This window comes from Chloracidobacterium sp. (genome assembly GCA_016720705.1).
In the GTDB taxonomy this organism is placed as follows: Bacteria; Acidobacteriota; Blastocatellia; order Pyrinomonadales; family Pyrinomonadaceae; genus OLB17.
Genome location: JADKKB010000007.1, coordinates 1 through 57,671 on the forward strand (window position 1 = coordinate 1; position 57,671 = coordinate 57,671).

The window sequence follows — 57,671 nt, forward strand, 5'->3', positions numbered from 1 at the left end:
CGATCTTCCTTTGGCTCCGTGTTGGCTGCACCGCCCTTTGAATCGATGTCCTTTTGGGATTCCAATTGGATGCGTATTCTTTGGGAAATTTGAGCCTTCTGGAGAGTGTGTGTCAAGTTCGACGATCTGATCGGCAGAAAACACGGGCTTCACTACAGTCGAAGGTGCTGTTTTGATCAAGGACTTCACCAAAAACCCCAACACACCTTTTTTGCTCCTGCTGTATCGATTTGCGTATTTGCAAGGATTGTCTACTCAGAGAACTATTAATCGAATCAAATAGAAAAACTTCCCTTGACTTGGAATTTCGGCTTGAGGGCTTGTTGGTCAGATATTCGATTGCCGAGCGAATGCTATGGAGAACAGACACCACCGTTGTTCTTGACATCATCATTTTGACGAGCTATCATCGCCAAAGAGACTCGATCCTTTCCAACCCCACCTTCGGTAATACGCGTTGTCTTTGAAGTCCGAGAGCTGCCGCCGATGTAGCTGCATCCTCATTTCTAGAAACCGCGTTTTGTCCAGTTGTGAGAAGTCCAAAGATCAGAAACAGTTCTAGGTGTGATTTCTTTCTTGTTTTCTGCTAAGGTCGGTTCTCACTCGCTCAAGATAGCGAAATTCTCGCACTTTCGTGTTTGCTAGACACTCGCTTTGAATTTCATCGAGTTCCTGCTTATTGAAGGCCGGCGCCGGTACTTTACTCCTCCTTTTCTGTAGCGTCGGTTCGGATCTGATTTGTTTCTTACCACGAATAGATGCAGAAGCCTTTCTTTGAGTTTGAAGAATTCCGATTCTTCCCGGGCGAGTATGCTGCTGGTTATCGCCACCATCTGGCGGGATTATGGTGTTTTGCTCCAGTCATCGGAGTTAGTTGTCGATTGCCTCAGCTCCAAGAGCGAGACTCTTTGCGTTTATTATTTTCTTGATCCCTGATCGGAAACTTGAGGCTCTCACGATTTTCATTAGGAAAGGCAATTTTCTCTTCCTTAAATTTGAGTTGATATTCGGCAAGAATAATTCCCGGCGTAGAATCTCTCGTTCGTGAATAACATCATTTCCGTCGCCCTTTTGAAACTTAATGGCACTATGCTCTTGTGGAGCATTTCGATTGTGCTGCTTGTCATCGCTTATGTTCCCGTGAAGGTGTCCGTTTCGCAACAAACTCCAGCCTTGGCTTTATTCTTCGCGGATTCGATCAGAATGCCGTCGATAATCCGCTTTCTCTCCATAGACAATCCCCAAAATGCGGGAAGGCGCGCTTCCCGCGGAATTTTGTTCAGCGATCTACCCTGGAAGATCTTTGGTCAGATATTGCTTTTGAATTGCGATATGAACGTGCGGGTTTGCTGTGTTGAATGAAACCGCTTCTTTCCACGCAAGCCGCTCGCTTTTGCAGACTCTTTTCTAGCCGTCCGATGGCAAACCTTGTGACCTTGTTTTTACCGTGGGGCGTTCCTCATCACCTTCCGAACCGTTGTTGAAAATCCTCCCGCCGAAATGAAAGAACAAGATGGTGGCTTTCGTTGTTTGCGGGACGTCTTTTGCCGCAATCGGATTTAAGAAAATTGTTGCGCTTCTTACGGCAGTGCGTTCGGTAAATTGGTTAAAAAGTTCACGACCTTTTTCGGCTCTGCATACCGGTCGATCTTACTAATGGATAAATAATGAATGAGACCGCGAGAACTGCCTCCCTTTGATTGAACGCTGGCAATAACTCTCATGATCGGCTCGCTATTTGATTCGCGGGCCTAGGCAAGGATTCGATCCGCTGTTTTAGTATTCGTACCTTGCCGCAAGGTAGCTGTTGAGAAGGGATTCGTTTGCCACGATGCTCCGTGAACAGGAGACATTTCTTAAGATCGGACACGGCGTGTCCGATCAGCTCTGCCATTGCGGTAGAGGCGATAACGAGACTCCGTTTGCGGTCGCTGGTCTCCGGCGACGTATATTCGATAAGCTCTGTGAAAACGAGATTTAGCGAGGAAATCGACATGCCTGACATCGAGTAGATTTCGGTAGTCAGCGAGCTGGCTTGACGTAGCAGTTCTACGGCATTTTCGAGCCTGATTCCACTCGATCAATGCTTTCTCGAATCTCACCGATGCTGCCGCTTACCGAAAGAACAACCGTCTCGTTCTGGCAGACCGGTTCGTGCCAAGTCAGTCGAGCTTTTCCTGGCAGCGACCCGAAGCAAAATGCTGGTGTCTATCGGTCAAGGCGAATGGATCATTCCTGACGGACAATCGCCGACTTGTTTCTCACCCGGTTTCGGCCGCGATCTCTTCATGCTTTTGCGATCCTCTTCGTAGGGCCTGACGCCGATCGGCCGTCCCCGCTTTGCCTCGATGTCCAACCTCGATATTTTTTACTATTTTTCTCTGTCTCGCTTTCTCATCTCTCGATTTTTATGGCGGCGTTTTGTCACCAATTCGTCGGTTTGCAATTTCTCCGACCATTTGGAGATAGAGCAAAATTACGCGCCTTTTGCGAAAAATATGGCGAGAACTGCGGTTTGTAATTTTGATGACACCGCCTAACTTAGTGAAAGTATGAGGCTTATGTGAATTACAAGAGTCGGTTCTTGGTCTATCCTGTCATACACCCGCCGCTGTAATTTTTGTTTTTTTACGAGCCCCTCGATCCGCTTCCTTTTCTACGCCAAAAGCGGTTCGTTTATTCGCCGCCTGTTCGCCAAATACCGCAGTTCTCTACGGCACGCCGATTGATTTACCAACCGCCAGTAAAATCGCCAACGTAAGGAGACAAATACTAACGAACGATCAGAGCAATATCACCCCTACAAAGCAGAATTTCGAGCGTCCGCTGCTGCAGATCAACCGCTTGAACTTCGTAAAATTGAACACACGTGTACTCTGAATGACCCACAGCAAACCGAAACAATATCTTCAGTTCGCGTCCGTCAAGAGGAATACCGATATCACCAATGACGATGTTGTCGAGTACGCGCTAAACCACCTTTGAACGCGATCCGGCATTCAAGAGCTGGCTTAAAACTAAAGGTTAAAAGAATATGAGCTAGGCGGAAAATGCAGAAGGTAGTGTTCCAATCCCATCGAATTTTGCAGCGGGAGCGAACGACCGATGAGATGACTCGTATTGGGCTAGAATCATTTCAAGCTTCATCTCAAATTCGCGGATATCCAACCGGTCTGAGCCGTGATACAGAAGCCCGCCCAATTGCGCCATATCAGCTTCTGAAATGTCACGGCTTATTCTTACCGCAGCACGGGCTAGACGGTCGGCAACTTCCTGAAACTGCACTCCGAATGTCCTTACCCACCGCCAGGAGCATGATGCCCGTAGCAGGCTGTGACCAGACGCGACCAAAGCGGGCGGTCTGCACCCATGTGATTTCGACCCATCATAGTATCAATCACATACTTTGAGTCTGAGACGATCTCTATACGACAACATCTTCGAAGCTGCTCCAACGCATACGTGCATGCAAGGATCTCCGCCTGCTGATTGCGATCTGTCCCAAATATTTTGAAACCAGTTTTACCTCCAATCGGTTTGATCCAGCATAACCACACCGCAGCCCGCCGACGAGTCGATGCGCCATTTCTAATGATGATGCATCCCATAGATCGTCACAATAGGCGCATATTCGGCCGCAGTCTCTATCCCGCATTTATTCTCAACTAATTTGGCAACCCTCATTGTCCACCTCTCGTTTTTCTCTATAGGAAACTGGGGCACGGCACCGACGCTATGCCCCAACTGGCAGAAACAACCTACCTCAGAACTGATCAATGAACGGCTCATTGACCGGTGCCTCTGGAACAGCCGTGCCCGTGAATTCGGGAACGTCCGGCTCGGGGCTGTCAGCAGTAGGTTCCTGGCCCGTTTGGCCGCCCGAACGGTTCGATCCGACAAACTCGAATGAGAAGAGCGAGATCTCGGCACCTGATTGGGCTCGCCGCTATCTGTGCTCCACGGGCTGAACGAGAGCCTGCCGTGGACAAGCAGATGCGTTCCCTTTTTTACATGCTCGGCGAGCGTCTCCGCAGTCTTGCCAAAGGCGACCACGTTGAACCAATGTGTGACCTGCACACGCCCTTCCGGGCTGTTCTTGAACGAGTTTGAAGCGATCGGAAAGCTCGCGACGGGTGTGCCCTTTTCCGAATATTTCAGGCTCGAATCGCGGGCCGCATTTCCAAGTATCGAGATATTTGCTGCATGGTTTTTATTGCTCCTTTTGTGGTTTATTTGTTCTCCGAACGGAACGGCGTTTCGCCATATGTGAGAGTTTTTCTAGGCGTTCTGCCTGAAATACTGGCCGCCGCTCCTTTCGTTGAATATTGCTCTTCAATTTTCAGGCCGCATGCACGACCTTAACCTGTGTTCGCTGTACAGCAGGCTGCGTGAAGAGGCTCGCCTGGATCGTGCGATTCGCGCGAACGGCCTCGTTTAGTTCCGCATCTCGTGCTCTCACCGCGTCCCACAATTTCTGTTTCTCCTGCCGCTTAAATGCCTTCGCCGCCGGGTCGTTATAGAGACCGAATTTCAGGAAACGTAGCTGTCCAAGAGTCGCCATTTCGATCTTTCGGAGCCAGCGTTTCGCGTCGATTGAAAGTTGATTCTTCAACCTAACTTCCTGAGATTTTGCGACGGTGTTAAGAGCCGTGAACTCCTTAAGGGAGAGGCTCTTGTGTTCCTTAAAATCTGCATACGCTTTTTTCTTTAGTTCGGCTAAATCAGCTGTGTCCGACGTTCCGCGAATCGCAAGGTAAGTTTCTTGATACGAATCGTGACGAAGGCTTCGCAGATGAAAGTCGGAGTATTGACGCTGCCACAGTAGGCGCAGGACAGAAGCTGCGTACTGCATCTCTTCAAAGTCAGGGTTGATTTCCTGATCTACAACGATCTCGAAGCTACCGTGCTTAAACGAGTAGATACGGCGTGCCGAACGGATGACTTTGCTGTCGTAGATCTGATCCAGGGAAAGTGCCAGCCATTCCTCGAATTCCCGATCCGAGAACGGATGTCTCGAAGGCATCGCCCACCCAGCACAGCTGATCATTCGGCGTCCTTCCTGCACGGTGTTGCCGCCTAAAGAATGGCCTACAAAGAGCTTAGGAAGCTGTGACGAAAGCTCTCTTGATTCGTGTGGAAGACAGTTTGCATCGATCTCACAATCGAGATCAAAAACGACTACCGAACGCTGGCTTGAACTCATCGTTATGCCAATCAGTCCGTTCTCGTCGAACTGCTCTAGTTGGTCGAATGTCGTGAAGTCTCTGTCGAGTTCTTCGACTGATTTATCGCCGTCTTCCAGATAGAATTCAGCAAAGTCGTCGAACATCATGCGGCTGACCTTATGGCGTCCGACACGCCGCAGAACCGCCTGCATTTCATCATCGAAGTTTGCGCATTTTGGTGGTAGCGAACTGCGATTCTTGGCAGCTTCCTGGACTCGCCTTTGGTCCGGGACACACAGCTTCTGTTCTCTTTCTCGCGACTCTTCAAAGCTGATCTCTCGATCTGCCGAAGTCGCCGTAACAGCTTCTAAGTGCATGCCGAGCAGGCCCATTTCATGAAGAACCTCACCCACGCTTCTTCGTCTAATCTCGCCGTAGTAGTACGCTGCGATCTGTTCGAATTCATACTGCCCGGCGTCCGGGCTAGCAATTGCCTTTACGCATCTGACGAACTCTTTGGCATCGGTCTCGTCGGACAAAACCTTCATTGCATATTCGAGCGACATTATCCGCACGCGGTCCAATGCTTCCGGTTCAAGTTCGTCGGCGATTCGAACCACAACATCGCCCAAGATCGAGAACTCTTCGAGCTCTCGCCTTCGCAGCGGATTCGATGAAAGATGAGCACACCAGTCCTGCATCGGCGAACCGGTATTGACCGGCATGAACGCCAGCATCTGATTATTTGGAGCGTGCTTCCTGAGTTGTTCGATACTTATTCTTTCTGCCATAACTTCCTCTATTAGATCGGCGACCTGCCGAATCGAAGACGCGTGTAATTAAGGGCCACATCTTCAAAACCCTGAATAAAATCACTTTCATTCAGGCTTGAAAATCCCTCTCAAGTTGCGGGAGAAGTATGTTTGGGGAAACGAGATCGGCCCGCTATGAAGAAAGGTCTCCTAGACGCTTTTGTAAATAAGCGAATGTAAGCGGTGCTCGGTTTTCGAGTTGGGCCCGGCCGGTTCCGATCCCATTTGCGGGAATGACGATGATCTGATCAGGACCGGTACTTTTACGTGTCAGATGCTCAAAGGCCTGACTGATCGCCGCCTTGTTCTGTGCCAATTCTGCGTCTGTAAAAAAGGCATTTTCGTTATTGCTGGGAAGTTTCTTGGTCGGTATCCCAACTACGTTCGGTTCGCCTCTCATCGCAGACGCTTGTCCGCCAAGACCACGCCGGACAAGGTTGTCTCCGAACAGGAAAATATGATCGCGATGCTCCCGTACGAAGGTTCTGGTGACCCACTTCCTCGTCAAGACGCGGTATCCCATAGCAGACTCCCTTTACAAAAAAGAACTGCCGACTGAAGAGTGCGATCTTCCAGGCGGCAGTTTTTCGTTGACCGATTTATTTGATTAGTAAGCAGCGGCCTGCTGGAGTTCGACCGGTGCGGTTTGTGCCGTCGGCATTGCAACTCCGTCTCCTTCCTCATCGCGGCGGCCCGACAGGAATTGGAACTCCTGAAGCACGATCTCTGCTCCCGCCTGCGGAGATTCGTTCTGATCCACCCACGGGTTAAAGGTCAGACGGCCCTGAACGTAAAGACGACTGCCTTTTCGCACGTAGCGAGCAAGTGTCTCCGCCTGCTTTCCGAATGCCGTCACGCGGAACCAGTCTGTCTTCTCGACACGTCCCTCCGCACTGTTCCTGAATGAATTCGAGGCCATTGAAAAGCTTGCCACGAGGGTGCCGTTGTCCGTGATCTTAGTTTCCGGTGTCTTGCCGAGATTGCCGATGATCGAAATATTTGCTGACATTTTCTTAATTCTCCTGTGTGATTAATTTTCCGAGGATCACGATTAGTGAAAGCCCACGAACCTTCTCTGAAGGCACACCTTTTCAGCCGCTATTTATTTGTTTTGTTTATCGAGTGACGACGGGAATGAAAGGACTTTGAGAATCGCGGCAGCGTCTTGCCGTCCGATAGGCAGAATCTGTGAAAGGGATATCCGTCTCTTAGGGATTATTGGCATTGGAGAGAAATCCGACGGTGAGAATTTCGGATGCGGATACCGCAGACGAAGTCTTGATGGGTGTAGGGTTAGGCTCAAAATCAACCGGGAGAAATCTGATCGTTAGAGAGGAATTTACTCTTAATCAGATTTAAGAAGGCAGAATTTCGTGCATCAGCATCCTTGGCAACTGCATCAATATCCCACATAAAGACGCCTATGGGTAGAATTACTAAAGGATCCTTTTGAATAGCAACATCTATTTCCCTGTAATACATTTTCCCGCATGAATAAAGCTCTTTATATTCTCCAGCTAGGTGAAGTTCGACGTCTTCATTAAAATCGATTATTCCGTAATACCAAATCCGTTGAATCTTATTTTTGTAATACCCCATTAACTTTCGAGCCCGTTTTTCAAGCTGGGTAACGGTTTTCATATTCTCTTCGAGAGTAATCCCGCGTTTCTTTAGTTCGATGATAACGACATCAAAGGATTCAGAACGCATAGGATCATTCGAAAACACTAAAGCGAGATCAGGCCTGTCATCATCTCGAAGGATATTTTCATCTTCTGTTATGAATTTAATTAACTCGCCCATTTCCCGGTCGCTAAGGACCGTTTCATAGGTCATGTATTTATCATCTAACAACCATGCATTATTCCGATAGAGGTCGTCAGGCAAAGTATTCTTGTCGAATCGAACATGCTGTTTCGCAAACAAATTGTGCAATTCAGTTTCCGTTTCTTCGTCGGAGGAATTTTTAAGCTTGTCAATCGTTATCTGTCGAAACAGAATATATTCAGTCAATGCTCTCGCCGAGAGTTCAATTGATTTTTGATACTGTTCATCTGTTAAAGACTTACCGGCGTCCAGTAATTCCCTCTGTGCCTTGAAGAATTTTTCCTGCGCCTTTTGCAAAACTTCGGCCCTTGAAACAAATCCAATAGATTCAGTATCGAAGTACCCGGATAAATGCGGAAAGTGGTCAATCAGATTCTTTTCTATCTTTTCGTTGGTTTCAGTTATTTTAGGAATTTTTTCCTTTATTAAGCCCGCTACCTTATTCCTGAAAATCGTTTGGATTTGCTTGAGCTCGGCCTCAGAAATCTCAAGGTTTTGTCTCGATGGATCAGTTTTGCCAAAAAACCAGTCCGAGAACAATAGGAAAACCATCTTGTAATCAGGGGGAATATTTTCCTGAGCGATTAAATCCAGTTTGAACGTGCGGTTGTCGACGGAAACTGCGGCGATCAACGAAGGATGGCCTAAGGGCACTTTTTCGATTGAGTAGTGTAGATAAAACTTACTGATCAAATCTATTGAACTTTCCAGCTCAATAGTTTCGAAATCGGGTATATCGTCCTGAGCTAAGATTCCGCTTCCTTCACTCTCCCCGATTATTGAATCGATGGTGATTGAAAAAGCTTTTCCTTCCTTTTTGAAATGAAATAATCTTGAATAGAACTCTTCAAGGATCCTCTGCTTTAAATATTCAGGATCAATAAAACTGGCGTCCCGAAGTCTCGACAAGACATAGCCCGACATAGTCAGGGTCGTTCCCGAAGGGGTTTGTCCAACGTCAGTAACCACCGCTTTGTCTTCCTCAAATGCATCCGTAAATTCAAATTTTCTATTATGGGTTCCGTTGTAAAAACTATTAACGGCGATATTTTCGAAGTAGCAGAGATAAACTAGCCGTCCGACCCCTTTGTGTGAATTCTCGTCAACATCAAAAAGTCGCGAAAATCGCTCGTATCTATCGTTGGTAAAGCCCGCCCCATTGTCCGAGATTGAAATTCTAAGCGTGTCAGGTTGATTAACTGCGGCTATGCGGATTCGAATGTTTATTTCGGTTGCGCCTGCGTCAAAAGCATTAGCGACTGCTTCCAAATAAACCATTTCAAGAGATGATTTACTGAAAAACAACTTTACTGCTTGTCTTAGCTTTACCTTCATTGCTTATCTTTGATGGGTCCGTACAAGATAATCACCCCATGTTTCCGGCTCCAAGTGATCTATGGTTGCCTCAACAAACTTTATCCCTGTTTCAGTCAGCTCACCAACCCTTGTGAACGGTCCCCAGTCTTGGAGCTTGAAAAGTTTCGCTTTTACTAGATTAGAATTCTCATACTGAATTTTGAAAGGCTCGCTACTTTCATCCTTCGTCTTAAAATGATCGACGCTCATCGCCGCATTTAAAGCATTTTGCGCATGGGTGATGATCGCTCCGACAAAAGTGGAATCATCTAGTGGATCATAAAATACAATGTAATGTTTCGCCGTCGCCGGAGTTCGCTCAGCTCCTTCTAGAATTTCGCCTCGTTTACGCATGAATTTTACACCGAGTAACTATGCTAGCAAAAATGACAGGGTCAGACACTGCAGGAATCGAATCTCCCTCCTTTTCACCGACAGTTTCGTGCCAGCGGAAAGGTTAGCTCGCTCGGTGCGAAAGTCTTCGAACGATTGGGCAAAAACGGAAACGCGTGAAATCTCAACTTCTTCATTAATTTTCAGAATGGATTGGCAGTCCATCTGCTTAAATTCTTCACTTTTTTTCCGCGTTGTCGCCTAAGGAATACGCTCGGCTGTAAATCGCTTGAGTCACGTGTTTTCGAGACGACAGACTTCGTTGCGGTCACGAAGTTCAGCCAGAAGTTGGAATGCGTCAGTGAAGACGGTTAAATAATGGGATGTAAGAGGACAATTGACGGGATCTTAGATGACAAATTGAGACTGGCTTAAAAATATCCATTTTGGTGCAAAAACAAACCAGACATGGAATATTCGTGCACCAATTAGTGAGCAATTCTTTTCAACTTCTTTACAATCCGGAACGGCTAATCCCTAACTGCTGCGCTGCACGCGTTTGATTGTTGTTATTGATTGCAAGAGCACTCCGGAGAAGATCCTGCTCTATATACGTTCAAGATACAGTTCCATCCGGTCGCCGGGCATAAAATCATTGACGGCGTGGAGGAGGTTTTGCGGCACAGGTCTTGCATCTGCCTATTCACCGAGCAAACACAGATCGAGAAATTCGAGACGTGCTAGATAATTTTTGTTTACATTTGCGTGTCGTAAGTTGTATAACAGTCAATACTTAACCAGAACAGGAGTTCAATGGACGGTTGGAAAGAAGGTAACTTTTCTAACCTCGGAAAAAGCGTCTCTACGAATAAAGTCAGTTATCGATAAGAACGTTGGATAACGCCATTGGTTAAATATGATCTTGTTATAACGAGTCCGGGGAATTAAAATTGTGGATAACCCGATCCTATCCAAGTTGCAAACCTTACCAGGCGACCCGCCGAGTGGGTCCGACGGTGCGCTTGATCGGGAGGGCTTTTTTGCAGAATCGTTAAAGCTGATTCGCAAAGTAATTGCTGGTCGTCGATCCGTTCTGGCCGATGACGCTCCTGATATTTCGCAGGAGGCTGCGTTAAGGCTTTGGAAGTGGCTCACGAAGTTTGAGGACAGGGGCTCACGAATGGCAGAAGCCGATTGGAAGTCCTTCACCGCGCGTACTGCTCACAACGAAGTAAATCGAAACCTCTCAAATCGAAACAAACGGATAGAGACTTCTCTCGATGATACCGAAGCACTCGGTGCCGAGCTAGATGCTTCGTCCGCAGAGACTTTTGTTTTGGTCAAAACGGTCTGGCAAGGTATTTGCAAGCTGAGTCTTTATCAACGCCAAGCGCTTATTTTCAATTCGGTAGATCTCGTGCTTTATCTTTTCCAATTTGGAATCGAAGAGGATGAACTGTTAGCAAAGCTCGAACTGACAAAGGAGTCTTGGGAAAGGATTTCAACACGAATGCCTCTAACCGATATTGAAATCGCTGAGATAGCAAACCCGAATTCGGCCAATGGCCAAAGATCGACAACCGCAGGCGCGGTTAAGAAGGCGAGATTTGACGCTCGCAAGAGACTTAAGGAGTTGATGAAATAAATGAATCAAGATCACTTATCAGCTGCTGAGGTCGCCATGTTTCGGGAAGACAGTTTTTCTTCCCGATCGATCGAGATCGGCCGACATCTTCTCGCCTGCAAAGAATGTCGAGCAAAACTGCCATCAGTAACTCCGCAGGATTTCCGGGACTGTGTTCTCGGGGCCGACGGCGCACGACTGGATGAATCTGAATACAAATATCGATTTTTAGATTTTCCAATATTGTCCTTTGCGAGGGTAACGACATTTGCGGGATTCGCAATTCTGCTCCTGGCGGGAATCTATTTTGTTAGTGTTCAAAAGTTCAGTACGTCGAATACTGTTGCAAAAAGCGAGAATAACGCAGGCACGAATGAATTGAAGCCAGTCCCGAACACCGTTGCCAATCAGACAACTCACGAGAAGGTACAGTTACCGATTAAGAGTGTGGACGTGCCAAATAGAGATTCGAGACCAAAGCCCCCCTTAACAAAAACCGACCAAAGGAAAGTGGCAGGCGTTACTGCAAGCGGGCCAAAGTTGCAGAACGCCGAAACTCGCGGAAGCGAAAACCCTTGCTCGGGCGGGGCCACGATCAGTCTTGAATCCAAATCCGATGGGAAAGAGGTCTTTCTTAAATGGAATTCTGTAAAAGGGGCAGAGTCCTACGACATTTATATTTCTGACCTCGATGAGAACATGATCGATCATTTCGAGTCGAAATCTCAAACATATTACCGTTCTGCGGTGAGGCTTGATCCGGCAAAGTCCTATCGCTGGAAGCTGATCATTACGCTAAAGAACGGCAAAAAGATCGTTGGTCCGCCCCAAATTCTTACTTCGGGAACAGCCACGGAAGACAACATAAAATCCGGAGCCATGGAAAGACAACGGGGGTCGTTTGAATTGCGGTGTGTGGCATCAAAATGAACAGAATAAATCACAACAAAATTAAGTTTCTGTCGCGGGCGGTTATCCTCTTTTGCTTGCTCGTCTCAGTATACGGGCAGCAGTCTGACGATCTTCCAGTGCCACCCAGCTTCAAATTGGAGGGGGTTCCGCGAATCAAGAATGATGACGTCAAACACTTGTTTTTTGAACCGTCTGCAATAAAAAACAATTTGATATGGGACGTCGATCGAACGTCGCGAAAACTGTTTGTCACCGATGAAAAGAATGCCATCTATTCCGTAGAGTCGCCATTGGCTAAGCCAATGTTGGTGATTGACGGTAGGGTGCCAAACACTTTTCGAGTAAGTCCAAACTCTTCACTCGTTGCCTTTAACAACGATAAGGAGGACCAGGATAATTACGTGCTTTTCTTATGGGATGGCAAATCCGAGCCTCGAAAGCTATCGAGCTTTAACGGAAAAGACGATTCAGTTGATTCATTTGTCTGGAACCGAAATGGTAAGAGCATTTATTACACTCTCAACGACTACGAAACTAAGTTAACGAAACTCTGTCAAAGCGATTTGAGTGCGAGTAAGTGCTTCTCACTAGAATTGAAGGGCCTTTGGAATGTGATCGACATCGACGAAGGCAACATCTTGCTTAAGTACTGGAAATCTTCCAGCAATCAACACATATTCAATTATTCGATCGGCAGCGGCAAACTCACACCGCTTTCTGAATCAGGAAATGCGACGAAAGCGTTTTTCGCGGCCGGAAAGGCGTTCGTTATAGCAGAAGATTCGCCGGAGTGCGGGGGGAGTCGGTGCTTGATTTCGATTGATCCCCGTACCAACAAGAAGGAGAGTATAGGTCTTGAAAATGTCCGAGGATACCTGGGGGACATAAAGCCGTCGCCGGATGGAAAATCACTATTGGTTCAGGAAGCAATAAACGGAATCGACAGCCTCTGGATAGGAAAGATCAAAGACCGAAAAATTGTCCCAACCGCTTCAAACTTTCTGGGCGGCTCGTATGTCGTTTGGAATACCCGTTGGCTTTCCGAAACCGAGGTCGTCTTCACCATTGAAAATATCAGTCAACCTGCATTGATACAGTCGTTCGATCTCAGATCGAAGAAGACAACCACTTGGACGAACTCCCATTTGCCGGAGGTTTTGACGGGCACCGTGAAACCTCCCGAAACAATACGTTGGAAGTCTTTTGATAGTAAAGAAATTTCTGGATACATCGTCAAACCCACGAAAATTGAAAAAAAGAGTCCCGTGCTTGTGTTTATCCACGGTGGTCCTCAGGTGCTCGATCGCCCTACATTTAGTTCCGTGGATGTACGGTTTGCGACGTTCCTCGGGTTGTCCATTATCCACACTAACATCCGTGGATCGAGAGGATTCGGAAATGAATTCATGGATGCGGATAACGGCGCCAAAAGAGAGGATGCCGTTCGAGATATTAGCTCGCTTCTCGATTGGATCGAAAAGCAGCCGGACCTAGACGCGGATAACGTGATCATCCGTGGCGAAAGCTACGGGGGCTTGGTGGCTCTAGCGACCGGGCTAAGGGAATCTTCTCGAATCCGTGCCGTTATCGCCGAATATCCGCTAGTGTCGATCAGAAATTATCTGCAACAAAGTTGGATCGATGAATTTGCAAAGAATGAATACGGCGATCCAAAAGACGAAATCTTAATGAAAAAGCTTGATGAGCTTTCTCCGCTGAACAATGCTTCAAAATGGAAGGGGACGCCGTTGTTCCTGACCAGGGGAAAACTCGACTCAAGAGTCCCGGAAGGGGACGTTCTCGGCCTCAAATCTCAACTGCGAGAAGCGGGAGCCAATGTTTGGTTCATATATGCCAACGAGGCGGGACATGGCGTTGGAGGACGCTTTGTCACGGCGGCAATGTATGAATTTATTAAGACTCACTTACGGAGGAAATGAAATGAAACGAATCAAAACTCTTCTCTTGGGGATGGCCCTAACAACTCTGTTGGCTGGCAACATTTTCGCAACGGGTGCCGTGTTGCCAGCCACCAGCAGTATAGTCTCCTATGCGTTAACCGCATTGCTCTCGCTCGCAGGCGGCCCTGATCACTGTCCACTGCGGCAGTGTACGAATTGTAAGCCGAATAACGAGGGCGGTGACAATGGCAACGGTGATTGCCGTCCTACACCGGACTAGGAGTAACTTTGATGCGAAACAAACCGAACATGTGGGCTTGTGCGACAAGATCGATTCTGGTCATTTTCGCATTAGCCCTCATGTCGGAAATATCTTTGAGCCAACCCGGTTCACAGAACATATCTAAGCTATATTCAAAGGGATACTTTGAAGAAGTAGCCAAACTCGCCCCTGCTCAAATCTCGCGACTCTCACAATCCGGACGATTGGCAGAAGCATCTCATATAGCCTTTCTAACTTGTCGGACTTTCATCCAACTGGGTCGATATGATGAAGCTGCTCAGGTTGTTGACCCATTCATTTCCGATCCCAAACTACGAATTCGCTTTCCCGACTCTGTCGTATCTCTTTACCTATGTAAGGCAGCAGTTTTTCGTTCAAAGCGTGATTTTGGAGCGGCGCTTGAAAACCTGCGACTAGCGAAGTCGATATCGGCAAATGACTCAGCATCGCTCGCAGCTTACCAGTTGGAAGTCGGCAGGACCCTGTATTCAGCGGGTCATGATTTTGCAGCGATCATATGGCTGGAAAAAGCTGAAAAAGAGGCTCTGGCGAGCGGCCACATTTCCATTTACTATGACGCACTACGATTTCTGAGCTTAGCTTGGACTGCGAAGTTCTACTACGCCAACGCACTTAGTTATGCGGAAAGATTAGTTGCGAAATCTTCGATAGGAGAATTCGAACATCGAAACCGAATCGCGCATCTTGAATTAGCGAACCTACTCGATGTCACCGGCCAGCCGCAGCGAGCGAAGGACCTCTATCTCAAGGGCCTTGACCTTGCGACTCGAGCTAGAGTGAACTATCACGCCGGACAGTTTCTTTCTAGCCTACTACTGCGATCGTTATACGAGAATGATATAGAAGCCGCTAAGAACTACCTCGTAAGATTGGAATCAATCGATAAAGAAAAGCAATTTAGTTTTGAGCGTCTTCTTGGAAGGGCCTTGGTCGAGAACTTTAATGGAAATCGATCACTTTCCGAGGAGTATTTTTCAAGGATTGTAAGCGAAAAAGGCAGTTCCGAATTCATTGTGCCCTATTGGAGAAGCACGATTGCTGAGCGAGATCAGGACTGGAAAGCACTTGTTACGAATGCGCATTATCTGCGTAAATTGACGGAACAGGAGAACTTTCAAGACGACCTTCCCCAGATTTATTACAAACTCGCATTGGGTTCATGGCGGCTACGCGAAGAGCAATCTGCGAGGGAACACGCGGCAAAATCACTCTCCTTATTTGAGCCTTTTCGAAACACTCCTATCGTTGATCTTTCGATTGCAATGATGGAGGTTCACCATTCCCTCTATCGACTACTCAGCGAGATTGAGGTAGCTGGCAATCCCGCGAAAGCCTTTGAGTATTCTGAGCTTCTTAAGGCAAATCTGCTTAGAGACAGAATCGAACGATCGGCCCTTAAGCCACGCCCTGATCTATCCGACGCAAGCCGAAACCAACTTTTTACGACTTCTCGCAACTACGTCGAAGGAAAAGAAAATGAAGAGGCTCTAACAAAGCTGGAAAACGGCATCGTGGCCGAGAAACAAACAGCGAGCCAGCAAACTCAGGATTTCTCGACGCAGGGTTTGAAACTTCCGGAAGACGTGGCGATCGTCTCCTACGAATTCACGCCATCAGGTGAACTCCTAGCATTTGTTCTTGAATCAGCAAAGCCGTTGCGTGCCGTCAAACTTACCGTCAATGACGTACAGGCCACAAAACTCGCCTCAGAAACTCAAACTAAGATAAAGGATCGTATTTTCTTCAAGGTCGATGGGAAGAAACTCTACGATCTATTACTGAAACCGTTGGACTTGAACTCAAGTAACATAGTTATCGTCCCCGACAAACAATTGTGGAGAATACCATTCCATGCCCTAAGCCCAGACGGTAATAAATATTTGATTGAGACGAAAACGGTTTCGTATTCGCCGTCTGTCTATTTGCTAAAGCAACAACTCCTATATGAACCGCCAAATAGAAAAACTATACAGATCTTTGCGAATGATACCTTCAACCGTCAAAAACTTGGCTACGTGAACAACGAGGCGATGAGTATCGGAAAGTTGTTCGAGCCTCACCTCGGCTGAATGCCTCCAGATCGGATTTCCTCAAGTCGGCAGCGGAAACGGATATCCTTCATTTCTCTATGCACGCCCAACTCGATAGCGAGAATCCTCTATCTTCGTTTCTTGCCTTTCAGCAGAACGTCGCGGACTCGGGTAGGTTAAGCGTAAATGATCTTCTTTCTGTCCGTCTCAAACCAAACAACTTGGCATTTCTCGCATCATGTGACACCAGTAAGGTCCATAACGGCGAAGGTTTGATCAGCCTTCCATGGGCTTTGCTAGGCTCGGGAAGTTCATCAGTAATCTCGTCGCAGTGGGAAGCTAGTGACAGAGCGACACAAGATCTCACGGTCGCCTTTTATAGAGAGTTTCTAAGTGGACAGTCAACGGCCTCGGCACTTCAGAGGGCAGCCATTTCATTAATACAGAATAAATCAGCGGGCTTTCACGAACCCTTCTACTGGGCATCGTTTACGTTACTGGGTGACTTCCGGTAATCGCTAGACGTGGCTGTTCCGGCAATCGGAAATAAGTACTTGCTTGGCTATTAAATCGATCAGATCCGGTAAAATCTTCGGCTTGAATGATAGTCGGTTCAGTGAGAAGCCGGGCATAACTTAATGCTCTTCCTGGCAAGCGAGCTCTCGAGGCTATTGGAGCACATCCAATCTTATTGTATCGGCTCCAGGGTTTTGAAGTTGCCGTTCGTAGCGAACGCGAAGACGCCGATTGACCAGTCCCCGTAACTGGTGAACCCGATAATCACGAGAATCGGACAATCACAGTCGTACTTATTGGATGCTATTACCTGTCTCATCTGAGCTTTATCGGTAGAACTTGGAAAAGGTTGCCCACCAGGGTGTACGTGCCATTCGCCGATATAGTATTTCTTTCTTTTCCAAGCTCGCCCCAGTATCGATGAGAGTCCCTTGGTTCCTCGGCGAAACCAGCTTCTTTTGCTACGGGAATCGGAAGGCTCCGCGGTAAACGACTCAACGAGGGCGCAGTCGAGCGCCGCAGTGTACGCCCCGACGATGATCCCTCCCGTCTCATTCGGGAACTGATATTGGGCCTGGTCGAGTATAAAGCTTATCTGAGCCTTAGGAATCCGAACACCGATACGGTCATCGCTCGACCAAAAATCTTTGTAGTGCATAGGAAGGTGAGCGTCACTTTGCATGCGACATTGATGAGATGATCTCGTGAACCCCATACCCATCGCCGTCACTTGCGTACTCGTGAACTCTAAATGCTCTCGAACTACCATCGAGAGACTGAAGCAGTACTTTGATAGCGATCGAACCCCACATCCATATGTCATCCGCCCGTGCCGGAAAAACCGGATGCCAACAACCGACTCCCTCCCTCGGCGGAATTACGTCCGCGTTCTCGGCAGCGTCGGTATTCATCCAGGGGATTATTTCATTTCTATATTCCTCGAAGGGAAAATGAGTGTCTGTCGCTACGAAACTGTAAAGACGTTTGGCTCCGAAGCTGACCGAGAAAGATGCAAAAAATCTTTTTTGCTGCTTGGACTTCTCCCCGCTAGAGAGAACAGGGTTTTCTGACTCGCGGTACAATCGACTATCAAATCGTATGACTCCAGGCTGACGTTCGGTCCTTTTGGAAAGTTATCGGGGATCGCCCGAACCTTCGCCCAAGGCGAAAGCTGATTAAGATGATGGGCCAACGATTTGGCTTTGTTCAATTCGACATGGCGAAGATCCAATGTATGACGCGTCAGGTTTCCCGCACCGGTGTCGTCGCCGTCGCAAATGTCAAATTCAAAGAGAGCGCCCCGGACGAGGAATTCCGCAATTATCGACCCGATTGCCCCGCCACCGATAATTAACATCTTCTTTTCGAGCAGCGCGGACGGCAATCGTCCCCGCGAGTTAATTTGGTCCGAACTCCAATTCTCCGAGGCGATCCAATTAATCGGGTTGCTGCTCTGCAGCTGATAATTGTTAGCCCACCGGGCGGTTCGTATCGATGACTTGAAACCACTCACTTTGGACGTTCCGCCGTACAGTTCAGGAAGCTGTATTGCCGCCCAGTGGATGCGATCGGGAGCCTCACCGACCTTGTTCGGTATCGGGAAGCCTATCAGCAAGATATTTCCAATCCGCTTCTTTCCAGCTTTGGTCAAAGCCAACTCTTCAATGCTTGCCCGAAGATCGACGCCTTGGCGTCGGCAGGATTCGTCAAGGTCTCCCCATGTCAGCGGGGCCTGCCACGGCGGAACTACCGGCATACTAGGCAGTAGTATCCAGAGCCCGGATTTCTTGGAAACGGAAAAGCTGTTGATATGGTTTCCGAAAGGCGCGCCATACACGGGTCTGTGATTCCGTTTGAGGATTTTCTTTACGACGATCAGAGAGCGGTTATGGGGAGATCGCGAATATTCGAAATAACCTTTACGATCTGGAACCTCGCTCCAACGGGAGAGAGTGTCGGCTGTCTCGGAAAAAGCGACAAGAGAGTAGTCGGTGCTTGATTTTGGAAAATCCGGTAGCTCGAAGTGCTCGCCCGGTGGCACGAGTTGGTTCCTCGATGCGGCTTCCAGCCATTTGATCGCCCTTCGGGCAAGCCAGGCCAAGCGCTCAGGCGCCGTGAACGGTTCTTCGGACAGAAAACGATCGCCGAAAACAGCATATGGATCGCTCAGACAAACCTTTCCGGTTCTATATATCTCGCGTTTGCTCTTTCTATTGAGAGACTGATGCTGAAACGTATGTTCGATGCCGCCATCTTCCGAAGGAAAGAAATCGATCTCGCCAAATGGATACAAGCGATCGATCGCCACATACCAATCGGTTTCCGATGGCACGAAATTGCTAAACGCAAGATCGTTCGGCCGGAGCCGCAGGTTAAGGAGCCATTTCTGCGTCTCCTGGTCCCACTCGATTTCGCCCCGCACTTCGACACCCGCAACAGCTCGAAGAGCGTTTATTCCGGTTTGAAGGGCGTTGGGAGCGCGGGAGTGGGCTGTAGCGTTGACCATATTCGAATACTACCCAAAGGTCAGATCACCAGGCGAGCTGTTCCGGCGCGGCGCGGCATAACTTTTTGCCGAGCTGTCGTTGCCGCCGTTGTCATCCGTGTCAGTCGAACTTCTTTGTGGAAATTTGTCTCCAAAAAGGCTTTGCCAGAGCTCGACGCTTTTGGCCTTATCTTGCTCATCGAGCGCAGCTCGAGCCGTTAACGCATCCTCCGCGATCGCGTTGTAGAATGCTGCGAAGTCGGCGCCGCTCACGCGATGAAATACGTTATGGCCTGGGACGCCGTGATCGGGTAGAAAGGGAGTTGTTTCCGTCAGGGCATAACTACCGTATTTCTGAACTATAGATTCGAGCGTCAGGACAACGCCCTGAGCTACCGAACTTATCCCGTCGGGACAACAATCGCCTGTCAGATGTTCGAGTGGATAGCCCTTCGGGTATTTAGGCAGTTTCTCATTTGTCCTCTTCCGCCATTTGATCGCCTTTACTACATTTATATAGTGGGCATTACACAACTTGTTCTTTTGGGTGGTCCATGAGATCTGCTCTAACGGGTGAGTATCATCCCATTCGTCTGCGTCGCGGTCGGGGATTCGCAACGGCTCGAGCTTCCATTGCGTAACAACGCCTGCGGATTTAACAAGATCGACCTGGGACAGATAGCTCGTTCGTTCTTCGAAAGGCACCCACTCAGGTCCAAGGAACCAATCGGGTGATGATTCGACATCGCCGACGTAACGAACAGCCTTCGACTTGAGTTTCTCCGCTTCGACCTCAGACGGGGCGGACGTTATAACCAGATCGAGATCCACGTAAGACAAATTGATCCCGAAGGAGCGGCCTTGCGGCTCCCACTTGCCCTCGTAGTATTCATTCAGAAACGGTTCGAACAATTTCATAGCCTCATTGGGCTTGAACTCGTTTTCGTTGAGACTCGTCACGACGATCACATCGACGTCGGAGCGCTTGTCGCCCTTAGGTCGAATTGCCGTCGATCGCCGATAACTGCCCTGCAGAAAATCACTGATGTAGATGCCTTTGAGGCCATCATAGCTCCGCAGCCTTTCCCGAAGCGTTCTATGCCCGGTCTGCATTTCATTGCGCTGGTTCATTGTCGGGCGAATATTCGTCAAAAATTCCTTGAAGTAACTTGGTAATTCCATATCGTGATTCATTCTCCTTGTAACGGTTCATTGAAGCTGATCCCTCTTGTGTATGCTCCCAACTCCTTTGATCCAAAATCATATTCGTAGATCGCTAGACTGCAGCTTCGAGGCAGTCGAAGTAACAATCCGAGATAAAACATGAAGGCCGTCGGCGCCGCCGCAAATACGTGCACAGACTTGATGCCATCCGATTTGACCTTCCTGACGATTTCCTCGCAAGCCTCCTGAGCGAGCGTGAACGCGTGGTTACCGTCGCGGATCGAGTCGTTCCCGGGCCGGGGAAGAATTTCAAAGGCGAGGGATTGTGCCGCCCGGATGGATCGGTCCGCGAAGTCCTTAACGTCGTTCCACACCGAATGGGTGACACTGAACCCGACGATTAGTTCGTCCGCTTTACCGCCTGCGGCCATGCTGTCGATCCGCCATGTATCGCCGTCCGTACGATCGCCCGTTATGCTCCATACCTCAGGTCGTCTGAATTCGCTTTTCTGAACCGGAACGAATCTCGCCGGGCTCCTTGGTTCGACGCTCATGCCCGCCGCGAAGGCGATGCTGATATGCGTTTCGAGAAGCAAATAGAATGTTTCATCGGAAGCTTGGTATTTTTCGAGAAAATCCGAAACCTCCTTTTTCACGTCCTCGTCCCAGGTTGATCCCGGTCGTAGATGACGTCCTTCAAAATGCGGCGTAAGACAAACCATGTCGTGCGTCAAGTTAGGCATTTCTTCCGCGTATCGCATAAAACTGCGTATTCCGAGCGTCTTCTCTTTCGGATAGCCATGCGACTCTCCAACCCACATGCCGTGCTGCTCCGCGATCTCCTTTATGGTGTCCCGCGTGAAGGACATAGAAACGCCGGTGGCATGAAGCTTCCTGACCAGATCGTCGTATTCGCTAGAAAGTTTGTTCTTGTCGATAGGGCGCAGCCCTGCAAGATGTAGCCTAATGTTGAGTTCCTCCCGGAACCTGACGATATCTGGGCCTTGTACTATACTCATCGCCGAAACGATTTCTCGGAGCTCTTCGTCATCTATTGCGAGATGGTTTTTCCACTCATTTCGCAACACCCACATCGCGGACCTATCCGTTTTTCCTTCGAAGAATCGATCGAGATTCAGTCGTCCGTCTTGGCGGCTCCAGATAGGGGAGAGCACGTCGTCGGGGTGAACTGACGAGGGACTATAGAGGTGATAACCGAAACGCTCTCCCGAACCAAGCTTGGAACGATGAGCATTCAGCAGTTTCTGAAGAAAGGAATTTGTCGTCGCACCGATGTAAGCCGGATCCGTCAAACTCGTGTGCAGGATCGGAGCCGTGTTGTGAGAATGAAACTTCGCCTGGAAAAAATCTTTCGATCTGGAGCCGCCGCCGTCGAGGATAGGTACCGAGTAGGTCACGACAACGTCGTCGAATGATTTAACGTCGTCAACTTCATACTCGACGAGGACCGTCTTAGTGTGAGGGAGGAACAGATCGCAGATCTTCGACCAAAACAGGAGCGATTGATAGTCGTAACCCAATTGAATTGCAAGAACTGATTTAGACATTGCTTCGTTTGCGTAGCTGCACAACGCAAATCATACGCGCGCGCAAGAATAGAACAAATCCTAGAACAATGCAATTCGTTCGGTAGATTTCGTGTTTGTGCTGTACAATATAAAGATATGGCGACGCGAGAACTTCACCCCGTGCAGAAACGGCTGCTCGAATTGCTCAAAAGAAGCATTGACGATCCACTCACCGTACGGGAATTGCAGAGTGAGCTCGACGTGTCATCGCCGAGTGTCGTTCAACATCACATCCGGCAGCTCGAGAAGTACGGCTTCCTGCACCGTAACCCAGGCAATCCACACGATTACCAAATAGTAGCGGATGATCCGGAAAAACGGATCACCTATTTAAATCTCTACGGTCTGGCCAGGTGCGGTCCCGATGGTTCGATTCTAGATGGAAACCCGATAGATAGAATACCGATCGCCAGTCGGCTACTCGGATTTCAGTCAAAGGATGCATTCATGGTTAGAGCTTCGGGTGATTCGATGAGTCCGAAGATAAATGACAAAGACTTGGTGATCGTAAAAAAGGCCCGAACTTGGGTCGACGGGAATATTGTCGTAGCTGTCAATGATTCGGTTGCCGTTATTAAGAAGGTGAATCGAGAAGGTAATGCTTTTATACTCCGATCCATAAATGAGAAGTATCACCCGTTTATCGCGGCTCCGGACTTCCGGGTCGAAGGTGTTGTTCGCAGCATCATCTCCTATACAAAGACATAAGATAATCGGCCGGGCCGGATCAGTCGGAAATAATATTTATTGAGGGGAGTCGCTGGTAACTTGTGCAGATGCGAGCTTCTGTTCAGACAGTATCAGCTAACCAACTATGACGTGGATAAAATGAAGGGCAGCTTCCCAAATGATCGAGATTCGATGGAACAACTTTCGGGCGAAATTCGAAGGGCGCGCGGACAAGGCGTTCGAGCTACTTTGCTATCTTCTTTTTCTTCGTGAGCACCGGTTGCCGGAGAAGGGTCTTTTTGGCTACTACAACCAAATCGGCATTGAGACAGAGCCCGTCCTCATCGACGGCGAGTGGGTCGGGTTCCAGGCAAAATACTCCGACTCGCAGGTCAACGTCTCGGCAATAGAGGAGTCTCTAGGTAAGGCGAAACGCAAACACCCTGATCTACAGAAGGTGGTCGTCTATGTGAACCATGAGTTCACCGAGACCCGTAAAACAACCGACCCACCTAAATCTCAATCAGACCTCGAAAAGTTTGCCGCGAGTTTGGGGCTGACGATCGATTGGAGAGTCAGATCGAACTTCGCTTCGCTTCTCTCCTTACCCGAAAACCAGGATTTCGCGGAACACTTCTTTGTTCTCGAACCCGGACGATCCGAGTTTCTGACCGAGTTGAAGCGCCACACGGCAGAGTTGCTTGATCCTATACGTACTTTGATAGAGATACGCAACACAACGATAAAACTCGACAGAACGAAGGAATTAGAACGCTTGAATTCCATTGGAACGCCCGGACGATTGATCGTAGTTCACGGGCCGGGAGGGGTTGGCAAGACCTCGCTGTTGAAAGAATTCTCCAAGTCCGTTGGGGATGCGATTCCGCTGCTGGTCTTCAGGGCTTCGGAATTTAACGTACGCCACATCAACGATTTTTTTACGCCGTATGGCCGACCTTCGCTTTCCTATTTCATAGATGTCTTCTCAAAGGCGGACAGAAAATATCTGGTGGTCGATTCTGCGGAAAAACTTTCCGATCTAGATGACCACGTCGCATTTCGCGAGTTTCTTCGGCGGCTGATCGATTCCGGTTGGACGATCTTTCTCACGGCACGTGATGTTTACCTCGATAGCCTTACGTTCCAGCTCGTGAATGTTTTCGGTCGGAGTTTTGAAAAGGTTACTTTGACGGCCATTTCGGATGAGGAACTCGATGCGAGTGCCTCTGCATACAAGTATGCGCTTCCGTCATCTGAAAGACTTAGAGAACTCATCCGAAATCCGTTTTACCTTGCCGAGTATCTGCTGTTAACACCTGAGGGCGACATCGGTGGGACGTATGGCGAGTTCAAAAAAAGCCTTTGGAAGAAGAAGATCCGATCCAGCGGGTCAAAAGGTCTGATCGATCGCCGCCGCGAAGAGACCATTCTGGCAATAGCTCGGCATCGCGCTGATTCAGGCTCGTTTACTATGTCGATCACCAATTCAGACGCCGAAGCTTTGCAAGCGCTTGAACTCGATGAAGTGTTAGGTTTCGACGAGGCGAGAGCCGGATACTTCATCACGCACGACATATACGAAGAATGGTCCCTCGAGAAAATAATCGAACAGAATTTCGAACGCCGAGCATCGACGTCGAATTTTTTCGCGTCGATCGGCAATTCACTCCCAATGCGCCGCGCCTTCCGTCACTGGCTATCGGATCGGCTAAGGGATGCTCCTTCGACGGTCAAACAATTCGTAGAGCAATCGATTGCCGACACAACTTTAGGTCAGCACTGGCGCGACGAAGTGCTTATTTCGGTGCTGCTTTCTGACGCTTCGGAAGCATTTTTCGATATGTTCGAGCAGCTGATCTTGATCGACGATTGTGAATTACTGATCCGTCTGATATTCCTCCTCCGAACCGGTTGCAAGGAAATCGATTTCACGCTCGCAAAAGCGATGAGAGAATTTCAGGAAGTTGATGCCGGAACTCTATTCACGCGTCCGATTGGGAGCGGATGGACGTCTGCGATTTCTTTCACCCTTAAGCACATCGACAAGTTCCTGCCGGATCGCATACCGGTGATCGTATCGTTGCTTGAAGATTGGACCCGTTCTAACAAACTTGGCACCGGATCAAGAACCGCAGGATTGATCGCTCTTACCTGCTACAACAGTGTCGTAGACGAGGACACCTACGCAGATAGCAAAATGGTCGAGCGTCTCGTGACGGTCATGTTCAACTCTGCCACCGAGATCAAGCCCGAGCTTGAGATAATTCTTGATGAAGTGATTTCTGCAGGCCAGGTTCAATATCGTCAACGACATTATCAGGTAATCCACTTACTGTGTTCTGAGATGGCAGGGTATACCGCTGCCCAAGCCCTTCCAGTCAAAACGATGAAAGTCGCCGAGCTGTATTGGATGCGTAGCGAAGGTGAAAGGGCCGACGACCATATGGGTGTGGAGCGACTCTTTGATATACGTTTTGTAATGGGTAACGAATATTTCCCTGCAAGTGCGTTTCAAACGCCTATGATCGCCTGGCTTCGAGCTGAACCGTTCGAGGCGTTCAAGTTTCTTCAGCTGCTGAATGAAAAAACCATCGGACACTATTCTAAGTTTGATCCCGATCCTGATGCTGAAGAGATAAACATCGACGTAGACGGCAAGCGGGTCGTCCAGTATGTTGACGCAAGGGTTTGGAATATGTACCGCGCTACGCAGGTAGCTCCGTCGCTGCTTGAATCGATGCACATGGCCCTTGAGCGCATACTGTTCGAGATGGCTGAAGTTTATCCCGAGCCCCTTATCGTTTCCATCTGTAAGAAACTCCTTTCGAAATCGAATTACGGATCGATTACTGCGGTTGTCACTAGCGTAGTTCTGGCACAGCCGGGAAAACTATTTGACGTGGCAAAGATCCTGTTTGCGGATCGCACGATCCTACTGCAAGACAACATTCGCAAACATAACGATGCGACAAGCGCGAGACACCTGTACACGATTCCCTCGATGGGACGAAGGGATATCGACCACCATGTCCAGGAGCGACTGGAAACGTGCGATCAAGAGCATCGCAAATGGAGCCTTGAAGACCTCGCCCGCAATTATCAGTACTTTGACTATTTTAATGATCCAAAGCTCGCAGCGGAACGTCAGTCGGAGATCTGGGAAATACTCGATCGTCACTACTACAAACTGCCCCCTGATAACGAGCAGTCCGAAGACGATAGAGCGTGGCGGATGGCCCTGGCGCGAATGGACCGAAGGAAAATTACTACAAAGGTCGAGGCGGAAGAGGGTACTGAACGGATGATCGTGAGTTTTCATCCGGAGATCGCCCCGGATCTGCAGGACTATCAAGAAGAAGGCTCGACGATGACTGCCCAGTTTACAGAGTTCCTACCATTGAAACTCTGGGCGATTGAACGGTTCGAGAAAAGAACACCCGACGAAAACCAGTTTGACGGTGATCCATCAACGGCCTTCGAGAAATCATGTGAGATAACGGCACGTCTTGAAGACATCAAGGAACAGGGCGAGCGAAGTCGTTTTTGGTTGATAAACGGATCAACTCCCTCATACGTCTCCGCGATCCTTCTTCGTGATCATTTCGACGAGCTCTCTCCTGAGCAGGTAGAATCTTGCGCCGAAGTACTGCTCAACTTCGCGACGCTCCCGTTGATACGAGAGAATTACTTTTATCAGAGCGGAGACGGGGTTGAGCCCGCGATCACCAGCTTGGGTGTCGTCTTCGCGCGATGCCCTGAACTTCGTACAGAAGTTAAAGAGATTCTGCTATTACATTTGCTCTCTAGGATAACCGATACATCAATCCTTGCGAGACGAAGCATTCTGCAGCACCTCTGGAAAACGCATCCCGCCGACGCTGAGTCATTGCTTTGTGGTTTCCTTTCCCTCAAAGCGAGTTACGATAAACTGGCGGAAAAACACTATTTCGATAAGAGAAGAAACTGGCACAATGACAACGCGGAAGAAGTCGTCGCCGGTACAGTTGAGAGTTTCTCCACGATCTTTGCAAAGGAAAACGTGGAGTTGTTCGGGCGCGTAAACGACAACGAAATTGAACTGTCCGAATTTGGAGACTTCAATGACATTCCAGCTGAAGTATTGTCAAATGCCCTCGACCTTTTGCCATTGGGTACCGACGCACCTGCTCACAAAGAACTGATCAATCTAGCCGGGGTACAACTATCTGAACCTGATATCCTAGCTGACGCAGATAGCCAGTCAGGCTTTCTTCTGAAGCGACGTACAATGCAGAAGTTTGCGAACCTGGTGATATCAGCCGTACCGTCTGATGCCGTCGCATTTGTTCGCCCTTTCGTCGAAACATTCAACTCTTCAGTTGTTCCGGATTTGTTCGAGCAACTGATCTTCGCTGAGGACGAGCTCAGACAATACGAGTCGTTCTGGGAAGTGTGGCAAGCTTTCTACCCGAAGCTGGTTGAACACGGTAAGACTCGAAGATGGAGGGATAGGCCTGATCGGTCGATCAGAAACTACTTCTTAGCGTGGGAATACTGGAAGACGGAATCAAAGTCTTGGCCTTCGATTCGGGATCGCGAGAAAGTCTTCTTCCAGAACGCTGTCCGCGAATTAGGCCAACATCCATCTGCGTTTTACGGGATCTCTCGGTTCCTTAACGAGATCGGAAGCTCTTTTCTTAATGAAGGGATCGGATGGATCAGTGACCTACTTAAGCTAGGGCCATCACCCGCAACTGAATCCCCTGAGACAAATACAACCTACTATTTGGAACTGCTGGCTCGACGTTATGCTGATCTCGAACGACGAACGATTCGAAGCTCGCCTGAAGCAAGGGATCGAATAATACGTATTCTCGACTATTTGGTCGAACAAGGTTCCATAAATGCTTTTCTACTGCGTGATCAGCTTGCCTGATTTGCATGTCGTTATCGACCAATTAAGTTCCTTGTCCGGTCCCAGACACCTTTAAAGTAGGCGAAAAGGTCTAAATTATGGCATCAGATGAGGTCGGCGCATAACCCACTGAGATTCTATTTCTTTCATAGAATCTCATTAAGAACATTCTTCGGTCGTGACCTCTTTTTGACGCTTCGGTTCTATTTCCAACATCCGCTGTGGGGAACATCAAGCTGTTTCACCGCTTCAAGCATTAGATCTGCATCGGTTTCAGCGTATATGTTCGTGATACTCATGTCTGAGTGTGCGAAGAGATTCTGTACGATCAGAGGATTTGTATTTCTTCGGATAAGTTCACTGGCGAAGTAGGTTCTTAGGTCGTGAAAATGATAGTTCTCTTCTCGAGTTCCATCTGGTTTATTGATCTTGGCTCTTATTAGAGCGGGATGCCATCGTTTGCGAAAATCGACAATCGGAAACGGAAGTTGCCTGTCGGCAATCAATTCTCGCAAGACGGATGTCGCGGTTGCGTTGATCGGAACCGATCTAGGGGGGCGACCTTTCGAACCAATAACCCAAATTCGCTGATTCTCAAAATCGATAACACTTTCGTCAAGAGCCAAGAGTTGGCCCCGACGCAGTGGCGTATTAACGGCCAACTGGACAAGCCTATAAAGTAATCGGTCCGATTCGAGCTCCTTCCAGAGAGCTTCTTTTTGCTCGGCTGTGAGCAGTCTTTTTCGAGGTGGCGGTTCCGGAAGTGCTTTCACATACTGCATCGGATTGCGCTCAAGGAGATCCTCTTCACAAGCGAGGCTGAAGATCTTGGACAGGGTCGACATGATCCTGTTTATCGAGGACGGCGAAATGGTGCTCTTCTTCTTCCGCTGGTTTTTTCCATATTGCAATTTCGATCTGCAGTCACGGCAGTCTTGCGGGGTAATGGAATGCAATGGTTGATCCTTGAGGTGCGTCAAGAGCTGCTTTATGTAGAGGTTTTTCGCGCCTTTATTTACATTGTTCTGCTCAACATACTTTCGATATGTCATCTCAACAAACTGACCAAAGGTAATTGTCGTGTCTGTCAGCCCAAACGCTCTGTCGAAAAGCTGCTTCACCAATTGTCGTACAGCAAGTTCAGCTTCTTCCTTGGTCCGCGCGGTCGGAATAACCTGATGAATGGTCTTATGCCCTTTAACTCGTCTGTATACCCACCAGCGAGCTGCCGCATACGCCGGATGCTTAGCGTTTATCCGCTTACCGTTATATTTCTTAAAAACTGACATACGCTTAGTAATTCGCTAACCAGGCATCCACTTCAGTTCTGTTGAAAGTTGGCCGGCCCACTCCGTGAAATGGAAGGCCATTTTTCCTCATCCATCGATTGATCGTTGCTCCCGATTTCTTCAAATACTTCGCAACTTCGGACTTCGTCATGATCTGCGGCGGCTGAGATGAATGTATAGCTTTTTCGATGGCCCCCGCGACGGAGGTGTCGATCAAGCGAATCAGCTCTTCTTTTTCTATCGTGATAATTTCAACCATTTCCTGAACCTCCGATCACCAGTTGGCAAAAAATGTGCCTCGCCAAAAAGCCATTAAAATAGACAGCATCGGCCATAAAAGTCGCGAAAACGCGCCATTCGACGCAGTTTTGCACCACACAAAGGATGTTTATAAACCAGCCCGATCAAGAGTGATGATCTTTGAGAGTTTTGAGCAGAAAAAGGATGACAAAAAGAATACTGCAACCAACCTGCAACCAAGTCAAAAAAATGGGGCTTCCAGCAATCGCTGAAAGCCCCATGTTTATTGGTCGGGACGACGAGATTTGAACTTGCGACCTCTCGCACCCCAAGCGAACGCGCTACCAGACTGCGCTACGTCCCGAAAAGTCGAATTGTTAGATTAGTTTTACAACCGGGAATTGTCAAACCTACCGTTGCGAACGATCCAATCTGTTATGCCACCGGTTTGGGCTTAAGGATCTCGCGCAACTCCAAAAGGTTTTGGGCAAGTGATTTTATTGCCTCGTGCTGATCGCCATCGAACACTGGGGGGATGTCGAACGGCAGTGGCGGCTCAAGTACGGGTTCCGACCGCTTGAAACCAGCGTCAAAGAGCATAGGGGCACTGTTTCTAGCGGGTTCAACGACCGTATGTGATACCACGGCAGGCGTTGGGGTCACAATTACTTCTTCACGGCGTTCAGATCTCGGCCTGAACCCGTCTTTAATTTCCTGTTGAAGCTTTTTCCGAGCGCCGGCGATCGTAAACATCTCGTTGTACAGAAGTTGCTTTATCCGAAGAGCAATCTCCACATCTCGCCGACGGTAGCTTCTTTGACCGGATTTATTCTTTTGAGGCGAAAGCATCGAAAACTCAGTTTCCCAATACCGAAGTACGTGGGCCTGAACATCGAGAAGTTCACACACTTCACCGATCTTGAAATAGATTTTCTCAGGTATCACTACAGGTTCTTGTGCCATCGACGAGGAGATTGTGTTAAAGTTTTTTCTAAGACTGTCAAGCGTTATTGTATGTATTTAATAAAGTTGTGTCAATGAGAAAGTAATGCGAACAGAATTTGAAATGATCGAAAGCCTAAAGCATTCTTTCAACCTGAAAAGGATTGGCGACGATTGTGCGGTACTGCCAAAGGACGCTTACACCGACCTCGTAGTCACGGCCGATATGCTTGTCGAAGATGTTGATTTCCGACTGCATTGGGCGACAGCCGAACAGATCGGACACAAATCACTTGCAGTTTCACTTTCCGACGTTGCCGCAATGGGGGGACGCCCAATGTGGGCGTTGGTTTCGATAGCCGTGCCCGATCGACTGTGGAATTCTGGATTTGTCGATAGATTCTTTGCCGGCTGGCACTCTATTGCAGCAGAATTCGACGTAGAACTCGTCGGCGGTGACATATCCGGATCGCCGAATTCGCTCGTGATCGATTCAGTCGTCGGTGGTGAGGTAAAAAAAGGGAAAGCGATCTTGAGATCCGGAGCAAAAGTGGGAGATTCAATCTACGTTAGCGGATCGCTAGGCGGAGCGGCGGGCGGTCTTTATATACTTGAATCGACCGGAAATGTGGCAAGCTTAGACACTGAAATGGTTCTCCGGCAACTTCAACCGTCGCCTCATGTATTACTCGCTAATTCATTGGTTTCATTGTATGTACTATCATCGATGGTTGATATTAGCGATGGCCTATCGTCGGACCTCGGTCATATCTGCCGTTCAAGCAATGTGGGCGCCCGGATATATGCCGAACGCATTCCGATCGATTCCGATCTGGCTGATATATTAGACCCAAAGTCGGCACTCCAAAAGGCTCTAAATGGCGGCGAGGATTTTGAACTTTTATTCACCTCGAGTAATCCTAACATCTCACTGAACGAACAGTTTCGAATTACAAAGATAGGTGAAATTACTGAACGTAACGAGTCGGTAAAAATAGTTATTGACGGCAAGTCCTGCGAATTATCGTCAGGCGGATTTCAACATTTTTGAACGTTGAAGACTCCCTCCAGACCCAAAGTTCAAATGGCTATATCTTGCACAAATGACCCAAATAATATTACATTAGGAGCATAAATTTACGGAGGAGAAGGGTTTGCTCACAGGACGCGTTTTACTGTTGAACTTTTCGTATGAACCGCTCGGCACCGTCGGTGTGGCTCGTGCTGTTTGTTTATGGTTTCGTGGTGCAGTTTTTGTCGAAGAAAATGACGGAGACAATGTGCTTCATTCGCCCTCGACAATATTCCCCGTTCCATCAGTCGTACGTTTGCGGCATTACGTTCACGTTCGTCGAAACAACCGTGAAACAACGATGAAACGTGCGAGGATTTACATCCGCGACCGTTACCGTTGCCAATACTGTGGTGAGAGCAAACACGCCAAGGAACTCACCCTCGATCATATTTTCCCGCGTGCACAGGGCGGTGAGAGTACGCCCCAGAATTTAGTAACTGCCTGCGTAAAATGCAACCAACGCAAGGGCAATCGAACGCCTGAGCAGGCTAGAATGCCGCTACTTACATCCCAAAAGTTGTTACGATTGGGTCTCGACCACGTTTTACTTTGTCACTACGCTGAGAGTCGCCCCGCATGGCGGAAATATCTGTTTATGGATGACCTCGACGACGAAACGGTCCAAGCGGTCGCCGCTTAAGATCAGATTATTATTTTTTTTACAAGCAACTGCCGACCAGTGCAGGTTTTGCGGATCTGACAATGTAGATCTAAGTTTTCTGCGCTTTTCTAGCGTAATATTTCCCAAGTCGTTCGGACGTTTATGATGAGCCCAATGAGATATAAGACAGAAACCGAGATCGCAGAAGTTGTTCGAGGATTTGAAGAAACGACGATCAGCCGCGATGAATGGAGACATGCCGAGCACTTGACGCTTGCCCTGCACTATCTAACGCTTTACGACTATGAAACGGCGACACAACAAATGCGCCAAGGTATATTCAGGCTCTTAAAATCATTTGGCGTCGATCTGACTAATGAAATGCCGTATCACGAGACATTGACGGTGTTTTGGATGAAATCCGTGAACGAATTTAACAAGGACAATGAAAGCTCGTCGCTATTTGATAAGGCGAATAATTTGATAGCGAATCACGATAAAGACCTTCCGCTCAAGTTTTACACTCGCGAACATCTCTTTTCCGACAAAGCTCGGGCCCAATTCGTCGAGCCTGATATCGTCAACTTGTCTTAGTTAATTCTTATTATAAGTCTCCGAAACAATCGACCCAATCCGTATAATTTCCGCGGTGAACTCCAGCCCAAACAGAACCTAGAGAGTTATAATCCGTCAGACCTCGGGAAATGTGCTTTCCAGTCCAAGGTCCATTGCTTACTGAACGAAATTGTGGTTCCATTGCTCGAACGTCCGCCCAAGTACTATCGCCGGAGACCTCGTATATTACATTTACGTGTCGCTTGCTCGATCCAAATTCCGTGAATGCGATGAGTATTGGACCGCACATTAAAAGGTCACGAACCTTGTCGTATGTGAAAGAACTGGCCGTTTGAAATTCGTGCAAATGCATACCATTTTCGCGAATAATTGATTTCATATCAGCATCCGGCATGCCGCCTTGCTGTGTTGCTCGAGATTTGTAGCGATTCCACAAGGCTGTTTGCGATGCGTTGATCGACATTGCTGCCTTGTACCACCATTTAAGTGATGCGGCCCAGCAGGCCATATCATTAATTTGTTTCACTGCCGGAATGTTTCTGTATTTGCCCATAATTTTCACATCTGAAACCGGAGCGAAATACTCGGTCTGATGTACCAGTAATATTGACGCGGCGTCCGCCTCTTTTTGCCTAAGTCAACAAAAAAAGCGAAATTAACGCGACTGAGTTATAATTTTAGGTTTACTAATTATGTTGTCCTTTTTTAACACACTTTCGCGTCAAATCGAAGAATTTCAGCCGATGGAAGATGGCAAGGCTCGAATGTATATCTGCGGGCCGACGGTCTGGAATTTTGCTCATATTGGTAACTTCCGGACGTTTATTTTTGGGGATATTCTACGTCGATATTTGAAATTTAAGGGCTACGAGCTGACGCACGTGATGAACCTGACCGATATCGACGACCGTATCATCAAGGAAGCCGCCGCGAGAAACATTTCGATCGATGAATTCACAGAGCCTTTTGCTCAGTACTTTCTCGAAGATTTTGACGCATTGGGCAATGAACGGCCGGAAATAATTCCGCGCGCCACTCACCATATTGCCGAAATGGTCGAGATCATTTCCAAATTATTGGCCAATGGCCACGCATATGAGTCAGACGGTTCGATCTATTACCGAATATCTGCGTTTCCGGAGTACGGCAAATTATCAAAGATCAGCTTTTCGGGCAATATTGCGGGCGGGAGTGAGCGGATCGACACTGATAAGTACGATAAGGAAGATGCTCGCGATTTCGCTCTGTGGAAGCTTGTTGGCGAAAACGACCATCCGGGCTGGGATGCACCTTTTGGGAGAGGGCGTCCGGGATGGCATATTGAATGTTCCGCGATGGCAATGAAATATCTCGGCGAATCGTTTGATCTCCACGCGGGCGGTATGGACCTACAGTTTCCGCATCACGAAAACGAGATCGCGCAGAGTGAAGGCTCGACCGGTAAACAATTTGCCAAATATTGGCTCCACAGCGAATTCTTGAAGATCGATGACGTGACAATGTCGAAATCGACGGGTAATTTCTTCACGTTTCGAGACCTTCGCGACCAAGGATATTCTCCGCTTGCTATCCGATACCTTTTACTTTCAGTACCGTATCGCAAGCAGCTAAACTTCACGTTCGAAGGGTTGCAGGGTGCCGAGAGCACCGTAGAGCGACTTCGTACTTTCAGACGCTTGGTATCGGAAGCCGTCACGGACAATGGAGTTCACGAAGGTGTTATGGCAGCGGTAGAGAATTCGCTCCAAACCTTCGAATCGGCAATGGACGACGATCTCAATACCGCGGCAGGTCTGGCCGCCATCCACGATCTGGCCCGTGAGGTCAATTCGGTGGTCGCAAAGGGGGGGCTTCGATCCGACGATAAGGCGGCGGTCATTGACGCGATAGCCAAATTTGATAGTGTATTGGGAATTTTTGGCGAGATGGACGTTGAGTTTCTCGATGATGAGATCGAGGCACTCATTTCCGATCGACAAGAGGCTAGGCGAAACCGGAATTTTGAGAGATCAGACCAAATTCGTGATCTACTTGCAGAAAAAGGGATAATGCTTGAGGACACAAAAGACGGGGTCCGATGGAAGCGGAAATAGTATCGATTAGTGCACAAGATTCACTTTGCAAATCGGATAAGTAATGCGGCCTCTGTGCCGGCCGCGATCATCTTTCGATCCGTAACTCGATAACCCCTAGAAACAAAATTGCTGATCGGCGGCTGAGTGTCATCCAAGGTCTTTGCTCGAAACATCAACCAGAATGCCTGATCAGTTACGTCTCCAGCGTTTTTGGTCGAAATTTCACCGAATCCGCGAGGCAGAAAATAGGCGGTATCTTCAATCATTTCATCGATCCCGACGAGTTTGGTAATTTGTGAGTGCGTTGAATTTGCGTGCACAGCAAACCACAAGTGATACCCAACTAGATCCTCAAAGACGAATATCGGTTCATCGATTCCAGTTTGTTGCACGGTTACCGATAATGGCTCCCAGGCACACCAGACGTAATTGTTTGGCTCACTTCGCACCGATTTGACGAATGCTACCGTCGCCAGCAAAACAAAGATGGACGAAAATATAGCAGGAACAGCGTTGGAACGCAGTCGCCCGATCACAATTCCGGCCAATATCGCAAATGGGCCAAACACTACGATCAAATGGCGGGTACCCCAAATCGAGTAAGGTGATAGCCAACTGACTCCAAACGCTATTGCACAAGGCACGATCACAAATAAGGCCAGCAACCCGATCCCGTTGCGTGGATCACGTTCCACAGAATTCCAATTAACGGCCACGATTACCACAATGGCCAACATCAATATTATTATAGGTATAATTACGGACACGTCCGTGAATGGCTCTGCACTACTCGCCTGAAAATAGAAGGGCTCAATAACGCCGGTAATTAAGTGAATTAATTGAAATAAGCCGGGTTTCTGCATCCATCCGATGTTTTGACCAACTCCCCCCCCTGCATTCGACGATCTTAGAACGGCGATTACCCAAGGCAAAAAACCAACAAAGACCCCAGCAAACATCAGAATGATCGGCCGGATCTTAATTCGTTGAAAGATAACGATCGCAAGGACTTCCCCGGTGATAACAAACCATCCGAAATAGTGGCTGTAGACGAGGATCAGATTAACGACGATGAGTGCAGATAGGCTTTTTCCCCTAATAAAATAGCGAATAAAGAGCCAAATCGAAATAAGTGAGAGTAGCTGAAGCAAGCTATACATACGCACTTCTTGCGCGTATTTGACCAGCGAACCGTTGACCGCAAAAATCAGGAGACCCACCGTTCTCTGCCAAAACGAAAGCCGAAGTTCCTTCGCGATCATCAAAAACGGAAAGATACAAATACACGAAAGTGTCACCGGCAAAATCCGTAACCATACGAGGCTCTCGCCGCCGACAGATATCCACAATTTTAATAAAACGTAAAAAAGCGGTGGATGGATCAGATCGAGTGCGACAAAGGACAGAATAGTCTGCCAACCGTGCTCCGCGGCGTGAACACTGAATATTTCATCGAACCAGAGGCAACTCCGATCAAGTCCCCAAAATCGAGAAAATACGGCTATACACACGATCAGAACAGTCGCGGCAATACCGATCTTTGTCCGAGTCGACATTTATAGTGAAACGCCGTCACAGAGTTTGCCGCCAATGCTCGTGTAACTTAACAAAACTTCTTTGTAGGTGTCAGTATCGCGGCAGAATGAGTGGCAGCGATCGTAAGGCTTAGAATATATATGAATGCTTACCGCTCGTTCGCGATATTCGTCGAGGTTTAGTATTTGATGAACAGGTGCCTCAAGATCAACTGCGGCCGCCGTATAATCAGCAAGCTCAAATGAATCAGTTTCTTCAAGTTTGCAATAATTTCGCGAAGGATCCATCTCCATAACACGAAAGTTCTGACCGCTTAGACGGCCAACCGGAACCGTCATCCAGCATTTTTGATCCCAATGATCGTGAATGCGAGAGGCCTGTCCTATCTCCCAGCAAATCACTAACATTTCAAATCGCTCATCTTTATGTATCAGATTTCGGGTGTAGTAATTCGGGCTCCAAAACACATATGGTTCCAGCGACTCAGCCGCGACCGAATTTTCACGCAGAAAGCCGTAAACCCCTTCACAAGTAAATGCCTCATCCGGGATACCCTTAAGGCCCTGCACCAATTTTTCTATTGAGATCATAAATTCCATGGCGATGCCAAAATTCCCTTCCGAAAACGATTGCAACAAAATAGTCGAAACATTCTGACTTTTTGCAGAACCCGTTCCGGTGCTTTATAATGGGTGTTTTGTCATCGTTGATTGATTTTCACCCTTATAGTAGTACGGAGGAACTTGATTTGCCAAAAGTAGTAACACGTCAAAAAGCCGAGTCCGAGAAATCGAAGGCCTCGACGAATGGAGATGGAAAGCCGTCGGACGACCCCGCGAAGAAAAGCGGAGCCATCGACGTTGCCCAGATAGAACTAGAGAAAGCCGAGTATCAGCAGCGTAAAGCCTCGCAACTCGAGTCGATCAAGCGTACCGACAAGACGCTTCTGCGGGAAATGTTATATCAGATGGTGCTTGGCCGTATCTTTGAAGAGAAATGTGCCGAAGTGTACCGAATGGGTAAGATCGGCGGATTTTGCCATCTATACATTGGACAAGAAGCGATCGGTATTGGATCGATAATGGCGCTCGAGCCGACCGATATGGTGATCACATCATACCGTGACCACGTCCAGGCGATGGTCAAGGGCCTTACACCTGAAAGTGTTATGGCGGAGCTTTATGGAAAGAAAGGCGGATGCGTCGGCGGCAAAGGCGGTTCGATGCATATGTTCTCTAAAGAACACGAATTCTACGGCGGTCACGGAATCGTCGGCGGGCAGATCGGCGTGGGAACGGGTATGTCCTATGCTGCCAAATACAAGGGTACCGATCAGGTGACACTTTGTTTCTTTGGTGAAGCTGCCGTCAACCAGGGTATTTTCCACGAGTCGCTCAATATGGCTCAACTATGGAAACTTCCTTGTATTTTCATTTGTGAAAACAACCAATACGGAATGGGCACGTCCCAAGCCAGAGCGATGAGTTCGCGGAGTATCGCCAAGAAAGCCGATGCCTACGAGATGGCGAACGAATTTGTCGATGGAATGGACGTAATGGCGGTGCGTGATGCGACGATACGAGCGATCGAAAGGGCTCGGCACGACGGTTCCCCGACGCTGCTCGAGGTTCGTGCATATCGTTATATGGGACACTCGATGTCCGACCCCGGTAATTATCGAACGCGCGAAGAGATCGCACGTTATCAGGAGCGCGACCCGATCGTTCTCTTTAAGGACAGTCTAAAAGAAGCAAAGGTTCTTACTGACAAGGATTTCGAAAAGATTCACAACGACGCGGTCGAGGCAGTTCAGCGTTCGGTTCAGTTCGCCGACGATAGCCCGTTCCCTGATGAAAGTGAATTAATGACCGACGTTTACGCTTAAAGGATTATTATGGCAGTTTTAACTATCCGCGATGCTTTGAATCAAGCTCTTCGAGAAGAGCTCTTAAGAGATGAAAACGTATTCATAATGGGCGAGGAAGTCGCCGAATATGATGGTGCCTACAAGGTTACAAGGGGTTTATGGAAAGAGTTTGGCGACAAGCGAGTCGTTGACACGCCTATAACCGAACTTGGATTTGCCGCGTTGGGCGTTGGAGCAGCGATGGCGGGGCTACGTCCGGTGATCGAATTTATGACCTGGAATTTTTCGCTTCTGGCGTCAGATCAGATCATCAATCACGCTGCCAAGATGCTCTATATGTCGGGCGGCCAATTCAAGGTACCGATCGTCTTTCGTGGCCCTAACGGCTCGGCATACCAGGTGTCGTCCCAACACTCGCAGGCTCTCGAAGCTCTTTACGCTAACTTCCCTGGGTTGAAAGTTGTAATGCCTTCGACGCCTGCCGACGCCAAAGGCCTGCTCAAATCGGCCATTCGTGACGACAACCCGATCGTCTTTCTCGAACAGGAACGAATGTACGGTAATAAGGGCGAAGTGCCGGACGACGAAGACTTTTTGATACCGCTTGGTGTCGCCGACGTTAAGCGCGAGGGCACAGATTGCACGATCGTTGCACGGTCGATGACAGTGCCGCTCGCTCTGCAGGCGGCCGAGCGTATGGAGACGGAATATGGCGTGTCGGTCGAGGTAGTCGATCCGAGAACGATCAAGCCCCTCGACATCGACACTATCGTTAATTCGATCAAAAAGACCAATCGGCTAGTGATCACCGAAGAGTCGCACGCGTTCGCCTCAGTGGGAGCTGAGATCAGTTATCAGGTGATGAACAGTGCTTTTGACTATCTCGACGCACCGATAAAGCGCCTGTCGGCGGCCGAAACCCCGACGCCGTACGCTCGCAACCTCGAGATATTGGCGCTTCCGGATGTTGAAAAGATCATTGCTGCCGTTAAGGAAGTTTGTTATTTGTAAATAGTTGATCGTAGATCGTGACGGGATCGCAGGTTTTGACCTACTCACGAGCAAACCACTATTTACTATTTTCGATTCACTATTCACAAATATATGGCTGAGAACTTTTTAATGCCGAAACTGTCGCCCACAATGGATGAGGGGCAGATCGCTCGCTGGGTCAAGAACGAAGGCGACAGTTACGAAGCGAACGAGACTTTGGCTGAGGTTGACACCGACAAAGCCACAATGGAAATGACGGCTTTGAAGGCCGGAACCTTGCTCAAGATCATCAAGAAGGCCGGCGATACGGCCAAACTGGGAGAGCCCATCGCGATCATCGGAGCCAAAGGTGACGACATCTCCGCTCTATTGGCCGCGTCGTCTGCCCCGGCAAAGTCAGAAACGCCTGCGTCAGCGGGCGCCCAGAAAGTCGAGGAGAAAGTTCCGGCAGCATCTCTGCCAACGCCCGAAGACCAAAAGCCTAAGGCTGAGGCTGCGTCGACCGGTCGCCTTATCGTTTCGCCGATCGCTGCCCGGATGGCGGCAGAGAATGGTGTCGATCTCAAAACCATTAACGGCAGTGGACCGAACGGCCGCATTATCAAGCGAGACATCGAGCAAGCTATGAGCGGCGGGGGAGCTAAGCCTGCTTCTAAAACATTCACCGCATCAACCGTTGTCGGAGCGTCCGCGTATACCGACGAGCCAACCTCGAAGATGCGGCAGATCATCGCCACTCGTTTGGCGGAATCGATCGGCCCGATCCCGACGTTCTATCTGACGACGGAGATCGAGATGGACAACGCGGTCGCTCTTCGCAAAGCTGTGAACGCCAGCGTTTCCGAGGCCGAGAAGATCAGCCTTAACGACATCGTTGTCAAAGCGTCGGCGATGGCACTCGTCAAACATCCTTTCGTCAACGCTTCGTATCAGGACACGAATATTCGTTTCTACGAGCAGGCGGATATCGGCGTCGCGGTTGCTATCGACGAAGGCCTGATCACGCCGGTCATTCGCGGGGCGAATCTGAAAGGCTTTCTTGAGATCGCCGCCGAGATCAAAGACCTCGCCGCCAAGGCGAAGGCGAAAAAGCTGCAGCCCGAGGAATACACCGGTGCGACCTTCTCGATCTCAAATCTCGGCATGTTCGGCATCAAAGAGTTCACCGCGATCATCAACCCGCCCGAGGCCGGCATCCTCGCCGTCGGCGGAGCGGCCGAGGTTCCCGTCGTTCGCGACGGCCAGATCGTCATCCGCAACATCATGAACGTCACCATGTCCTGCGACCACCGAGTAATCGACGGCGCCACGGGCGCCAAATTCCTCCAAACCTTCAAGCAAATGCTAGAAAACCCGGGAATGATGTCGGCGTAGTAATCAAGACTCGATATGTTTGATGAACATTACAAGGATGGTTCATTCGCGGGCGAAACGTCGCGTAAGTGGCGGCTAATCGGCGTCAGGTTCGGGATACTCGCGGTTATTGCGGTCATCGGTTTGGGAGTCGCGGGATACTTGAAGTGGTCGAAATATTCACTTCACAACAGTCCCATCGAACGGCACGAGAAAGCAGACGCCCAATTCATTCAGGTTTACGACGGAAATGGGAATTCGATCTACATGATCACATACACATTCAACGTAAACGGAAAGACCTATGAAAACGTCTTTGAGTCAAAAGTCCGCCCCAAATACCCGCGAGGCATCGTTTGGTACAATCCCGACAACCCTGATGAGAACGAACTCCAGCCAATCCCAAAAGAAGAAGAATATAAGGGTACCGACCGCAAATAACAAAAATTTAGCGAGAGTTTTCGTCGCGGAGCGACGGTGTGATTGTAGCCGTGGGTGATAACCCACGGTAGATTCGATAGAACGATCTCGTCGCGTCAGCGACGGTTGAATATCAACGGTTGATTCAATTGCCGCTGACGCGGCAAGATTCCTTTGCTCACACGTTCCGTGGGTTGTCACCCACGGCTACAGTCATTCGACCGCGATGCGGTTGGCGTGACTCTTATGTCCCTGACAGGGACGGATATAATAGCGTAGGGTGAAACCCTACGAAAGAAGCCAAATAATTGATCGCTCCCAGAAGGGGAGCAACAAAACCGCACCGATATTCGTCCCATTCAGGGACGGAAACCGCTATACATCCGGACCCCGGGGTTTCACCCTGGGCTATTATGTTTGTCCCTTTCAGGGACGGGAATGAAGAAAAGCCTGTGTTTGCGGCCTCCTTTTTTGTTTACAGACCCGAGTCCGCGGAGCGGACGGCATAGCTTTAGCCCCATGTGGAGCGGAGCGGAACATGGGGTAATGATGCGTGATTTGGTCGAGTGTGTGGAACACACGGCATATGTCGCATGCTACGCACGCTTTGGGTCGGTTGGTGGTGCTTGTCTACACGTTTCGGCTACGCCTACACGTGTCGCTAAGGCTATTTCGCAGCTTCGCAGCTTACGAAGCCCGTGTCTACGGGCTATTTCGCTTTGATGAGTTGCCACTAGCTTTAGCCGGTGGTTCGGGCATCTCTGGCATCCCTCGGTTTTAGCCGAATGTTGGGCTAAAGCCCCAAGATTCATTTTAGAGCGCAGTCCACTAGCTGAAGCTAGTGGCAATTTATTACGATACGAACTGAGACGCCCGCCACGGAAGCGGGCTTTTCGTTTGTGAGACGGCTTGGTGTTACTCTCTTAGCTTGGAAAGTAAGCAAGATAAATCATTTGGCCCGTTCGCGGCTTTGCTCGTGGCTCAGTTTCTATTCGGTTCGCTGCCGGTGATCGGCAAGGTCGTGCTGGCAGTGTTGCCGCCGATCGCCCTGGTCGGTATGCGGACTACGATCACTGCGATAATTTTGATCGGGATCCAATCGTTTCGCGGCAGATTTTGGCTGCGCGACAAGAGTGACTACTGGCGATTTGCTCTACTCAGTCTGTTTGGCATCGTGATCAATCAACTGTTTTTTATAAGCGGGCTTTCGCTTACGTCGGCTTCGAACACTTCCCTTTTGGCGGTTATGATACCGGTCTTTGCATTGATAATCGGTTCGGTCGCAGGATTTGAACGACTGACGGGCATCAAGATCATCGGCATCGCCCTTGCCGCGATCGGCGTGATCATCCTGATCGATCCACGCAATGCATCATTCTCATCGCAGACAACTCTCGGCGACATCTTTATAGTCATCAACTGTCTCGCGTATGGCATTTTCGTCGCGACTTCGAAAGGCGCGATAATGCGTAACGGCGTCTTTCGCTCGATGATGTGGGTGTTCATCTTCGCCTGCGTGGCCTGCATACCGCTTGGGCTCTGGTCGTTGTCAACGATCGACATCGCCGCCGTCCCGACTCATATCTGGCTCATAGTGCTGTGGATTGGCATCGGAGCGACCGCCGCCCCGTATCTGCTGAACGCAATGGCTCTATCTAAGGTCGATCCGTCGATGGTCGCGGTGTTTGTCTATCTGCAACCACTGATCGGGTTTTCGCTGGCGTGGATGTTTCTGGGTGAGAGTATCGGGGTCACATTTATTATTTCTGCCCTGCTGATCTTCGCCGGCGTTTACCTTGTCACCCGAAGGTTTAAGCACTCAGTAGCCTAGATGATTCGTCGCCGAAACATTTATAACGCAGATCGCGTAAAATGGCGTACTATATAGACTCGTTAAATGCCTACACAGATCACACAGATCGATGACGTCGAACGCGCGGTGACCACCTATCGCGTCGAGGGCGAGATGTTTGCCGAAGACGTCGTACTGCTGTCGCGCCTGGCATCTGAACAGCGATCCGAGACAGGAAACAGCATACTTATCGACATTGCCGACCTCGATTTTATTGATAGCGATTCGGCACCGCTTCTGCGGCGACTCGAGACGGAGCAAGGGATCGAGATTACCGGTTCTGAGATCTTTCTGCAAAATATCGTCAACGCCGCCGAAAAGGCTTGAACTCCGCTGCTGACATTTCTTGCAAAACACTGTAACTTGTAGTCAATGAAGACCGATAAGATCGCAGATCTGGTTAGCGGAACCCTGCAAGGCGACCGAGATGTCGAAATAAACCATGGCTCCGACATCGCCGCGGCGTCCGCAGATAGCCTCGCCTTTACCACAACGACTGACAACGTGGTCACCGCCGCCGGATGCGTGCTCGCGATCGAGGGAGCCAATGTTTCGGCCGCGGCCGTTATTTTTGTTAAAGACCCAAGACTCGCATTCGCGATCGCTTGCGAAGTTTTGCATCCTGCCAAAACACGCGAACCCGAAATACATCCGACCGCTATAATTTCAAGATCTGCGATCATCGGTGAACGTGTGTACGTCGGTGCTTTGGTAACGATCGGCGACGGATCGTCGATCGGTGACGGGTGCCAGATCCGTTCCGGTGCACACATCGGCGACAACGTAAAGATCGGGGCACGCTGCACTCTGGATCCCGGAGTCTTCGTCGAAGACAATTGCACCATCGGCAACGACGTCATTCTCCACAGCGGCGTCGTTATCGGCACTGACGGGTTTGGATTTGCACGCGACCGAGATCGATACGTCAAGTTTCCTCAGATCGGAACCGTCGTGATCGAAGACAATGTGGAGATCGGCGCCAATTCGTGCGTAGATCGCGGTGCTCTTGGCGAAACCCGCATCGGCGAAGGCACCAAGATCGACAATCTCGTCCAGATCGCACACAACGTGACCATTGGCAAACATTGCGTGATCGCCGCGCAGACCGGTATTTCGGGCAGTACCGTCATAGAGGACAATTGTGTGATCGGCGGCCAAGTCGGGATGGGCGATCACGCACGCGTTCAAAGCGGCGCCGTGATCGGTTCACAAGCCGGCGTATTGCCCGGAAAGATCGTGAGGCCCGGCGTATGGTGGGGAACGCCCGTGCAACCGCTCGACGAATACAAACGCCAAAACGCCCACGTTAAGTCGTTAGGACGAATGAAGGACGAACTGAAGTCGCTACGGTCGAGGATCGATAAGATCGAACGAAATGAAGAATAGTTATTTAGTCGCAGTTCAGCGTAGTTCAGAACACGGTCTAAGTCGTCAATCGGAACGCTGCGAAGCTATCAGTCGCAGGATTGCCGAGGCCGCCCGCTCAGAAGTTCCGCCGGGACCAAGTTTTGCCGCGATATCACGCAATTTTGTCCTCATTTCCTTATTTACATCTGGATCCATCAAACGCTCCAACTCTACAGACAATATCGAAGGCGTGAGGTCTTTTTGAATTAATTCCTTCGCAATACGCTCGCCGGCTATTAGATTGATCAATCCGAAGTGCTCGACGCTGATCAATGGCGTGATCAGCGAAAAATTGATCTTTGAGGTCTTATAAACTATAACCATCGGTGTGCCGATGATGCCCGTCTCGAGCGTTGCCGTGCCACTCGTCACCGCTGCGACATCCGCAACATTCAATGCATCATAAGTTTCACCGGTTACGACCCTGATAACATCCGGCAAAATCCTACCGATCAGTTTGGCATCATCGATAGCCGCTGAAACATCTGACAGATGTCTCTCGTGGGCGATGGGAATCACAAACTGATACCCATCACCGCGTGAAATCATCTCGGCCGCGGCCTCGATCAACACCGGCAAGATACGGACTATCTCCTTTCGGCGACTGCCGGGAAGCAACGCGATGATCGGAAGATCAGGATTCAAAGAGTGCTTTTTGCAAAACTTGTCGCGGTCCATACTGGGGTGGACTTCGCTCGCAAGCGGATTTCCGACAAATTCTACGTGATCGACGCCGAGTTTGGCGTACCACTCTTTCTCAAAGGGCAAGATCGTCAATAGTAGGTCAACATACCGCCTGATCGTTCGAATTCGGTATTGTCGCCACGCCCACATTTGTGGAGATATATAATAGACAACGGTGAACCCTCGTTTCTTCAACGATTTAGCGAGTTTAAGGTTAAATTCGGGAAAATCGACGAGGATCGCAACTTGCGGCCGCCGAGTAACGGCAGCATTTCGCAAAGCACGAAATGCCGACAGGAACATCGGAAGTGCCAAACCGATCTCGGCAATGCCCATTATGGCGAGTTCGTCGGCAACAACTATGGGATCAACACCCGCACCACGCATCATTGGGCCCGCCGAACCGAAGAAGTCCCATTTCGCCTCAGGATCACTTTGGCGTATCGCTTCGACCAACTTGGCGGCGTGTCGATCCCCTGACGGTTCTCCGGCCACTATCATTATGGATCTGGGTAATGGCATCTTAACGTAAGTCATTATTGTTAAATGATATAAGCTACTTTTACAACCCGGCGTTCACTTTGTGGCATCAAACGGTAGGCATTAGACAGTATAACTTCGTTAATTGACGATATGTGCCTTGCAGAACTCGTCCATTGCGCTTAAAATTGAGTGTTTTGGATAGTGGTTTGAGAGCATTCGGCTCGATTTGTTTTTATTTTGTTTTTATTTGGTGGAGGAGTCTGTGACCTTTCGTCGTACATTTCTTTTATTCGCATTAGCGATCTTTTCAATGTCCGTGTCCGTTTCGGCTCAAATCGAGTCGGTAATCGGGCAATTGTCCAATTCAGGAGCCGAGTCATTTGCGGGCGGTATAAGCGGTGACGGCAGATTTGTCGTATTCGAGTCGCGTGGAAATCTGGCAACGGAAAACCCACGAAACGCGGACTATAATCCGGAAATATTTCTTTTTGATTACGCTCAACGCCGAATATTTCAGTTAACGGATACGAAGAGTGTCTTGATCGATACTACCAAGGCTCTTACTTTCGACAATATTCGCGTCGAGATCGTCAATACGCGTCCGGTGATCAGTAATGACGGCAAGTGGATCGCGTTTTCATCCAATGCCACAACCTCCACCCCGACAACACCTGATGCGACAAATCCGGGAAGTTTTGACGGCAACACGTACACATTGCCAACGCCGAGTCCATCGCCAAGCCCGTCCCCAAGTCCAGGTGCAAATCCGCTGACGAGTGACGGCAATACTGAGATCTGGCTATATCAAATACCATCAATCGCTCCGGTTGCGGATCTTTCGGCTGGCGAAGAGATTCCGTTAACAGATCTGGCGGGCGGAACTTTTATTAGGGTTACGAATTCACTTCCGAGTCAATTACCGCGGCCGGCAACGTCAACAACCGGTGCATACATCGCTGATGACAATCACGATGCCAGTATAAGTGATGATGGCTCGGCGATCGCCTTTGTTTCGACTCGGGATCTAGTCCCATCAGTTGGAAACCCCTTTCCGGCTGAGGATAATGACGAGATCTTCACATTTGTCCACAGCATTTCGCCCCGCGGCACGGCCGATAACATTGGCGGCGGAGCGACCCTTTCGCAGGTAACGAAAACGCCTCGCGGCCAGATCTCTAATCCGATATACAACAAGAATCCGACTATAGCTGGTGATGGGCTCCGTGTAGCTTTTGCTAGTACGGGCGACAATCCGATTGTCGGGATGACCGGCGGAGTTAACCCATTGGCAAGCCGCAATGAGGAGATATTTTACGCAGACCTTAATGTTTCCGGTGCTCCGGCAGGAACTAAAAAACAGGTAACGACGACAACGTCCACAAATTTAGGCGATCCGGTCAACATTCTGGACCTCGGACGTAGAATGAGCCGTGATGGCAAATACATCGCGTTCGATAGCTATGCTGACCTCGCAAATGAGAACAGCGGAACGAACTATACCTCATTTGCATTGTATTTATACGACGTCGTAGCAAACACATTCCGACGGATCGGATCTCGCAGCGACGCAGATGCTCAAGCTCAGGGCGGGGACGTGTTACATTACCCCGGCTTTACAGATTATGGGATTACCGGTGAACCGGCCACTCTGATGTTGGAAACCCGTATGAACATAAAGCCTGACGGCACAATTCCGACGAACCCTGTCGATGGCCTGAATAATACGACCGAACGACAGTCACAACTTTATTCATTTCCTTTAGGAGTGCCTGCTGCGACTGCAACATTTACTCGACTTAGTAGGTTTCCGGTACCGGTATCGTTTATCTCATCGTCGCAGCCGATCACGAGCAATTCATCGAAACGCTTTGTTTTCAATCTTGCATTGACTGAGTTGGGCCTTGGTAATCCGGACCTGCAATCTGAGGTTTATTATATGGTCACCCCGACGGTGACAAATCAGTCGTCGATAACAGCGAACTTCGCAACAGGGGCGACGAACATTCCAGTTTCGCCAACGATAGTGCCGACCCCTAGCCCGACGGCTACACCGAGTCCGACGCCGACACCTTCGCCGACCCCAACCCCGACGCCTTCGCCGACGCCGTCCGGGTCGCCGACGCCAACCCCGGTACCTAGTCCGACACCGACTCCTCAGACGCCGGCAGCGGTTCACGGTCTGGCACCTGGTATGCAGGCAATAATGAATTACCAAGCCAGCTTTGACCGAGCGATCGTTGCCCGCACGGCAGTGGGATCTCTCGAACGGAGTTTCACGCTTCCGATCGAATTGAGCGGTGTGTCATTGACTATTAATGGGGTCGCCTGCGGATTGAGTTCGGTGGGACGTCATAAGATCGAATTCGTTTTACCGACAAGCTTGGCGTCATCGTCGGCCGGAACCGTCTATTCGATGGTGTTGAACAACAATGGTGTTCAGATGAAGACAGATGTGACGCTGGTTCCGGCTCGGCCCGATATATTTAATGTGGCCGGGATCATCGCCCCCGGAGGTCGAGCAAAGATCGAAAACGTCACTAATCGGGTACACACTACTGAACCGTTTACCGTGACCACCCTACGCATAAGACCGCCGGGCCGGACTGCGACAGTATTGCGAGTTTACCTGACCGGCGCTCAAAATTCGATCGTCGGTAATACAAGTGTGCGGGTAGGTGAATTCGGCTTGTTGCCAACAACTATTCAATCGAATGCGGTAATGGTCGCTCCGGGTGTTTACACCATCGATTTCCTGCTTGATAAGGGAATGGACATGGGCGGTGACCAACCGATAATCGTGACTATATTTTTGGACGGGGTTGCGTACACATCGAGGCTTGATGACACGACAAGTTTCTTTAAGATCTTGTAATATTGGCTCTTCGTACTTTAATTAAAAGGAAGCGAACACTCCGCTTCCTTTTTTAATTGGAAAAGGTTGAGACCAGATAACTTGATCGTTTCATTGCGAACAAATTGCGGTTAGATTATTCTTTTATTGTAACGATCCAACTCATAATGGCCGTCTAAAACGTCAAATTCTTTGCCAGTGAACGGCAATTGTCTTGGAATGCGGTCAATTCAAAAATAGGAGTCCGGTAGGATTACGTCCGGAAAAGGTGTAAGTATTATGAAAATTTCTCCGAAGGTTTGGAAAAACGGTCAATTTATAGATTGGGATGACGCCCGAATACACGTGATGTCACACGTCGTCAATTACGGATCCAGTGTTTTTGAGGGTATACGATGTTATGACACCGCGAAAGGTCCGGCGGTTTTCAGACTGCCTGAACATATGCAGCGTTTGATCAATTCCGCCAAGATCTACCGCATGGAATCGCCTTTTTCGCGAAAAGAGTATTGTGATTCTACGGTAGAACTTATACGCCAGAGCGGTCTCGACGAATGTTACATTCGTCCGATCATTTTCCGCGGATTGGATGAGGTGAAGCCTGCCTTTGGAGTCAACCCCTTCCCCAATCCGATCGAAGCGTATATAGCAACTTGGGAATGGGGCAAGTATCTTGGCGACGAGGCACTAGAAAGTGGAATAGATGTATGTGTGTCGAGTTGGACCCGCATTACATCCAATTCGATGCCGGCAATGGCAAAAGCCGGAGCGAATTATATGAATTCTCAGTTGATCAAAATGGAGGCGTTGCTCGGCGGATTTTCTGAAGGCATCGCTCTCGATGATCGTGGATATGTTTCAGAAGGTTCGGGCGAGAATATATTCCTGGTCAATGGCGGAAAACTGATCACGCCCCCGCTCGGTGCGTCTATATTGCCCGGCATCACGCGCGACTCGATAATCCAAATCGCACGCGAACTCGGGATCGAAGTCATCGAAACCACGATTCAACGCGCGGCGTTATATCTGGCAGACGAGCTATTTTTCACGGGAACTGCTGCGGAAGTTACCCCTATTCGGACTGTGGACAGGATCACGGTGGGTTCGGGCAAACGTGGCGAGATCACCAAACGACTTCAGGAAGAATTCTTCGGCGTTATAAGGGCTGAACGACCTGCACCGTCTGGAAAAGATTGGTTAACCTTCGTACGTTCTAAAGATGAAAAAAGCGGCGGAAGTGTAGCGGGTTCCTAGCCCTGGCTGTCGTTTTTCCATCATTTTGGATGGACTTTGATAAAGCACGTGAATGCCCAAAGGGTTGACCGTGCTTTTTCTTTTTTCGCACTTTGTCATTTCTGATCATTTTCACTTCGGATGGATCTACCAAATAAGCTGCGCACATTTACTTTGGAGGGTACTGTTTTCATTTGCGGTGCGATGGTAATGACCTTCGAGATCATCGGCTCACGAATACTCTCGCCATATATTGGGGCGTCAACATATGTTTGGACTAGTTTGATAGGCGTAATACTTGGCAGTCTGAGTTTCGGTTACTGGCTAGGTGGTCGACTCGCCGACCGAAAACCCGATATCAAGATATTGTCATCCGTTATATTTTTTGCCGGTGGTTTGATCGCCATTACGGTACTGGTCAAGGAGATAGTCCTGTCGCTGGTTGCCACTGCGCCTGTAGGAATCGAATTGCGGTCACTTATTGCGTCGATACTACTTTTTGCACCGGCAAGCGTAGCACTTGGAATCGTTACGCCATATTCCATCAAGCTTCGGTTGGATTCGCTTTCAGATACGGGCAAAACCGTTGGCCGATTATACGCACTCTCCACCATCGGAAGCATTTTAGGTACATTCGCCGCGGGGTTCGTCCTAATTCCGTTTGTCGGAAGTCTGCGAACCCTTTATGGAATTGCCGGAATACTCATCGTCGTATCGATAGTACTCGCCCCGTTCTCTGCCACACGACGAAACCTAGCGGTATTGATAATATTTGCTTTTTCGATAGTGTCCAGCGAGGTCAACGCCTATATTCTTTACCGTGCAAGCGATCTCTATGATATTGACACTGAATATAGCCGCGTGCAGATTTTTCAAACGACCGACCCGAAAACGGGAAAGCCGATTAGAGCTTTGGCCACCGATCCGTATTTCACCCAATCCGCAATGTTTCTGGACAGTGAAGAACCGGCCCTAGAATACAGTCGATTCTATCATTTGGCCCGCCATTTCTCTCCTGACTTCGCAAAGGTGCTCGTGATCGGAGGCGCCGGTTATTCGGTGCCAAAGGACTTTATTCGTCGCTACGAAGACGTCAAGGTCGATGTAGTTGAGATCGACCCGAATATGACCGCGATCGCCCGCCGTTTTTTTCGATTGGAAAACAATGATCGTTTGCGGATCGTGCACGAGGATGCACGCACGTTTCTGAATGCAAACAAGTCCGGTAGTTACGATGTAATTCTAATGGATGCGTTCGGGTCGCTGTTCACAGTTCCCTATCAATTGACTACGATCGAAGCAGTTCGTGAGATCAGTCGTTCTCTGAAAGATAATGGCCTTGTGATCATAAACCTCGGCTCCGCACTCAAAGGCCCGGGCAGCGAATTTTTGCAAGCGGAATTGGCAACCTACAAGAGTGTGTTTCCTCAAGTAAGCGTCTATAAGGTGAATAGTGAGTATGAGGACGAACGCTTGCAGAATCTGATGATCGTCGCGACACGTTCGACGCAAGGACAATCATATGCGTCACCCGACCCGGAAATGTCACAATTGATGCAAAATCGATACGTCGGTGATATTCCTCAAACATTGCCGATCATCACGGACGATCTCGCTCCGGTAGAATTTTATAACTCGATCGCGCAAAATCGCTATCTTCAGGAACGGCTTAAATAGCCCTACCTGATCCCTTGACCGAACTGTTCCGTTCCGAAGGCACCGATGCCATTAAGTCGAAAACTGAGAGCCCATCGGTTCTCGCTGCGGACGCCGACATTGAAAGTATAATATTGCAAGGCTAATGAACAGCAGTCGTAAGCATAGCCGATCGTGTAGAGCGAGCTGATAAGCGGAGATGATTTTGCGGCTCGACGATTCTGAAAATCAAAGAATAGTGATGTGCCGCCGTACCACCCCTTATCGCGATTTCCAATAAATATCGATGGACTCCACTGTGATCCACGCAACGTTCCCGCCTCTTTGCCGGCGCTGTTCGAGTAAGGCAAAAGTGTCGGAATAAGGGTTACTGCGCGAGTGTAGTAAAAAGTCTGGAATATCTTCAATAGTTTTGTATCGTAACCAACGGTTGCCGAGATCGCCCGCAAACCGTCGCCCTGAACTCCGACGTCCATTCGCGAATTTACAAAGATCGTCCGCTGCGGTCGATATGTAGCATCGATACTCAAAGGCGAAAAGCGACGCTGAACACCACCAAAGGTGTAATAGCTCAACGCAGTGATCGCTTCGATCTGATTACGTTGGCCCGCTATAAGAGCCCCGCCGAACGACTTGTCGAAAAAATACTTGCCTCGAATTGTTAGAGCAAATATCTCATAGGGCTGAACCGCAAGAGGCTTCGCTTTACCTGTCGAGGGTTCCGACGTCAACCTGAGTTTTTCCTGAGCATCTTTCGTGATCGCTTCAGAATAGCGCCGCGTGTATATACGATTCGTTACGCCATATTCAAGCTCGTTAGTGTCCGTTATGGTATCAATGTAGTCGAAACGGATGATCCTGTTAAAGTTATCAACTCCTTTAACAAACCGGTAAGTCAGAAAGGGTTCGATCACGTGCCGAAACCGAAATGATTTGTCTTTTCCGTAAAAATTCCTGGCTAGTGCAACCGGTCTGACATCAAGCTGGAATTCGCCGTACTTGCGAATCAGATCGCGTCCGACAACTCTTCTAGAAACGTCAAACGAATTGGAATAGTACGTCGCCCTAGCCGCCGCAGACAGAGTAAAGTTGACGTATTTTGTACGAAACGGAGCCGTGATCTGTGGATAGAAATCAAGGCGCTGGCCCAGAGCAGGCGTAGATACCGGTCGCCCACCCGTCATTTGCTGATAGAGAATAGGGTCGTCAACGTCTTCGCGCCTTGAAACTCCTTCAAGACTGGTCTTGAACGAGAAATAGACGCCATTGAGGAATGACAGCATCGATGGCCGCTTCTCAAAATTTACACTTGGCAAATTACGGGTCTTGATACGTACATTCGGAATTGAGATCACCTGCGAACGCGTCAACAAATTTAACGTGTAGTTGTTCCAACTCTTGTTCACAAAGACCTGCGAAACCTCGATCGGCGAAATTATCTGTTGAATTCCATCCGAAAATACCTGTCGGAAAGCAAGGTTCGACGTCAATCGCACATCCGCGGATGCCGTGAACCCGTTTTGAAAATAGTGTACACCCTGAGCGTATATGATCGACCCGCCCTGATCCGGATGTGACGTATCAGCATTCGGACCAAATATCCGATCCTTTACAGCATAAAATCCAAAATCAAAATATGAACGCGAATTTGCCCGCGTCCTGACGTCCATTCCGTACCCGATACCCCGATTGCTGTAAATATCGCCACGAAGTACGACATCTGCGCTGTTTCCGAGAGTTTGATAGTACGCGGTCGATAGGCGGAACCCCTTGTTCGCTGAATAGGCGAATGACGGAGTCAAAAACCCTGAACTTCGGTCTTTCTCTTTAATGGGGATGGACGCATACGGCAGATAGAGTAGAGGTATATCCTTAATACGGAACTTAGCGTTTTTCAGCTTCAGTTTGTCCTTAATACTGATCCTTGCTTGATCGGCGGTAAAACTCCACTTCGGCACGGCCTCTTCGCAGGCGGTAAACTTCCCCTTCGTTATAACCAATTCATTGGCACCTACGCGCTCAACCCGGTCAGCCGTAAAATAGATTACCGTCCCATCATTCGTCTGGTTCGTAAATCCGGTCGAATCTACAAAATATCCAAGCTTCGTTTGATAATTCCAAATCCCTCGAGCGCCTGTTATGCGTTGGTCGTCACCTTGATCAAAAATAACGCTACCTTCGGCATCCATTTTATTTTCGGTCTCATAGATCGTGATCTTGTCCGCCTGCATTCGGTAGATCCCGTATCGCACGTCCACATTCCCTATATGGACGATTATGCGCTTTCCCTTTTCGCCCTCCACCGTCTGCCGGTCGGAATAGACAACAATTTCATTGTTTCCGCCTTCCTGTTCTACTCCAGATTTCTTTTTTGGTTTTGGCTGGGCAACGCTCTGTTCGGCTGAGATCGGGTTGATATTTGGCGTATCAGTTATGGGATTCGCAACTTGGCGTTCGACCGGATTGGATTGCTGCGCGGACGCTAGCGTGGCGGCCACTACAACGAGTGAGAAGACAATAAATAGATTGAAAAACCGCATCGAATCAATAAGTTAATTAACGATGCTAACACGAACCGAGTTAAAGAATAAAGCGGTATGCTAGACTTAGAATCTAACGATCACTGTGCCTGAATTAACCGCTCAAACCGTGTTGGTAGTCGAAGACGAAGAATTGATGAGGGCTATCCTTCGTCAACTGATTGAGGATGCCGGATACAATGTGGTAAGTGCCGATAGTGCGGAATCAGCCATCGAAGCGTTCACCTCGAACGACGTTGCCGTAACACTGACCGATATAAAAATGTCGGGTAAGGACGGCCTTCAACTGCTGGATCAAATTAAAATAATAGACAACGAGGCAGTAGTCATTATTATGACCGCATTTTCGTCAGTGGACACTGCGGTCGCGGCCTTACGTAAAGGCGCATACGATTACGTCACGAAACCGTTTGTCAACGATGACCTACTTCAGACAATAAAAAATGCCGCGAAGTTAGGCAAGCTTTTTCAGGAAAATCGTGTATTGCGGCGCGAACTGCGACGCCATTATGGATTTTCGGAGATCGTCGGCAAGAGCGAACAAATGATGCGAATCTTCGATATCATTAGAAAAGTTGCTGATACGAACGCGAGCATTTTGATCCAAGGTGAGAGCGGTACAGGAAAGGAGTTGGTCGCACGATCGATTCACCTTAATAGTCAACGGGCGGACAATGCGTTTCTCGCGATCAACTGTGGTGCCCTGCCCGAATCACTACTCGAGAGTGAGCTTTTCGGTCATAAAAAAGGCTCATTTACGGGTGCGGTTGCCAACCGTGACGGCCTAATCCGCTCGGTGGACGGGGGCACTCTTTTCTTGGACGAAATCGGTGAGATGCCGTTCGCACTCCAGGTGAAATTGCTCAGAGCACTGCAGGAGCACGAGGTCACACCAGTTGGTGCAACTCGCCCGGTCCCATTTGATGCCCGAATCCTTGCGGCGACCAACAAGGATCTGGCTAACGAGGTCGAAAACGGTACTTTTCGTGAAGATCTTTACTACAGGTTAAACGTGGTCGAAATCGCCATTCCGCCACTCCGTTATCGCCGAGAGGACATTCCGTTATTAATTCAGCACTTTGTCGCTAAACATCGGCGTGGCTCAGGCGTCCCTATAAGTGGCTTGTCGAAACCTGTAATGGATGCATTATGTGGTTATGACTGGCCGGGAAACATTCGCGAATTAGAAAATACGATCGAGAGGGCGACCATCCTGGGCGGTAACGAAATCCGGCTTGAGGACTTACCTGCAAAATTACTGGCCAATACTCGAAATACCGATTCGAGTTCATTCGGACCAACACTTGACGAGGTTGAAAAGAAATATGTGCTCGAGGTTTTGACTGCATTCGGCGAGGATAAGAATGCGACTGCCCGAATATTGGGGATCGATCTATCAACGCTATATCGCAAGTTGAAAAAATTTAACGAAGAATGAAGTCTATTTAGCACTCATCTCGATAACGAAGTATTCGGTACCGTCGATCCGCACGATCATCCCATCAGAAAACGGCTCTTGGAAGAAAGGCTGTGCAGAGTAGGCGACCCCCTTCAAAGTATCATCCCCAGTTACATCACTCTGAGCTATCAACTCAACAGGAAACCAATTTTCCGACTGAAGTGTCACAGTTTCTGGCGGCTTGATGTTCCGGACGTCTTCGACAATTTTGTCTGCGTCGGCACGGGATACTCGAATCACTGCAACTAACTTCTTTTGCGGTACGATCTCTTTCCAGACGATGTCCTCCGTCTCATAGGGCACATTTATCAACATACCAAGTTCTTCTACGTTCGTCTTAGCCGAGTTTGACTGCGAATTCGATTCGACACTTTGTGGTTGATTAACGTTCGAGGTTACCTTGAATGCACAACCGGCAAAGCCAAAGATGCAGGCAGATGATGCTAGAATAATGGCTAAATTGACCGATTTCATTAGATGATTGTATGCGGAAGTTTAATACTTTGGCAATCTGTCCAATTATATCGATCGATTTACATGATCTGAATCGATCAGTAAAAATATCCGCACGATGCCCAAATACCTGATTGCGTTACCCGGCGCTGTCCTCCGAATTTCTCAACCTCCGCACACATTGCACATATCGTTCGCATCTAATGGAATCTAATCGGCCAATTTATCGATTCGATGTGATGAAGCACCGCACAAGTCGTTCTAGGGGCCGACCCATTTATAATGGATGCTCTGACAATGGCGTTAGGCCTTAAAGGAATTAGACTCGCGTTGGAACCCTAGTTCCAATTGCATTTTAGTTTTTGCGCGTTCTACTGCTAAGCACGTACAATTTGATTACAATCAAAAACTTCTCAATAAGATCGAAATGGAATTAACTGACGAAATATTAGCGACATCAACGGCACGGAATGAGGTTGAACGTTGGGAAAACGAGACACTCTCAAAAGTCATCAAAAGGACGCCGGAGCGAAAGGCCCACTTTGAAGGCGTGAGTCTTGAACCCGTAAACCGTTTGTACACACCGGCTGACTCTGAAACCGCCGACGAGATCGGCTTTCCGGGCGAATTTCCGTATAAGCGTGGTATCCATCCAACTGGCTATCGCGGCAAATTATGGACGATGCGACAGTTCGCAGGATTTTCGTCACCAGAAGAGACAAACCGGCGATTTAAGTACCTTATGGCTCAGGGCCAGACGGGACTGAGTGTTGCATATGACCTGCCGGCACTTATGGGGCTCGATTGTGATTCACCATTGAGCGAGGGCGAGGTAGGAAAGTGCGGGGTGGCGGTGTCTTCGCTCGCTGATTTTGAGGTTTTGTTCGACGGTATACCGCTCGACCAAGTCACTGTTTCCCAGACAATAAATGCGCCGGCACCGATCTTCCTGGCAATGTACTTAGTGGTTGCGGAAAAGCAAAAGGCGGATTTTTCGAAGATATCGGGTACGCTCCAGAATGACATACTCAAAGAATATATCGCTCAAAAGGAATGGATATACCCGATCAAACCGGCGATGAAACTGGTTATCGATACGTTTGAGTACACGACCAAACACGTCCCGAAGTACAACCCGATCTCGGTCTCCGGTTATCACATCCGAGAGGCCGGAGCGACAGCATTGCAAGAACTTGCTTTCACCCTTCGAGACGGCGTCGAGTACGTTCAGTACGGTGTGGAACGAGGGATGGATGTCGATGAATTTGTTCCACGTCTATCGTTTTTCTTTAACGCTCACAATGATTTCTTTGAAGAGATCGCCAAATATCGTGCAGCTCGAGTTATTTGGGCAAAGACGATGAAGGAACGATTTGGAGCTAGGAACGAACGAACAATGCAGTTGCGGTTTCATACTCAGACCGCCGGCGTGTCTTTGACCGTCCAGCAACCGCTGAACAACATTGCCCGTGTCGCCATTCAGGCCCTCGCCGGTGTATTAGGCGGTACGCAGTCACTGCATACAGATTCGTATGATGAAGCTTTGGCATTACCAAGCGATCAGGCAGCTCTGATCGCACTTCGAACACAACAGATCATCGCGGAGGAAACCGGAGTCGCTAATACGGTAGATCCGCTCGGGGGTAGCTATTATGTCGAATCGTTAACTCAAAAGATGATCGACGGCTGCTTAGAATATTTCGATAAGATCGACGGATTCGGTGGAATGGTCGAGGCGGTCGAAGCAGGGTTTCCACAGCGCGAAATACAGGAATCGGCATATCAGTATCAAAAGGCAGTCGAACGCGGTGAGCAAACTATCGTCGGAGTTAATAAGTATGCGATGGATGAAGAACTATCCACCATCAAATTACTGCAGATCGATGAGAATGTTCGTGATCATCAGCTTCTGAGAATGGAGCACGTGAGGTCCGTTCGAGATGGTGGAGCAGTGGCCAACGCTCTCGAAAAGCTAAAGAAGGCTGCCACGACCAACGAAAACACGATGCCTTCGATCATCGAAGCAGTCGCCGCGTATGCAACTGTCGAAGAAATATGTGTTGCTCTACGGGATGTTTACGGCATCTACGAAGAACCGGCCTTTTAAGGTCAGTTTAATCGAGAAGATTGAACAGTCACGTTTCGATACGGCTGTGTACCCAATGGCATTTTTGAAAAATTAGGCGCTCGCTAGGCTGTATCGATCATCGTTTCGATTTTTGAAGTTGCGTAACCACGAACATCTACCAACCTAAGCAATTAGTATTTGCGAGCGGTGTCTTTTACTATACTTGGTAATCGTACTTGACCATAGATGTCTGAGATTCTGTCGATTGTCAAAGAAAATGAAGGGACCGAAGCGACCGCTTCGAGTCGACTGGGAACACTCGGCGAACAAATTGCCGCCGAGGCTCTCGAAAAGAATGGATACCGGTTGGTTTTGCGTAATTTTAAGGTACCCGTGGGGCGTAATAGCAAAGGCGTCCAAGTGACTGGAGAGATCGA

At 48.9% G+C, this 57,671-nt stretch carries 49 protein-coding genes and 1 tRNA gene (1 of these 50 running past the window's edge); 26 read left to right on the top strand and 24 right to left on the bottom strand.

The features are described 5' to 3' along the window. Window positions 1–3,039: 3,039 nt before the first annotated feature. The 9 genes from IPQ00_07400 to IPQ00_07440 all read right to left on the bottom strand — a co-directional run bounded on the left by IPQ00_07400 (window position 3,040) and on the right by IPQ00_07440 (window position 10,103). Window positions 3,040–3,285, bottom strand: a complete 246-nt coding sequence (locus tag IPQ00_07400) for a hypothetical protein (protein MBL0240382.1) — start codon at window positions 3,283–3,285, stop codon at window positions 3,040–3,042. 11 nt (window positions 3,286–3,296) lie between these two features. After that, window positions 3,297–3,608, bottom strand: a complete 312-nt coding sequence (locus IPQ00_07405) for a hypothetical protein (GenBank protein ID MBL0240383.1) — start codon at window positions 3,606–3,608, stop codon at window positions 3,297–3,299. Then, window positions 3,589–4,266, bottom strand: a complete 678-nt coding sequence (locus IPQ00_07410; GenBank protein ID MBL0240384.1) for a single-stranded DNA-binding protein — start codon at window positions 4,264–4,266, stop codon at window positions 3,589–3,591. The genes IPQ00_07405 and IPQ00_07410 overlap by 20 nt, the downstream gene beginning before the upstream one ends. A gap of 73 nt (window positions 4,267–4,339) precedes the next feature. Beyond that, complete coding sequence (locus IPQ00_07415) at window positions 4,340–5,956, bottom strand: hypothetical protein (protein ID MBL0240385.1); 1,617 nt, start codon at window positions 5,954–5,956, stop codon at window positions 4,340–4,342. A gap of 154 nt (window positions 5,957–6,110) precedes the next feature. Further along, entirely contained in the window at window positions 6,111–6,500 is a 390-nt protein-coding gene (locus IPQ00_07420) for a hypothetical protein (GenBank protein MBL0240386.1), read from the bottom strand. An 84-nt stretch (window positions 6,501–6,584) separates the two neighbouring features. Beyond that, complete coding sequence (locus IPQ00_07425; GenBank protein ID MBL0240387.1) at window positions 6,585–6,986, bottom strand: single-stranded DNA-binding protein; 402 nt, start codon at window positions 6,984–6,986, stop codon at window positions 6,585–6,587. Window positions 6,987–7,282: 296 nt separating this feature from the next. Then, on the bottom strand, window positions 7,283–9,139 hold the full coding sequence (locus IPQ00_07430; GenBank protein ID MBL0240388.1) for a sensor histidine kinase: 1,857 nt from the start codon (window positions 9,137–9,139) through the stop codon (window positions 7,283–7,285). Window positions 9,140–9,142: 3 nt separating this feature from the next. Then, window positions 9,143–9,514 (bottom strand): hypothetical protein, encoded by a 372-nt coding sequence (locus IPQ00_07435; protein ID MBL0240389.1) that lies wholly within the window; start codon window positions 9,512–9,514, stop codon window positions 9,143–9,145. A 493-nt stretch (window positions 9,515–10,007) separates the two neighbouring features. Next, entirely contained in the window at window positions 10,008–10,103 is a 96-nt protein-coding gene (locus tag IPQ00_07440) for a hypothetical protein (GenBank protein ID MBL0240390.1), read from the bottom strand. Between the two features lie 342 nt (window positions 10,104–10,445). Between IPQ00_07440 and IPQ00_07445 the strand changes: the two genes are divergently transcribed. The 6 genes from IPQ00_07445 to IPQ00_07470 all read left to right on the top strand — a co-directional run bounded on the left by IPQ00_07445 (window position 10,446) and on the right by IPQ00_07470 (window position 16,779). Next, entirely contained in the window at window positions 10,446–11,138 is a 693-nt protein-coding gene (locus IPQ00_07445) for a sigma-70 family RNA polymerase sigma factor (GenBank protein MBL0240391.1), read from the top strand. A gap of 489 nt (window positions 11,139–11,627) precedes the next feature. Then, complete coding sequence (locus IPQ00_07450; protein MBL0240392.1) at window positions 11,628–12,047, top strand: hypothetical protein; 420 nt, start codon at window positions 11,628–11,630, stop codon at window positions 12,045–12,047. A 593-nt stretch (window positions 12,048–12,640) separates the two neighbouring features. Further along, complete coding sequence (locus tag IPQ00_07455) at window positions 12,641–13,969, top strand: S9 family peptidase (protein MBL0240393.1); 1,329 nt, start codon at window positions 12,641–12,643, stop codon at window positions 13,967–13,969. Between the two features lies 1 nt (window position 13,970). Further along, the gene (locus IPQ00_07460) at window positions 13,971–14,210 is read left to right on the top strand and encodes a hypothetical protein (protein MBL0240394.1); all 240 of its coding nucleotides are present in this window, start codon (window positions 13,971–13,973) and stop codon (window positions 14,208–14,210) included. 11 nt (window positions 14,211–14,221) lie between these two features. After that, window positions 14,222–16,303, top strand: a complete 2,082-nt coding sequence (locus IPQ00_07465; protein ID MBL0240395.1) for a CHAT domain-containing protein — start codon at window positions 14,222–14,224, stop codon at window positions 16,301–16,303. Further along, window positions 16,300–16,779, top strand: coding sequence for a CHAT domain-containing protein (locus IPQ00_07470; GenBank protein ID MBL0240396.1), 480 nt, complete (start codon window positions 16,300–16,302; stop codon window positions 16,777–16,779). The genes IPQ00_07465 and IPQ00_07470 overlap by 4 nt, the downstream gene beginning before the upstream one ends. 173 nt (window positions 16,780–16,952) lie before the next feature. On the opposite strand, the gene IPQ00_07475 is transcribed toward IPQ00_07470, so the two are convergent. Genes IPQ00_07475 through IPQ00_07495 form a run of 5 tightly spaced genes read right to left on the bottom strand, consistent with a single transcriptional unit; the run spans window position 16,953 to window position 21,847 of the window. Further along, window positions 16,953–17,438: a Mov34/MPN/PAD-1 family protein gene (locus IPQ00_07475; GenBank protein ID MBL0240397.1), complete on the bottom strand. Its 486-nt coding sequence runs from the start codon at window positions 17,436–17,438 to the stop codon at window positions 16,953–16,955. 13 nt (window positions 17,439–17,451) lie between these two features. After that, window positions 17,452–17,691: a hypothetical protein gene (locus tag IPQ00_07480; protein MBL0240398.1), complete on the bottom strand. Its 240-nt coding sequence runs from the start codon at window positions 17,689–17,691 to the stop codon at window positions 17,452–17,454. Window positions 17,692–17,744: 53 nt separating this feature from the next. After that, window positions 17,745–19,286 carry a ThiF family adenylyltransferase gene (locus IPQ00_07485; protein ID MBL0240399.1) on the bottom strand — a complete coding sequence of 514 codons (1,542 nt, stop codon included), beginning with the start codon at window positions 19,284–19,286 and terminating at the stop codon, window positions 17,745–17,747. Between the two features lie 9 nt (window positions 19,287–19,295). Continuing rightward, the gene (locus tag IPQ00_07490) at window positions 19,296–20,447 is read right to left on the bottom strand and encodes a nucleotidyltransferase (protein ID MBL0240400.1); all 1,152 of its coding nucleotides are present in this window, start codon (window positions 20,445–20,447) and stop codon (window positions 19,296–19,298) included. 8 nt (window positions 20,448–20,455) lie between these two features. Beyond that, window positions 20,456–21,847 (bottom strand): SAVED domain-containing protein, encoded by a 1,392-nt coding sequence (locus IPQ00_07495; GenBank protein ID MBL0240401.1) that lies wholly within the window; start codon window positions 21,845–21,847, stop codon window positions 20,456–20,458. Between the two features lie 267 nt (window positions 21,848–22,114). On the opposite strand from IPQ00_07495, the gene IPQ00_07500 reads away from it, so the two are divergent. Both IPQ00_07500 and IPQ00_07505 read left to right on the top strand, forming a co-directional pair. Beyond that, a complete protein-coding gene (locus IPQ00_07500; protein MBL0240402.1) occupies window positions 22,115–22,726 on the top strand; it encodes a helix-turn-helix domain-containing protein in 612 nt (203 codons plus the stop codon). 139 nt (window positions 22,727–22,865) lie between these two features. Then, window positions 22,866–27,602 (top strand): ATP-binding protein, encoded by a 4,737-nt coding sequence (locus IPQ00_07505; protein MBL0240403.1) that lies wholly within the window; start codon window positions 22,866–22,868, stop codon window positions 27,600–27,602. Between the two features lie 182 nt (window positions 27,603–27,784). Here the strand turns inward: IPQ00_07505 and IPQ00_07510 are convergent, their stop codons facing one another. Further along, window positions 27,785–28,870 (bottom strand): site-specific integrase, encoded by a 1,086-nt coding sequence (locus IPQ00_07510; GenBank protein MBL0240404.1) that lies wholly within the window; start codon window positions 28,868–28,870, stop codon window positions 27,785–27,787. A gap of 4 nt (window positions 28,871–28,874) precedes the next feature. After that, complete coding sequence (locus tag IPQ00_07515) at window positions 28,875–29,129, bottom strand: helix-turn-helix domain-containing protein (protein MBL0240405.1); 255 nt, start codon at window positions 29,127–29,129, stop codon at window positions 28,875–28,877. A gap of 22 nt (window positions 29,130–29,151) precedes the next feature. Between IPQ00_07515 and IPQ00_07520 the strand changes: the two genes are divergently transcribed. Further along, complete coding sequence (locus tag IPQ00_07520; GenBank protein ID MBL0240406.1) at window positions 29,152–29,382, top strand: hypothetical protein; 231 nt, start codon at window positions 29,152–29,154, stop codon at window positions 29,380–29,382. A gap of 15 nt (window positions 29,383–29,397) precedes the next feature. Here the strand turns inward: IPQ00_07520 and IPQ00_07525 are convergent. Beyond that, window positions 29,398–29,474, bottom strand: a tRNA-Pro gene (locus tag IPQ00_07525). A gap of 71 nt (window positions 29,475–29,545) precedes the next feature. After that, window positions 29,546–30,073, bottom strand: a complete 528-nt coding sequence (locus IPQ00_07530) for a MerR family transcriptional regulator (GenBank protein MBL0240407.1) — start codon at window positions 30,071–30,073, stop codon at window positions 29,546–29,548. A gap of 85 nt (window positions 30,074–30,158) precedes the next feature. Between IPQ00_07530 and thiL the strand changes: the two genes are divergently transcribed. From thiL to IPQ00_07545, 3 genes are all read left to right on the top strand, one after another. Then, a complete protein-coding gene (gene thiL / locus IPQ00_07535) occupies window positions 30,159–31,103 on the top strand; it encodes a thiamine-phosphate kinase (GenBank protein MBL0240408.1) in 945 nt (314 codons plus the stop codon). 127 nt (window positions 31,104–31,230) lie between these two features. Further along, window positions 31,231–31,767, top strand: a complete 537-nt coding sequence (locus IPQ00_07540; GenBank protein ID MBL0240409.1) for an HNH endonuclease — start codon at window positions 31,231–31,233, stop codon at window positions 31,765–31,767. Between the two features lie 135 nt (window positions 31,768–31,902). Further along, window positions 31,903–32,322, top strand: a complete 420-nt coding sequence (locus IPQ00_07545) for a hypothetical protein (protein MBL0240410.1) — start codon at window positions 31,903–31,905, stop codon at window positions 32,320–32,322. A gap of 10 nt (window positions 32,323–32,332) precedes the next feature. On the opposite strand, the gene IPQ00_07550 is transcribed toward IPQ00_07545, so the two are convergent. Next, a complete protein-coding gene (locus IPQ00_07550; protein MBL0240411.1) occupies window positions 32,333–32,857 on the bottom strand; it encodes a hypothetical protein in 525 nt (174 codons plus the stop codon). 136 nt (window positions 32,858–32,993) lie between these two features. Between IPQ00_07550 and IPQ00_07555 the strand changes: the two genes are divergently transcribed. Beyond that, a complete protein-coding gene (locus tag IPQ00_07555; protein MBL0240412.1) occupies window positions 32,994–34,397 on the top strand; it encodes a cysteine--tRNA ligase in 1,404 nt (467 codons plus the stop codon). Between the two features lie 20 nt (window positions 34,398–34,417). Here IPQ00_07555 and IPQ00_07560 read toward each other — a convergent pair whose 3' ends face one another. Beyond that, window positions 34,418–35,935, bottom strand: a complete 1,518-nt coding sequence (locus IPQ00_07560) for a glycosyltransferase family 39 protein (GenBank protein MBL0240413.1) — start codon at window positions 35,933–35,935, stop codon at window positions 34,418–34,420. Then, window positions 35,936–36,505, bottom strand: a complete 570-nt coding sequence (locus IPQ00_07565) for a cysteine dioxygenase family protein (GenBank protein ID MBL0240414.1) — start codon at window positions 36,503–36,505, stop codon at window positions 35,936–35,938. Window positions 36,506–36,870: 365 nt separating this feature from the next. On the opposite strand from IPQ00_07565, the gene pdhA reads away from it, so the two are divergent. The 7 genes from pdhA to lpxD all read left to right on the top strand — a co-directional run bounded on the left by pdhA (window position 36,871) and on the right by lpxD (window position 43,786). Next, window positions 36,871–37,800 carry a pyruvate dehydrogenase (acetyl-transferring) E1 component subunit alpha gene (gene pdhA, locus IPQ00_07570; protein ID MBL0240415.1) on the top strand — a complete coding sequence of 310 codons (930 nt, stop codon included), beginning with the start codon at window positions 36,871–36,873 and terminating at the stop codon, window positions 37,798–37,800. A gap of 9 nt (window positions 37,801–37,809) precedes the next feature. Continuing rightward, window positions 37,810–38,793 carry a pyruvate dehydrogenase complex E1 component subunit beta gene (locus IPQ00_07575; protein ID MBL0240416.1) on the top strand — a complete coding sequence of 328 codons (984 nt, stop codon included), beginning with the start codon at window positions 37,810–37,812 and terminating at the stop codon, window positions 38,791–38,793. A 93-nt stretch (window positions 38,794–38,886) separates the two neighbouring features. Beyond that, entirely contained in the window at window positions 38,887–40,149 is a 1,263-nt protein-coding gene (locus IPQ00_07580; GenBank protein MBL0240417.1) for a pyruvate dehydrogenase complex dihydrolipoamide acetyltransferase, read from the top strand. A gap of 15 nt (window positions 40,150–40,164) precedes the next feature. After that, window positions 40,165–40,569 (top strand): hypothetical protein, encoded by a 405-nt coding sequence (locus IPQ00_07585; protein ID MBL0240418.1) that lies wholly within the window; start codon window positions 40,165–40,167, stop codon window positions 40,567–40,569. A 907-nt stretch (window positions 40,570–41,476) separates the two neighbouring features. After that, a complete protein-coding gene (locus IPQ00_07590) occupies window positions 41,477–42,379 on the top strand; it encodes a DMT family transporter (GenBank protein ID MBL0240419.1) in 903 nt (300 codons plus the stop codon). 66 nt (window positions 42,380–42,445) lie between these two features. After that, entirely contained in the window at window positions 42,446–42,727 is a 282-nt protein-coding gene (locus IPQ00_07595; protein ID MBL0240420.1) for a hypothetical protein, read from the top strand. A gap of 45 nt (window positions 42,728–42,772) precedes the next feature. Further along, the gene (lpxD, locus tag IPQ00_07600; protein MBL0240421.1) at window positions 42,773–43,786 is read left to right on the top strand and encodes a UDP-3-O-(3-hydroxymyristoyl)glucosamine N-acyltransferase; all 1,014 of its coding nucleotides are present in this window, start codon (window positions 42,773–42,775) and stop codon (window positions 43,784–43,786) included. Window positions 43,787–43,831: 45 nt separating this feature from the next. Here lpxD and lpxB read toward each other — a convergent pair whose 3' ends face one another. Then, window positions 43,832–45,028, bottom strand: coding sequence for a lipid-A-disaccharide synthase (gene lpxB, locus IPQ00_07605; protein MBL0240422.1), 1,197 nt, complete (start codon window positions 45,026–45,028; stop codon window positions 43,832–43,834). Window positions 45,029–45,329: 301 nt separating this feature from the next. On the opposite strand from lpxB, the gene IPQ00_07610 reads away from it, so the two are divergent. From IPQ00_07610 to IPQ00_07620, 3 genes are all read left to right on the top strand, one after another. Further along, window positions 45,330–47,846 (top strand): PD40 domain-containing protein, encoded by a 2,517-nt coding sequence (locus tag IPQ00_07610; protein MBL0240423.1) that lies wholly within the window; start codon window positions 45,330–45,332, stop codon window positions 47,844–47,846. A 258-nt stretch (window positions 47,847–48,104) separates the two neighbouring features. Further along, on the top strand, window positions 48,105–49,079 hold the full coding sequence (locus IPQ00_07615) for a branched-chain amino acid transaminase (protein MBL0240424.1): 975 nt from the start codon (window positions 48,105–48,107) through the stop codon (window positions 49,077–49,079). Between the two features lie 120 nt (window positions 49,080–49,199). Then, on the top strand, window positions 49,200–50,735 hold the full coding sequence (locus tag IPQ00_07620) for a fused MFS/spermidine synthase (protein MBL0240425.1): 1,536 nt from the start codon (window positions 49,200–49,202) through the stop codon (window positions 50,733–50,735). A gap of 2 nt (window positions 50,736–50,737) precedes the next feature. Here the strand turns inward: IPQ00_07620 and IPQ00_07625 are convergent, their stop codons facing one another. Next, a complete protein-coding gene (locus tag IPQ00_07625; GenBank protein ID MBL0240426.1) occupies window positions 50,738–53,254 on the bottom strand; it encodes an LPS-assembly protein LptD in 2,517 nt (838 codons plus the stop codon). 136 nt (window positions 53,255–53,390) lie between these two features. On the opposite strand from IPQ00_07625, the gene IPQ00_07630 reads away from it, so the two are divergent. Continuing rightward, window positions 53,391–54,692, top strand: a complete 1,302-nt coding sequence (locus IPQ00_07630) for a sigma-54-dependent Fis family transcriptional regulator (protein MBL0240427.1) — start codon at window positions 53,391–53,393, stop codon at window positions 54,690–54,692. 3 nt (window positions 54,693–54,695) lie between these two features. On the opposite strand, the gene IPQ00_07635 is transcribed toward IPQ00_07630, so the two are convergent. Beyond that, entirely contained in the window at window positions 54,696–55,187 is a 492-nt protein-coding gene (locus IPQ00_07635; GenBank protein MBL0240428.1) for a hypothetical protein, read from the bottom strand. Between the two features lie 406 nt (window positions 55,188–55,593). Between IPQ00_07635 and IPQ00_07640 the strand changes: the two genes are divergently transcribed. Both IPQ00_07640 and IPQ00_07645 read left to right on the top strand, forming a co-directional pair. Beyond that, window positions 55,594–57,273, top strand: a complete 1,680-nt coding sequence (locus tag IPQ00_07640; protein MBL0240429.1) for a methylmalonyl-CoA mutase family protein — start codon at window positions 55,594–55,596, stop codon at window positions 57,271–57,273. A 207-nt stretch (window positions 57,274–57,480) separates the two neighbouring features. Further along, window positions 57,481–57,671, top strand: the 5' end (the start) of a protein-coding gene (locus tag IPQ00_07645; GenBank protein ID MBL0240430.1) for a YraN family protein. It continues 298 nt past the right edge of the window; the window shows 191 of its 489 coding nt (coding positions 1–191); it begins with the start codon at window positions 57,481–57,483; its stop codon lies off the right edge, out of view.

Coding starts and splice junctions, on each gene's coding strand:
- IPQ00_07545 (MBL0240410.1), top strand. CDS start 31,903: ATGAGATATAAGACAGAAACCGAGATCGCAGAAGTTGTTCGAGGATTT.
- IPQ00_07490 (MBL0240400.1), bottom strand. CDS start 20,447: ATGGAATTACCAAGTTACTTCAAGGAATTTTTGACGAATATTCGCCCG.
- IPQ00_07505 (MBL0240403.1), top strand. CDS start 22,866: ATGATCGAGATTCGATGGAACAACTTTCGGGCGAAATTCGAAGGGCGC.
- lpxD (MBL0240421.1), top strand. CDS start 42,773: ATGAAGACCGATAAGATCGCAGATCTGGTTAGCGGAACCCTGCAAGGC.
- IPQ00_07615 (MBL0240424.1), top strand. CDS start 48,105: ATGAAAATTTCTCCGAAGGTTTGGAAAAACGGTCAATTTATAGATTGG.
- IPQ00_07420 (MBL0240386.1), bottom strand. CDS start 6,500: ATGGGATACCGCGTCTTGACGAGGAAGTGGGTCACCAGAACCTTCGTA.
- IPQ00_07565 (MBL0240414.1), bottom strand. CDS start 36,505: ATGATCTCAATAGAAAAATTGGTGCAGGGCCTTAAGGGTATCCCGGAT.
- IPQ00_07465 (MBL0240395.1), top strand. CDS start 14,222: ATGCGAAACAAACCGAACATGTGGGCTTGTGCGACAAGATCGATTCTG.
- thiL (MBL0240408.1), top strand. CDS start 30,159: ATGCGAACAGAATTTGAAATGATCGAAAGCCTAAAGCATTCTTTCAAC.
- IPQ00_07460 (MBL0240394.1), top strand. CDS start 13,971: ATGAAACGAATCAAAACTCTTCTCTTGGGGATGGCCCTAACAACTCTG.
- IPQ00_07485 (MBL0240399.1), bottom strand. CDS start 19,286: ATGGTCAACGCTACAGCCCACTCCCGCGCTCCCAACGCCCTTCAAACC.
- IPQ00_07425 (MBL0240387.1), bottom strand. CDS start 6,986: ATGTCAGCAAATATTTCGATCATCGGCAATCTCGGCAAGACACCGGAA.
- IPQ00_07500 (MBL0240402.1), top strand. CDS start 22,115: ATGGCGACGCGAGAACTTCACCCCGTGCAGAAACGGCTGCTCGAATTG.
- IPQ00_07435 (MBL0240389.1), bottom strand. CDS start 9,514: ATGCGTAAACGAGGCGAAATTCTAGAAGGAGCTGAGCGAACTCCGGCG.
- IPQ00_07530 (MBL0240407.1), bottom strand. CDS start 30,073: ATGGCACAAGAACCTGTAGTGATACCTGAGAAAATCTATTTCAAGATC.
- IPQ00_07575 (MBL0240416.1), top strand. CDS start 37,810: ATGGCAGTTTTAACTATCCGCGATGCTTTGAATCAAGCTCTTCGAGAA.
- IPQ00_07515 (MBL0240405.1), bottom strand. CDS start 29,129: ATGGTTGAAATTATCACGATAGAAAAAGAAGAGCTGATTCGCTTGATC.
- IPQ00_07430 (MBL0240388.1), bottom strand. CDS start 9,139: ATGAAGGTAAAGCTAAGACAAGCAGTAAAGTTGTTTTTCAGTAAATCA.
- IPQ00_07580 (MBL0240417.1), top strand. CDS start 38,887: ATGGCTGAGAACTTTTTAATGCCGAAACTGTCGCCCACAATGGATGAG.
- IPQ00_07550 (MBL0240411.1), bottom strand. CDS start 32,857: ATGGGCAAATACAGAAACATTCCGGCAGTGAAACAAATTAATGATATG.
- IPQ00_07585 (MBL0240418.1), top strand. CDS start 40,165: ATGTTTGATGAACATTACAAGGATGGTTCATTCGCGGGCGAAACGTCG.
- IPQ00_07480 (MBL0240398.1), bottom strand. CDS start 17,691: ATGAATACCGACGCTGCCGAGAACGCGGACGTAATTCCGCCGAGGGAG.
- IPQ00_07630 (MBL0240427.1), top strand. CDS start 53,391: ATGAGGGCTATCCTTCGTCAACTGATTGAGGATGCCGGATACAATGTG.
- IPQ00_07415 (MBL0240385.1), bottom strand. CDS start 5,956: ATGGCAGAAAGAATAAGTATCGAACAACTCAGGAAGCACGCTCCAAAT.
- IPQ00_07625 (MBL0240426.1), bottom strand. CDS start 53,254: ATGCGGTTTTTCAATCTATTTATTGTCTTCTCACTCGTTGTAGTGGCC.
- IPQ00_07595 (MBL0240420.1), top strand. CDS start 42,446: ATGCCTACACAGATCACACAGATCGATGACGTCGAACGCGCGGTGACC.
- IPQ00_07640 (MBL0240429.1), top strand. CDS start 55,594: ATGGAATTAACTGACGAAATATTAGCGACATCAACGGCACGGAATGAG.
- IPQ00_07635 (MBL0240428.1), bottom strand. CDS start 55,187: ATGAAATCGGTCAATTTAGCCATTATTCTAGCATCATCTGCCTGCATC.
- IPQ00_07405 (MBL0240383.1), bottom strand. CDS start 3,608: ATGGGATGCATCATCATTAGAAATGGCGCATCGACTCGTCGGCGGGCT.
- IPQ00_07475 (MBL0240397.1), bottom strand. CDS start 17,438: ATGCACTACAAAGATTTTTGGTCGAGCGATGACCGTATCGGTGTTCGG.
- pdhA (MBL0240415.1), top strand. CDS start 36,871: ATGTTATATCAGATGGTGCTTGGCCGTATCTTTGAAGAGAAATGTGCC.
- IPQ00_07560 (MBL0240413.1), bottom strand. CDS start 35,935: ATGTCGACTCGGACAAAGATCGGTATTGCCGCGACTGTTCTGATCGTG.
- IPQ00_07510 (MBL0240404.1), bottom strand. CDS start 28,870: ATGTCAGTTTTTAAGAAATATAACGGTAAGCGGATAAACGCTAAGCAT.
- IPQ00_07620 (MBL0240425.1), top strand. CDS start 49,200: ATGGATCTACCAAATAAGCTGCGCACATTTACTTTGGAGGGTACTGTT.
- lpxB (MBL0240422.1), bottom strand. CDS start 45,028: ATGACTTACGTTAAGATGCCATTACCCAGATCCATAATGATAGTGGCC.